Origin of the sequence: Paraburkholderia sp. (assembly GCF_050742655.1) — a bacterium.
Taxonomy (GTDB): Bacteria; Pseudomonadota; Gammaproteobacteria; order Burkholderiales; family Burkholderiaceae; genus Paraburkholderia.
The window spans coordinates 1-55,371 of record NZ_JBOIGG010000021.1; the positions used below are offsets into that span (position 1 = coordinate 1).

The following is a 55,371-nucleotide window of genomic DNA, read 5'->3' on the forward strand; positions in this document are numbered from 1 at the left end:
GCCTGATGACCATAGCGTGTCGGTACCACCCCTTCCCATCCCGAACAGGACCGTGAAACGACTCCACGCCGATGATAGTGCGGATTGCCCGTGTGAAAGTAGGTAATCGTCAGGCTCCCCAGCAGCAGCACCCGCCCCCGCCCGCCCTCAGGCTCGCGGGGGCGTCGTGTTTTATGCCACAGTCTCCGCTATTTCTCCCCAGCCTCTCTCCCCGTCTATATCCCTCGCTCCAACGCCCCACACACTCCCAGCGAAACACCGCAAAGCAAATCGAAGCTCACCCATTTCGTTCGAAGACCGGCCGGCAGCGCATCAAGTACCGTAGTCGCTTCGGCTGATGCACAAAGCTCAATGTGGAATAAGCAAATGAGCGCGCGGCATGGTTTGCGTTTTGCAACCGCTGGCGACGTTGAGTGCTACGTATGGGAGAAGGAGTAAGAGCGGCGACGCGCATCGGGCGGCGAGAACAGAAGCGTTCTCTTCGACGTTCACATCGAAGCGCAAGACGCGAGTGGGTGTGAAACCCGATGAAGCAGAATTGCAGCGAAGCCACGGTGAACCACAAGACCGCGAACCACAAGACGCATGAAAAGCGTCGGGCGACATAAGCCGCCCGACGCCGGCAACACTACGACCCTCGTCGGAAGAGTCGGATGATAAACAGCAGAATGACCGCGCCGATCACCGCGGTGATGATCGAACCGATCCAGCCGCCACCGAGCGTGATGCCCAGTACGCCGGCCAGCCATCCGCCGATGAACGCACCGACAATGCCGACGATGATGTCGACGATCAATCCGAAGCCGCCGCCTTTGACCAGCACACCCGCCAGCCAGCCGGCGATCGCGCCGATGATGAGCCATGCAATGATGCCGTGTTCCATAATCGAGACTCCATGGTTGAACGTGAAGGGATCAACGGCCAGAGCTTAGTCGAACGTCGCCGCTCCGTCCATCTTCAGGATACTGAATTAACAATGTCTGAACGTAACGTTTTGCAGGGTCGCGATTCTAAAACCCCATGCACCGCGCATTCGGCAACGCAGCATGAACGCGCTATTCGGGCGTCGGTTCGGCGGCCTGTGCGCTCCAGCTGACGCTCGACACGCTCGTTTCCATACTGATCCGGCTGGCCATCCATTCGAGCTTTGGCTGGTCTTTCGGATGCAGCTTCAACGTCGCGGTGACGAGGATGCGTCCGGGCTGCCCGTCGACGTCTTCGCTCGTCAGGCTTTGAAAGGACAGCGGCGCTGAAGACATCGCGTTCGACAGCGCAGTGCGGATATGGATTTCGTCCTCCTCACGGCATACGACGCTCAACACGTATTCGCGGACGAGGTCCGCGTTTGAAACGGGCGTCGCGTTGATCAGGTGACTGACTTCGCGCAGCACCGTGTTCGTCAGCAGTACGACACAGGTGCCGGCCAATGCGGGCCCATAGTGGCCCGCGCCGCACAGCACGCCGACTGCTGCAGAGCACCACAGCGTGGCTGCCGTGTTGATCCCCTGGATCGAACCTTTGTCGCGCATGATCACGCCGCCGCCGAGAAAGCCGACGCCGGACACGACATACGCGGCGATCTGCGTGACCCCGGCGGAGCCGTTGCCGGTCAGTACGCCGAGCGTGACGAACAGACACGCACCGCTCGCGACGAGCGTGATCGTGCGCAGGCCGGCGTTGCGTTGCCGCATCTGCCGCTCGAGACCGATGGCGACACCGCAGGCGAAAGCGGCGAGCAGCCGCAGAGCAAATTCGAACGTCATGGATATAGAACGAAAAACGTGCAGGCGCACAGGTTGATCGATACGCATGACAGCCGCGCGAAAGCGACTGCCGATGCACCGTCATGCGCGATGCGTCGCGACCGCGCGCCGTGACGCATGCACGGTCGGGGCGCGCATGCGTGCCGCGGCATGCAGCGCATGTCGGCGGTATCGGGCGGGTGCGGAAGCGAGAGGCGCGCACCGCTTGCCGGAAGGCAAGACGGCGGCAATGAGAAAGACGCGGTCTTGCGATCAGGCGAGCGTGAAGAGCGAGGCTCGGTTACAGCTACTGTCCAAAGTACGGATTCCTGTTCGACGAATGGGCGGATTTTAGGCGGCCCATTCGCACCAAGTCAACCGCTTTGGCGACATGGGTCTTTCGATACGCAGCGCCGCTCAAGTCGCGCTCAAGTCACGAGCGACCCGCGCCGTTAGCCCGTGTAGAGGGGCCGTCGTGCGCGGCCCGGCGCGATCGATGGAGACGTACCCCATGGACGAACACACCCAGGCGTCATCACGCGACGAACGGCCCCATGCGGGCGATGCACTCCGCGAAGACGATATTCCCATCGGCGAACCGCTTGCCGAGCCGCTCGTCGATGCCGGCGGCGCACTGCTCCTCGCGGCCGGCGCGATCCTGCCCGATACCGCGGCGCGCTCGTTTCTGTTCACGCATTTTTCGCCGCATCGCGCTCGCGCGAGCGACGCGGCGCCCCATCTGGCCAAACCCGACACCGAACCATCCGATACCGACGACGCCACTGCCTCGCAGAGCTTACGCGCGGAAGATCTGGATATAACGGTCGGCACGCGTCTCGGCATGCGGCCACAACTTGGAATGGGACGCGCGATGCATCCGGGACGTCTGATCGGAATGGCGCCGAACCGCATGCTGTTCGCGACGTTGCCGGTCGTCGGACGCGATCTGTTGCCGGTCAATCCGGGCGAACAGGTCGAGATCGTCGCGCTATCCGGCCAGGCCGTGGTCTGGTTCGTGTGTACGGTCGAAGCGGTCTGCAGGGCGCCGTTCGACTACCTCGTGTTCTCCGCACCCGGCGTGATCCGCCAGCTGCGCACACGCCGGCAGATCCGCGTACGCAGCCATCTCGCCGTGCGCTACGGTGTCGACCTGACGGGTAGCCATTTCGAAGGGCTCGGGCTCGGTCACGATCTGAGCGTGCAGGGGATGTCGCTGGCGGCCGCCAGTGTGCTCGGTCGCCCCGGTGAGCGTCTGTGCGTGTCTTTTGGCCTGCATATGGGCGACGCCGATACGGCACTGCAGGCGGTCGCCGTGATCCGCAACGTGTACGCCGACCCCGCGAATCCCGATCTGACGATGCACGGTCTCGAATTCGATCCGCTCGACCCTGCGCAACAACTCGCGTTGAAAGCCTGCGTGCTCGACCTGCAGCACGAAGCGTTACACCGGGGCGCCGTCTGACGCCCCTTCGCTTTCGCCTTCGACCGCACCCGCGACCGACGTATCGCCGGCGAATGCGATCCGGTCACGGCCGCGCAGCTTCGCACGATACAGGCTGCGATCCGCCTCCAGCAGCCACGCGTGATAGCCGGACATGCCGGGCATGCACGGCGCGACGCCAATGCTGATCGTGCACGGACAGTCCGTGTTCTCCTGCGTGCTCTTCGCGCGCATCGCGAGCAGCAGCCGGTTCGCGACCGTGCGTGCTTCGGCGAGTGTTGCGCCGGCCAGCACGACGCCGAATTCCTCACCACCGTAGCGCCCAATGCTGTCGCTGTCCTTGAAATGCTCGCGCAGCAGATTCGCGAACGCTTTCAGCGCCGTGTCGCCAGCGAGGTGGCCGAGCGTATCGTTGATTCGCTTGAAGTGATCCAGGTCGATCAGCAGCAGGCTCGACGCATACCGGTTCGTATTGCAACGCGTGAATTCTTCCGCGAGCCGGTCTTCCCAGCAGCGCCGGTTGAGCAGGTCGGTCAGGCCGTCGGTGCGGCTCAGGTGTTCGAGCGTGCGTGTCTGGTCGGCGAGCTTGCGCGACATCCGGTAGATCGTCCAGCCCACTGCGACCGGATAGACGACCATCACCGGCAGGCACGCGACGATCTCGCGCATGTCGGGACGCGGTTCGAACACGAGGCCGAGTGTCGCGGCACCGATTGCGATGCCTGCTGCATGCGCGACGAGGCCGCGGAAGAACAGCGCCAGGCCGCCGGACGCAATGTTGTTCATGCTGAACATCGTCACGATCAGCACGGCCGGCAGCAGATTGAAGCGCACGGCGACAATCCAGAAGCCGCCGAGCACCGCATCGACCATCAGGTTGAGCTGTTCGCCTCGGTAGGGCACCGCACCCGCGAGTGCCGCGCGGCGCGCGAGGTGCGCCCACACGAAGCCATGAAACAGCAGCAGTGCCCACAGTAGCGGGCCACGGTGTTGCTGAAGAAACACCGACGCGACGCAAAGGAAGCCAAGCGCAAGCCCCGTCACCCGCAGGCGATAGATGCGCTCGACGAAGCGTTTGCCCTTTCTCGCCGTGTATTCCATTTCGACGCCGACGCTATGAATGAAAGGCCGTTCGTGCCTGCCTGTCGACCTTGGGCTTCGGGCCTCATGCGGCAACCGGTCGTGAATGTCCCCGCGCCGGAAGTCCTGCGTTCGATGGTATCAGCAACCGCGATACCCGGCTCGCATCGACCCGTCTTTTGCCGTGTCAGTCGACGGACCCGCGAAACCGCTCCCGATACTGCACCGGCGTCGCACCGATCCGCTTCATGAAGACTACGCGCATCCGGTCGGCACTGCCGAAACCGCAGTCGTACGCGACCGCCTTCAACGCCGCATCGCTGCTTTCCAGCAGTTTGCGCGCAGCGTCCATCCGCGCGCGCTCGACGAACTCGTGCGGCGTCACACTGGTTTCCTGAACGAACACGCGTGCGAAGTTCCGCGCGCTCATGCCCGCGACGTCGGCGAGCTGGCTCACGGTGAAGCGCTCGCGAATATGCGCCATCACGTGTGCCTGGACTTTGGCGACCGGCGCCGTATCGTCGGCGGGGGCGGTCAGATACGGGCTGAACTGCGACTGGCCACCCTGGCGCTGCGCGAACACCACGAGCCGCTTCGCGACCGCGAGTGCGAGCCGCGGTCCGTGATCTTCGGTAACGAGCGCGAGCGAAAGGTCGATGCCGGCCGTTACGCCCGCCGATGTCACGAGCCGCTCGTCGCGCAGATAGATGCGATCGAAGTCGACCTGCGCAAGCGGAAATTGATCCGCAAGCTGACGGGCGTGCTGCCAGTGGGTCGTCACGCGTTTGCCGTCGAGCAGACCCGCGTGACCGAGCGCGAACGCGCCGGTACAGACGGACCCATAGCGCGCGCTGTGCGCGGCCGCCGCGGTGATCCATGTCACGAGACGCGCATCCGGCGGTTCGACCGGTAACGCCGGACCGCCTGCGACGAGCATCAGATCGAAGCGGTGCGGTGCATCGTCGAAGGTCTGGTCGGCGACGAACGACAGCCCGTTCGACGCGCGCAGCGCACCGCGCGAGGGGCCGATGACCGTGACCGCATAGTGCTCATCGGCGGGAAGAAAGCCGTTGGCCTCGCTGAACACGTCGAGCGGGCCGGCGACGTCGAGGGCCTGCACGCCGGGGAAAATCGCGATCGCTACGCTGCGCATTCGATGCTTCCGTCGGTAAGCGGTGAATGAACGATGGGAAGGGGCTGACGCGCCAACGCACCGCGGCAGTGTATGCGGTGCGGTTGGCAGTGTTGCACGGCGTGCCGGCGTTGTCCGCGTGCCGCAGATTGCCAATAGTGATCACGACCATCCACTTCACGGAGACACGCGATGAAACAGCATAGCAAAGCAGCAGCGCCGGGCGCCGGCGAGGACCGCGAGCGCATCGCACGTCGAGAGGCATTGCTAGACGACGCGCTCGCCGAAACCTTCCCAGCCAGCGATCCGATCTCGCACGGCTACGTCGATTGACCGGGCGGCGTTGCGCGTCCGCTGCGCGCGCCGTTCTTTTTTCTTCTGGAGGGCACTCTCATGGCAATCACCATTGCAGGCATCAGGATTCCCGACAGCGCGATGGCGCGCGAAGCGACCGAACTCGTGCGCGATACCGAAACCGATCTGCTGTTTCATCACTCGCGGCGTGTGTTTCTGTTCGGCGCGCTCACCGGTGAACGCAAGCGGCTCAAGTACGACGCCGAGTTGCTGTACATCGGCGCGATGTTCCACGACATGGGCCTCGTCGAGCCGTACAGCAGCAAGGACGAGCGCTTCGAGGTAGACGGTGCGAACGCCGCGCGTGATTTTCTGCAGCGGCATGGGATCGGCGAAGCCGAGATCGAGCAGGTGTGGGACTCGATTGCGCTGCACACCACGCCCGGTATTCCGAAGCACAAGAAGCCAGTCGTCGCGCTGGTCACCGCGGGCGTCGAAATGGACGTGCTCGGTCTCGCGTATCACGACTTCACCGACGAACAGCGCGAGCAGGTGACGCATGCGCATCCGCGTGGGCCGGCCTTCAAGGAGAGCATCATCGATGCGTTCGCGAAAGGCACGATCCACAAGCCCGAAACGACCTTCGGCAACGTAAAGGCCGATGTGCTCGCGCTGAAGGATCCGCATTATCACCGAGGCAACTTCTGCTCGATCATCCTCGGTTCGGCGTGGAAGTCGTGACACGCCGCACCCGCGCGGCGATCATGCGAAACGTCACACGATGCCCGCGGAAACGAGCCGCACGCGCGTGATTTCCGATGGCGCGCCAAGGCGCTTCGGCGGTCCCCAGTAGCCGGTGCCGCGGCTCGTATAGACCCACAGCCCGTTCAGCCGCGCGAGCCCGGCGGTGAACGGCTGCTGAAGCCGCACGAAGAAATTCCACGGGAAGAACTGGCCACCATGCGTGTGGCCCGACAGCTGCAGCGTGAAGCCCGCATCGGCGGCGGCATCGGCGGTGCGCGGCTGATGCGCGAGCAGTACCTTGATGCGCACGTCGACCGGTGCGCCCGACAGCGCCGCGGCGGGATCGCTGCGATGCGTGGGGTCGAAGTGATCCGCGGTGTAGTCGGTGACGCCGGCGATCACGAGCTGCGCGTTATTGTGCGCAATCACCTCGTGTTCGTTCATCAGCACGCGCAGCCCGAGCCGGCGGAATTCGGCGATCCATTCGTCCGCGCCCGAGTAGTACTCGTGATTGCCGGTGACGAGGTACGTGCCGTGCCGAGCGGTGAGACGCGATAGTGGCTGCGTGTGCTCGCGCAACTGTGCGACGCTGCCGTCGACGACGTCGCCGGTTACCGCAATCAGGTCCGGCTTCAGACGGTTGACCGCATCGACGATCGCGTCGACGTATGACCCCTTGATCGTCGGACCGACGTGGATGTCGCTGATCTGCACGATCGTGAAGCCGTTGAGTTCGCGCGGCAGGTCGTCGATCGGAATGTCGATCGTGACGACGCGCGCGCGACGCCGCGCGTTGATGAAGCCGATTACGGTGGATAGCACCGCGATCGCGAGCACCACGACGGCGCTGTCGGTGCGCCAGCGCGCGAGCACGATCGTGTGCGGCCAGATCGCGTCCACGGTCAGCAGCGACGCGAGCACCAGGTCGCGCACGAAGGTCGCGACGAGCAGCGACGAAAAGAACCCCATCGCAAGCAAGCCGACCCACGCGATGCGATCGCCAAGCGGCTGCCGCTTGATAGTCCGCGCGAGCATGCCGAGCGGGATCATCAGACACGACAGCAGGAGATACAGTCCGGCGAGCCAGTGGCCCGTGCTGCCGATGGGCAGATCGTGAATCAGACGGAAGCCGACGTACAGATGGAACAGCACGCCGATACCGATCATGCGGATGAAAAACTGCGAGAAACGACGCATAAGGAGGCGATAGAGAAGGGCGGTACTACGTTGGCGCGTGGTCGATGCGCGGTTGATACATTGATATACCGGCACGCGTAGGGGCTACACCGGCCGTCCCATTCTACCGAGAGTTCGGAACGGCTGCCGAAGGCCCGTCCGGAGGTGTCTTACCCGATCTTGCCGCGGCTTGACGGCCAGTCCAGATTGCTTCGAAGCCGAATTAAATGGGCTTTGAATTGTGTGTGGCGGTGGACTATTCTGAAAGTGAATCCTGTCGTCACACGGTGCGGCAGCGCTTCGCTCCACTGGATTCCGCCTGCCGCATGAACGCGCGACGTTCACGGTTCGATTTATCGCCCGTTTAGAGAGCGATGCGGGAGACAGATGATGAAAGCGGACAAGACGATGCGGCACGCGCATCACATCGGACATGAAGGCAGCCATGTCATGCTGCCGCTGGTCGTGCTGTCGCTGATGGCAGTGGGCCTCTACCTCGGCGTGCGCAATATCGATTTCTCGGAGCTGGGGCGCACGGCGCTGTTCTACGTCGTGATGGTTTTCGTCGCGCTTGGTGTGGTAGGGCTGTTCGGTTTTGTCGGTGGATGGTTGCGGTCGCGCGGCGATGAGGCCGGGGTGGACGAAGGGTTCTGCTTCGTCGGTGCGTTGATCGGCGGGATCGTGTTCTACGCCGCGCTGCTGACAAGCTGATTCTCAACTGCCCGGCAAACGACGATAGCGCCGATGACGACGATGCGCTGCCAATGACAGCGCAAGCTTCCGGACGCGCTGCGCGCTGCCTGGCGCGATAATAGCCGCTGACTGTTCCTCCTGAGCATTGCCGCGCGGCCTCCTGCGTGGCGATGCCGTCTGCCGATGCCCGATCTGTTCGACGATTTGCCCACGCCTGATGTCGCGTGGTTTCCCGACTGGCTTGCCGTCGATCATGCTGCGACGCTGCTCGGGCGCATCGTGGATGAAGTTGCGTGGAAGCAGGACACGATGGGCACGCCGGCCGGCCGCGTGCCGTTGCCGCGTCTCACCGCGTGGCAGGGCGACCCGGACGCCGTCTATGTGTACTCAGGCATCCGCAATCTGCCCGCACCGTGGACATCGGCCGTGGCCGAACTCAAAGCCGCCGCCGAAGCCGGGAGCGACACGCGCTTCAACAGCGTGCTGATCAATCGCTACCGTCACGGGCTGGACAGCATGGGCTGGCACGCGGACCGCGAGCCCGAGCTGGGCGCACAGCCGGTGATCGCGTCGGTGAGCCTTGGCGTCGCGCGCCGCTTCGATCTGCGGCACAACCTGACCGGCGTCACGCAGTCATTCCAGATGAAGGGCGGCAGTCTGCTCGTGATGTGCGGCCGTACTCAGGCGGAATGGCGACATCGCGTGCCGCGCGAACCGCGTGTGATGGGCGAGCGGGTCAATCTGACGTTTCGCTGGGTTAATCCGAGAAACGGTTGATTTTTATAAAAAATATAAAAGTTTTAACTGGTTTATGCGCATAACGCTGTCGATCGGCTTAAGCGGGCGCATCGAGCCTTCTGCGGACCGTCGCGACCAGCGCATCGAATCCGATCGTGCTCGCGGCCAGCGCGCTGGCCGCCGGAAACTGCTCGCGCACGATGTCGGTGAGCACCTGGCCGGGCGGCGCTTCGACGAAGACGCGCGCGCCCATCTCATACATCGCGGTCAACGCGTCGAACCAGCGCACGGTGTCGCGCATGTTGAGCACGAGATCGTCGCGAATCGCGTCAGCGGTATGAAGCGGCCGACCGCCGCGATTGCCGACATACGTACTGTGCGGCACGCGAAATTCGATGGTCCGTGCGTAAGCGGACAACGCATCGGCGGCTGGCGCGAGCAGTTCGCAGTGCGACGGCACGCTCACCGCGAGGCGCGTCGCCTTGCGCGCGCCTGCAGCGAGTGCGCGTTCGATGAACGCGTCGAGCGCCGCATCGGCGCCGGCCATCACGATCTGCCGCGGCGCATTCACGTTGCCGATGTAGACGCGCGGTAGACCGGCGCGCGCGTGATCGTCGGCGAGCCGTTCGATCCGCGCTTCGTCGAGCCCCGACACCGCCGCGAGCCCATAGCCCGATGGGTAGGCCGCTTCCATCAGTTCGGCCCGCCGACGCACCAGTCGCAATGCGTCGTCGAACGCGAGCGCGCCGCAACTGACCGCTGCCGCATACGCACCGACCGATAACCCCGCGCTGAACTCTGGCTGCAGCTGCGCATCGGCGAGCGCGCGTACGGTTGCGACGCCGGCGACGACGAGCCCGATCTGCACCGCGACCGTCGAGCGCAGCGCGTCCTGCGTGTCGAGCGTGAGTACGTCGACACCGAGCACCTGCGAAGCTTCCGTAAGCGTCGCGTCGACGCATGCAAGCTGCGGCAGCCGATGCAAAAAGCCTTCGCTTTGCGCGCCCTGGCCGGGAAACAGCAGCGCAAACATCACGCGGTACTCCGCAACGGATGCCAGGGGTCGTCGACGAGTTGCGGGCCGTTCGCATCACGCGCGAGCACGCGCAGTTTGCCGGCGGCATACTCGGCGAGCGCGACGCCGCCAGCGGGCGTCTCTAGCTGCGCATCGATACGTGTGCCTGCACGCTGTGCCGCGTGCTGCAATTCGTCGAAGAGATGTTGTGCGTCCGCAAGCGTCAGCGGACCCGGTGTGCGGATCAGCAGATCGAGATCGCTCGATGCATTGACCGTCGGCTGATTCGTGCCGAGTTCGAAGCCCACGCTGCCGGTCGGTCCCCACGCGAATTGCCGTAGACACACTGCATCGCGAAGCAGCAGCGCAAGCGCGGCGAAGACAGGCAGGTCATGCCGGTGCGGGTAGGGCGCTTCATTCACGAGATGTTCGGGCGCAATGCGCTGCTCGATATCGGCACTAGTGGCCCACGTGCCGTAGCGTTGCGCCCGCGTCGCTCCACGCACGCCGATCGCGACGAAACCATCCGCTGCCGGTGAGCGTCGCACGACTGCGAACGGCGCGCGAGCCCATGCATCGCGCAGCCAGGACGGCTCATCGTCCGCATGTGGCAGGCGTCGCAGCCGCAGCAGATCGTGCGGACGACAGCGCATGTCGATCGCGAACGGAGCGACGGCGGCGCTATCGCGCATCACACGGCGTCCCACTGCTCGGTGAGCCTGCGCCGCACTTCGATCGACGCCGCGCGCGTCTTCTTCGCGTTCTCCGACTGCAGCCGATGCGACAGATCACGCGTACCGGCGCGCGCACTCGCGACCGAATCGATGAGCACCTGCCGCACGCGATCGATCTGCGCGTCATTGGGCGCATCGGCATCGACACCGTCGATCAACACATCGAGCAGACCGAGCTTCGCGAACGAGGCCATCGTGTACGACATCGGCACGATCGTCTCGCCGAGTTCGTCGAGTGCCTCGACGCTGCGGCGCGTAACGCGCGCGGCCGCTTCTTTGCCCATCGCGTGGACCATCGTGCCGGGTGCGTCGAGCGCGACGATGCGGTTCGCCTGATAGCCGTGCGCGAGAAACGCGCCCGACATCGCGGGCCCGACGATCAGCGCGACGACCGGGTGTCCCGCATCGCGTGCGCTCGCATAGGCATCGACGGCCGCCGCGCACGCGAGATGGACGCCAAGCATTTCCTCGCGATACCCATAGGCCTGGCTCTTCACATCGACGATCGCGACGATCGGCCGCTTCGTCGTGGCGTGCGCATCCTGCGCGATCGCGTCGCGCACCACGCGTGCGAGCAGCCAGCCTTGTTCAAGACCGACGACGTTATCGACCGCACGCGGAAAGCGGTTGCCGGGATCGGGCACGACCGAGATGAAGCGCGCGATGTCGCTACCGAGCGGAGCGTCCGCGTGCCACACAGGCGCGTCGCTGGCCGACGTACCGGCCAGCGCGCGAAGCCAGCGCGCGCCGCGGCTCGAATGCGCATCGTTCAGCGGGGCGTTCATGCCTGCTCCTTGCGCGGCGTCGCCGCATCGTTTGCGTGGAAGACCGCGCGCATCGTCTCGGGTGTCACCGTCGATGGGTCGATTTTCGCCAGACGCGCGAGCGTCGCATCGACCTGTTCGCTGCGTGCCGCAGTCGGCGCGGGTTGTGCGCTTGCCTCTCGCACGGCCGCACGGATGGCCGCGAGATCGTCGTCGACGAGCACGTCCGCGAAACCGGTCGCGGCGCGCTGCTCGCCGCCGATCAGTTGCCACACGCGACGCCGGTCGCTCGCATCGAGTTCGTCGATGCCGGCTTCCTGTTCGATCACTTCGGGGCCGTTCATGCCGAGCCGTCCCTGCTTCGTGACGATCAGATGCGAACACAGCGCCGCCGCGAGCGACATGCCGCCGAAGCATCCGACCATCCCCGCGATCACGCCGACCACCGGCACGTGCCGCCGCAACGCGACGATCGCGGCCTGGATCTCGGCGATCACCGCGAGTCCGAGGTTCGCTTCCTGCAGACGCACGCCGCCGGTCTCGAACAGCACGACCGGGCGCACCAGCTTGCCGCGCTCGCAGTCGCGCAGCGCGAGTTCGAGTGCGCCCGCGATCTTGCTGCCCGATACTTCGCCAATGCTGCCGCCCTGGAACGCGGACTCGATCGCGGCGATCACCGCGGGCGCGCCGTCGATCGTGCCGCGCGCGATCACGACGCCGTCGTCCGCCTGACAGACGACGCCTTGCAGCGGCAGCCATGGCGATTCGAGCCGGTCAAACGGTCCGAGCAATTCGCGGAACGTCCCGGGATCAAGCAACGCGCTCGCGCGTTCGCGTGCCGACAGTTCGATGAAACTCTCGTGCAGCAGCGGAGAAAGAGAAGCGGTGGCAGTGGTCATGCACGGCGCTCCGGTTCGGCGGCTTCGATTGCTTCGGCGAGGCGCAGCGCGACGACGCCTGGCGTTGCGCCGAAGTCGTTGATCTCGATCTGCGCGGCGCCGTCGTAGCGCGTGAAGAAACGGTCGAGCACGCTCTTCCAGATGTGGCCGTAGCCGTCGACGCTCGTGCGCACGATCACCTGCGCGCGCATCGCGTCGGCCGGCGACAGCAGCACTTCGAGATCGCCGGAGCCGACCACGCCGACGTGCGCGCGAGTCGTGACGGCGCGTTGCGCCGGGTAGTCGAAAGTCAGATGTTCCATTGTGTTGCGGTCCCATGCAAAGTAGTCGACACGCTTACTGCGGTCCGATGTCCTGCAACTGCAGACTGTCGATAAAGAGAGTGGCAGCGAGCAGATCGGCTGAGCCGCCGGGCGATGCGTTGAGTGCAAGCAGCGCGCGGTCGAGATCGGCGAGCGCGGCGCGGCCCGTTACTGTCGAACTGCCGCCGAGTGCGAGCACACGCCGCGCGCCGCTGCGTCCTGCCTCCAGGCCGGGCAGACCCGCACGATGCAGCAGGCAGGTGTCGTCGAGCGACGCCATGATCGAGAGCAGAGTGTCGACACGAGCGCACGTTTCGACGATGCCGCGATCGCGCGCCGCGCGCAGCGCCGGCAGGCCGACGTCGATCACATGCGGAAAGCCGTCTTGCGCTTCGCCGCGCGCGCCGCCGACGCGATAGCGCGCACGCACGCGTTCGCCGTGACTGTTCGCGGGCGCGGCAAAGCGATCCGGAAAGCACGCGATTTGCGCGGCCAGCGCGCAGACGTTCGCGGCAGGGTCGAAGGTGCCGGGAGAAGTGGCAGCGCATGCATCCGCGTAAATCGCAGCGCCAGCGACGAGCAGCCCGACGATCCAGATCGCGCCGCGATGCGCGTTGCTGCCGCCAGTCGCGGCGAGCATCGCCTGTTCGCCGGCACGGCCGATCTGCGCGAGTTCTTCACGCAGCGTTGCCGACGGCACGCGGCCGCGTGCGGTGCGCGCGAGCAGGGTGAACGTCGGTTCGAGTGCATCCGCCGAACGTAGCATCGCCGCGAGGTCGAGATCGCGATGCGCGCCGCTGCCGCGACCGTCGACGAGTGCCGGCTTCGGCGTCAGTTCCGCCTCTTTGATCAGCGCATCGACCGCGCGCGCGGCAAGCTGCGCATCCGACCACGCGTCCAAAGTAAAGCGAACGGAACGACCCTCGGCACGAGCACGGCGAACAGGTAACGCAGCGATCGCGCTCATCGCATCACCAGCTGCGGAAGCGCGCGGGCGGCGCATACAACCCGCCGGACCACGTGACGAGATCGTCGATGCTGCGCGCCGCGAGCAGCGAGCGCTTCGCTTCGCCGCGCCGGATGCCCAGGTCTTCGGGATACGCGACGATGCCGCGCCGGCGCAACTCGGCGGTTTTTTCGGGCCGCGCGCGCAGACCGACCGGTGTTACACCGGCGACCGCGGCGATCGCCGCGCGCCGTTCGTCGATGCCTTCGGCCTTATGCAGATGCGCGATGCCTTCCTCGGTGACGACGTGGCTCACGTCGTCGCCATAGATCATCACTGGTGCAATCGGCATGCCGTTCTTCGCACCGACCGCGACCGCGTCGAGTTCGTCGACGAAGGTCGGCTCACCGCCTTTCTTGTAGGTCTCCGCCATCTGCACGACGAGCTTGTGGCCGCGCGATACGGGGCCCTCGTCCTTCAGCAGCTTGAGCCATGCTTCGCTCGAATGACGCCGGCCGCGCGGATCGTGGCCCATGTTCGGCGCGCCACCGAAGCCCGCGAGCCGGCCGCGCGTCACTGTCGACGAATTCGCGTCCGCGTCGATCTGCAGCGTCGAACCGATGAACAGATCGACGCCGTATTGCCCCGCGAGCTGGCACAGCACGCGGTTCGAGCGCAGCGTGCCGTCGCGTCCCGTGAAAAACACGTCCGGCCGCGCTTCGATGTACGCCTCCATGCCGACTTCGCTGCCGAAGCAGTGCACGCTGTCGACCCAGCCCGATTCAATCGCGGGGATCAGCGTGGGGTGCGGATTGAGCGTCCAGTTGCGGCAGATCTTGCCCTTCAGTCCGAGCGCTTCGCCGTAGGTGGGCAGCAGCAGTTCGATCGCGGCGGTGTCGAAGCCGATGCCGTGATTCAGCGACGTGATGCCATACGGCTCATAAATGCCGCGGATCACCATCATCGCCGTGAGCACCTGCAGGTCGCCGATGTGACGCGGGTCGCGCGTGAACAGTGGCTCGACCGCGAACGGACGATCCGCCTGCACGACGACGTCGACCCACGAGCCGGGGATGTCGACGCGCGGCAACTCGTCGACGATCTCGTTGACCTGCACGATCACGATGCCGTGCCGGAACGCGGCAGCCTCGGCGATCGTGGGCGTGTCCTCGGTGTTCGGACCGGTGTACAGATTGCCGTACCGATCGGCTTTTTCCGCGCACAGCAGCGCGACCTGCGGACTCAGATCGACGAACATCCGCGCATACAGCTCGACGTACGTGTAGATCGCGCCGATCTCGAGCTGCCCGTCTTCGAGCAATTGCGCGACGCGCAGACTCTGCGGTCCGGCAAACGAAAAATCGACCTTGTGCGCGATGCCGCGCTCGAACAGCGTCAGGTGCTCGGGGCGGCTGATGCTCGAGATCAGCAGATGCATGTCGTGAATTTTCTGCGGATCGACCTGCGCGAGCGAACGCGACAGGAAGTCGGCCTGTTTCTGGTTGTCGCCTTCGAGCACGACACGGTCGCCCGGGCGGATCAGCGTTTCGAGCGCATCGACGATGCGCGAGGTGGGCAGCACGCCGTCTTCGAGCCACGGTGCGATGACGGCGAGGCGGCGCGCTTTTTCGTCGCGGCGGGTGGTCCATGAACGGGCGACGGGCGCTTCGGTGGGTGGGTTCATCGACGGATTCAACTCCCGGATGGGGTGGTGCGTGTGCGTCGTGCGCGCGGCGGCCGTGAGTAGGGTGCCGCGGTATCGGCAGCATCGGCCTCCGCACGCTCGGTGAGGAAACGGTACAGCAATTCGCCAGTGCCGAGCAGATGCGCGACCACCAGCGATTGCGCGGCCGCGACGTCGCGCCGGGCCACTGCATCGAACAGCGCGGTGTGCTCATGATCCGAATCGCCCTTGTGCGACGGCACCCCCAGCTTGAGGCGCAGATAACGTTCGCCTCGACGATGCAGTGTCTCGAGCATGTCGGTCAGCTGCGGACGCGCGGCGGGCGCGTACAGGCTCAAGTGAAACGCCTCGTTGCGCGCGACGTACAGCGACGGGTCCAGCTCGCGTTCGGCCGCACGGCACAGCTTTTCGGCGGCGCGCAACGTCGCGGGGGTGTGCAGCGGAATCGCGAGGCCGAGTGCAAGGCTTTCGAGCGCGGAACGAATCTCGTAGATCTCGCGCGCCTCGCTTGCCGACAGCGGCGCGACCGTCGCGCCCTTGTGCACCTCGACTTTCGCCCAGCCTTCGCTCTCCAGCTGACGCAGCGCTTCGCGCACCGGGATCGCGCTGACCGAGAAATGACGCGCGAGCGCGTCCTGCCGCAGCGGGGCGCCCGGCGCCAGCGTACCGTCGACGATCGACGCGCGCAGCGCGTCCGCGATCATCCGCGCGGTGCTGGCTCGCGGGACCGTCGGCATCGACGGCAGGGCCTTGCGCGTGGCGCCGGCCAGGGGAAAACCATCTGTTGCGTCGCTCATAAGATCACATATTATATATAAAAAGACGCGTACTCCAGCAGGGCAAACCCGGTTTTGCAACTCGACCGGCGGCCCCGCCCAGCGCGCACAGACGGTTTGCCGCGGGGACCTCACACGTGCCGCGCCGTTCCGTTCCGACGTATTCCAACCGTATGACCGGAGGAGATGATGGATTCATTGACGGACCGCGCGCGGGGCGCGCGACAACGCACGCCGCTCAACCGCTCGCAGATCACGGGCTTCTGGGGCGCGTGGGCAGGCTGGACGCTGGACGGGATGGACTCGTTCATCTACGCGCTCGTGCTCACGCCTGCGCTGACCGAACTGCTGCCGCGCTCGGGTTATGCAGCGACGCCCGGCAACGTCGGGCTCGCGGGCTCGATCCTGTTCGCGCTGTTTCTCGTCGGCTGGGGGCTGTCCTTCATCTGGGGGCCGCTCGCGGACCGCTTTGGCCGCACGCGTGTGCTGGCCGGCACGATTTTCACGTTCGCGATCTTCACCGGGCTGGCCGCGACTTCGCACAACGTGTGGGAGCTGGGCATCTATCGCTTTATCGCGGGCATCGGCATCGGCGGCGAGTGGGCGCTGGCGGGGACCTACGTCGCGGAAGCGTGGCCGGAGGATCGCCGCAAGATGGGCGCCGGCTATCTGCAGACCGGCTATTACGCAGGCTTCTTCCTCGCGGCCGCGCTGAACTACACGGTCGGCGTGCATTTCGGCTGGCGTGCGATGTTTCTCACTGGCGCCGTGCCGGTCGTCGTCGCGATCGTCGTGCTGCTGCGCGTGAAGGAATCGGAAAAATGGCAGAAGGCCGAAGCGGGCGCTGTGCGCTCACGACCGTTGCGCGAGATTCTCGGACCCGCCTACCGACGTCGCACGTGGGTCGCGTGCGCGCTGCTGACGATCGCGATCATCGGGCTGTGGGCCGGTGCTGTGTACGAACCGTCGGCGGTGATCCAGCTTGCGACGCGTGCCGGCATGGGGAAGGGCGATGCGATCAAGACCGCGTCGCTGGCCACTGGCCTGCTGTCGATCGCGACGATCATCGGCTGCCTCGCGCTACCGCCGATCGCGGAACGCATCGGCCGCCGCAAGACGCTCGCGATCTACTTCGCCGGGATGGCGGTCTCGATCGTCGGCGCGTTCGGCTGGGCGTTCTATCTGCCGAACGGACTCGCGCCGTTCATCGCGTGGCTCGTCGTGCTGGGCTTTTTCGGCGGCAACTTCGCGTTGTTTAGTTTGTGGCTGCCCGAGCAGTTCGAGACCCGCGTGCGCGCGACGGCGTTCGCGTTCTGCACGTCGTTCGGCCGGTTCGTCGGTGCGGGCGTGAACTTCCTGCTCGGTGCCGCGGTGCTGCACATGCATACGCTCGGCGTGCCGGTCGCGTTGACCGCGATCGTGTTTGTCATCGGGCTGTTCATCATTCCGTTTGCGCCGGAGACCAAGGGGGAAGTGTTGCCGCAGTGAGGGGGTGAAGGCGGAGAGCGAGCGAAGGGCCCAGGCAGACGGCCGCCTTCGACTCACTCCGCCTGTCTGCGCACCCGGTGCCGCAGCACCGAAACCAGCGGCCAGCCAAGATTCACGCCGAGACTCGCGACCACGATCAGCACCATCCCGGCGAGTTGCGCAATCGACAGCGCACGGTGATAGAAGATCGCATCGACGGCGATCGCGGTGAGCGGATAGACGAACAGCAGCACGGCGATGACCGGCGTCGTGAGCTTCGGCAGCGCGCCGTAGATCAGCGCGTACGCGAGCCCCGTATGCAGCACGCCCATGCCGACGAGCCAGAACCACTGCTGCGGCGCGATGTGCGTGGCGCCGAGCGGTGCAATAAACGGTAGACATACCAGCCCGACGAGGCATTGCGCCAGCGTCAGCAGATGAGGGCGCAGATCGCGGAGGCTTTTCGCGATCAGCGTGACGGCCGCATACAGCACCGAGCCGACGAGCGCTTCGCCGACGCCGACGAGATAGCTCGAATGCCCCTGCAGATTGCCGGCCGCCGCGACACCCGACGCGAGTACGAGGCCGACGAAGGCCGTCGCGATCCAGCCTAGCCGGTCGATGCCGAGCGGCTCGCGAAACAGCGCCGCGCCGATCAGCACGACCCAGAACGGCTGCACGTGGAACACGACGGTCGCGACCGCGATGCTGGTGCGATGGATCGCGTCGAAGAAGCCGACCCACTGCGTGACCATCAGCACGCCGGACACGATCGCGAGCGCGACCGTGCGCCGGGTGAAATGGCGGCGCGCGAAAAAACCCTTCCACGCGCAGTACGCGGCGAGCGCGCAGAAGCCGAACAGGCAGCGGAAGAACACCAGCGTGAGCGCGTCGAGTCGCGCTTCCTCGACGAATACGCCGAGCGTGCCCATCAGCAGTCCGCCCGACGCGAGCATGACGGCGCCTTGTTGACGGTCGGTGAAAGACATGCCGGATCGACTCCGCAAACGATGACGAAACCGAGTATCGGCGACTTGTAAGCTTGCTACAAACGAATTAAATTTAGAAATTCCATAAGATGGATTGATAAATCATGCATCCGGAATTTGATATCGACCTGCTGCGCACGTTTGTCGCCGTGGTGGAGACGGGCAGCTTCACGAAGGCCGCGGTGGCGGTGCACCGGTCGCAGGCGGCGGTGAGCATGCAGATCAAACGGCTTGAGCGGATGCTCGGCACGACGCTGTTCGCGCGCGACACGCGCAACCTCGCGCTGACCCGGCCAGGCAACACGTTGCTCGAATACGCGCGGCGCGTGATCGATCTGCATCACGAGGCGTGGTCCGCGATCGTACGGCCCGAGGTGACCGGGCGCGTGGTGCTCGGCGCGCCGGACGACTACGTGTCGTCGCTGCTGTCGCCGGTTCTGCGGCGCTTCTCGACCTTGTACCCGCACGTGGAGATCGAGATCGTCTGCGCGCAGAGCACGTCGCTTGCGCCGATGCTCGCCGACAACAAGATCGATCTCGCGTTCGTCACGCGCGACCGCAAGCTGCGCGGCGAATTCGTGCGGAGCGAGCCGATGGTGTGGGTCGGTTCGTCCGACGAGCCCGCCGTGCTCGCGACGTCGCCACTGCCGGTCGGTCTATACGAGCCCGGCTGCGTCGCGCGGCAGCACACGCTCGCCGCACTCGACGCCGCGAAGATCCGCTATCGCGCCGCGTACAGCAGCGCGAGTCTGCTCGGCCTCGTCGCGACGGTGGACGCGGGGCTCGCGGTGATCGCGCTCGCGCGCTGCAGCGTGCCGTCGCGGCTGTCGATACTCGGCGAGGCGCAAGGCCTGCCCGCAATCGAGCCGCTTGAGATCGTCGTCGCGCGCAGTGCGAAATCGGATCGGCCTACGTGCGACTATCTCGCCGCGCAGATGGTGCAGGATCTCGGCGTACGGTCGACGGTGAGAGCGTCGGTTGTGCCGGAGGGGTTGTCCGCGTGAGCGCGGATCGTCACGCGTTTTACGCGCGCGGTTAGAGCGATCAAACCGGATAAGCGATTACCGCCCCATCGACCGCGAGCGTCACGCGTTCGCCCGGCTCTGGGCTGCGATAGCCGGGCACGCGTGCACGGACGACGGCGCGCGCGGCCGATTGTAGTTGCAGGTCGACGGTCGCGTCCTGCCCCTGGAACACGCGCGCCTGCACGACCGCTTCGAGCACCGGCACGCCGGGCGGCGCGGTTTCGTTCGCGTGCAGCACGCGAATCTGTTCGGGGCGCACCATCACGTCGGCCGGACCGTCGGGAACTGGCGCCCACAGCCGCAGCGTACCTAGCTCGCAGGTCGCCAGGCCGGCGCGCACCTCGCCCGCGAGCAGTACCGCTTCGCCGACGAACGACGCGAGTTCGCGCGTCGCGGGTTCGCGATACAGCGTCTGCGGCGTCGCAGTCTGGATCAGCTTGCCTTGCCACAGCACCGCGACCTCGTGCCCGAGCGACAGCGCTTCCGATTGATCGTGCGTCACGAGCACCGCAGTCGCCCCCGCTGCGGCCAATGCCTGCGTGACCGCCTGACGCGTTTCGACGCGCAGCGCGGCATCGAGCGACGAGAACGGTTCGTCGAGCATCACGAGCGTCGGCGACGGGGCGAGCGCTCGTGCCAGCGCGACGCGCTGCTGCTGACCGCCCGACAGTTGTTGCGGCGCGCGCGTCGCGAACGCAGCGGGTAGACCGACCAGCTCCAACAGTTCGTCGACGCGATGGCGCACGCGCCGCTGCGAGCGTGGCAGCCCGAACACGATGTTGTCGGCGACGGACAGATGCGGAAACAGCGCGCCCTCCTGCGGCACGTAACCGATACGGCGTTGCTCGGACGGCAGATGCAGTCCTTCGCCCGCAACGCGCCGGTCGTCGATCTCGACCGTGCCGCCGTCCGCGCGCTCGAAACCGCACAGCACGCGCAGCAACGTCGTCTTGCCGCTGCCCGACGGTCCGAGCAGAGCAAGCAGTGTGCCGCGCTCGACCGACAGATCGATGCCGTGCAGCACCGGATGACCGTCGAACGATTTGCGCAGACCCGCAATACGGAGTTCGCTCATGAAATTCCAGTGGAAGACCTAGTGCTCGCCGCGCAGCGCCGAGCGCCCGAGCAGCGTGAACAGCACGCCCGACGCGCACAGCGAGATGCCGGCCAGCAGCGCGGCATACGGTGCGGCGGCGGCGAACGCCATCGTCGACGTGTCGGCCCACACCTGGGTGGCGAGCGTGCGCGTGTCGATCGGCGACAGCAGTAGCGTCGCGTTGAGTTCGGTGACGACCGAGATGAAGACCATCGCGGCCGCGGCGCCGAGACCAGGGCCGGCGAGCGGCAGCAGCACGCGCAGCACGGTCTGCAGCCAGCCGAGGCCGAGCGAGCGGGCCGTCTCCTCGAGCCGCGGCTGCGCCTGCATCAGCGCGGCGCGCACGCTGACGAGCGCGAGCGGCAAAAACAGAATGGCGTACACGACGACCAGCAGCGTCGCGCTCTGATACAGCGGCTGCAGCGCGTGCACTGCGAGCGACACGACCGCGAGCGCGATCACGAGACCCGGCACGCCCTGCGCGATGAACACCGTGCGTTCGAACAGCGTCGCGAGACGGCCGGGGTAGCGCACGAGCAGGAACGCGAGCGGAATCGCGAGCAATGTAGTCAGCGCGGCGGCCGCGACGCCGAAGCCGAGCGACGATAACGTCGCGCTCAGCAGCAGTGCGGGCGACACGTCGGCGGGCGTGACGGCAGCGGCTCCCGGCTGCGTGAGCCAGAAGCCGATCATCCCGAGCGGCACGCCGAGTGTCGCGATGGCGAGCGCGGCGAAGCCCGCGACGACAACCCAGCGCCACGCGCCGAGGTCGTAGCGCAGCACTGCGCGGCGTGTGCCGCGATCGACGCGCTCGTAGCGCGCCGTGCCGCGCACGCGGAATTCGAATGCGAGACACACGAGACATATCGCGATCAGCAGGCACGCGAGCAGCGATGCGCCGCCGCCGTCGAAGCTCGTGCGGTACTCCGCATAGATCTCGGTCGTGAAGGTGCGAAAACGCAGCAGCGTGAACGCGCCGAATTCGGACAGCACGCCGAGCGCGACGAGCAGCATGCCGCCCAGCAGTGCGGGTCGCAGTTGCGGCAGCACGACGCGCGCGAACGTCGCGAGCCGGCCGCAGCCGAGCGCGCGGGCACTCTCTTCGAGTGCTGGGTCCATGTTGCGCAGCGCCGCGGCTACCGGCAGATAGACGAGCGGGAAATACGCGGACGTGATCACCAGCAGCGCGCCCGCGAAGTCCTGCAGATCGAGGCTGAACGACACCCACGCGTAGCTCGTGATGAACGCGGGCATCGCGAGCGGTGCTGCGCTGAGGACGGCCCACACGCGCCGTCCCGGCAGATGCGTGCGCTCGACGAACCATGCAACGGCCGTGCCGATCACCGCGGACGTGAGCGTGGCCGCGCCGGTGATCAGCAGCGTGTTGACGAGCAGCTCGCCGACGAGCGGCCGGAACACGAGGTCGACCGCATCGGCAAGACCGAAACTCGCCGCGCGCCAGAACGTCAGCGCGACCGGCAGCAGCACCAGCAGCGCGCTCAACGCCGCTGCGGCCAGCAGGCCGCGCGGCGCGCGAAGACGCGTACGTCCCGCGGACGCGCCGCCCTGCAGCGGGACGGGCAAACCGGCCGTCGACGCGTCGCTCATTTACAGCAGGCCCGCCTGGCGCAGCAGCTTGCCCGCCTGGCTGTCGTCGCCGAGTTGCTGGATCGTCAGCGCGGGCGGGCTCAGTTCGTTGAATGGCTTCAAGATCGGGTCCGGCGCGACGCCCGCGTGCAACGGATACTCGAACTCCACGTGGCTTTGCGCGACCAGCGTCTGCGCGCGCTCGCTGACCAGATACGCGAGGAATTTCTGCGCGCCGTCCGCGTTGTGCGCGGTCTTCAGCACCGCCGCGCCCGACACGTTGACAAGCGCACCCGCATCGCCGTGGCCGAAGTGATAGATCGCGCTGCGCGTGGCCTTGTCGCCGATTTCCGCATGCAGACGCGCCCAGTAGTAGTTGTTGATCAGGCCGGTCGCGACCGCTCCGCGATTGACCGCGGCCACCACGCCTTCGTCGTCGTCGAAGATCTGCGCGTTGGTCTTCAACCCCTTGAGCCATTCGAGCGTCTGCGCCTCGCCCTTCAGCGCGAGTACCGCGCTCACGAGCGGCAGGAAATCGCCGTCGCTCGGCGCGATGCCGACGCGGCCTTTCCATTCCGGCTTCGCGAGATCGAACAGCGACTGCGGCAGTTGCGCCGGCTGCACCTTCGCCGTGTTGTACGCGAGCACGTTTTCGCGCGCCGTGACGCCGACCCATGCGCCGGTCGGCGAACTGAAGCGTGCGGGCACGGTCGCGAGCGTCGCCGGGTCGACCTTGCCGAGCAGGCCTTTTTCCTCGAGCAGCATCAGCTCGGGCGAGTTCTCGGTGAAGTAGACGTCGGCGGGCGAGGCCGCGCCTTCCGCGACGATCTGCGCGGCGAGCGCCGGGCCTTCGCCGCTGCGGACCTTCACGGAGATGCCGGTCTGTTTCTCGAAGTCCTTCGTCAGCATGTTGACGACCTGCTCGTGCTGCGCGTTGTACAGCACGATCGACGCCGCGTGCGCGGACGGCAGCGTGCCGAACGTGGCGGCAATAAACGATGCGGCGGCGCCGAGCACACGCAGACGTGTGCGGAACGAGGAATGGGTCATGGTCGTAGCGTGTCCTTCTTCTTGGCCAAATGAATGATCGTGTGCTGGAGGCACTTAAGCGCCGAACAGTTCCGCACCGATAAACGAGCCTTGCCGCGCGCCCGGCGGACACGCGAAGATCGCGCTGCCGACGTGCGTCGTGAACTGGTTCATCAGGTCGAACTTCGACAGCTTCTCGTTGATCGGAATGAAGCCGGTGCGCGGGTCGCCCTGGTGCGCGATGAAGATCAGCCCCGCGTCGTACTCGGTTTCCTGGCGCCATGGCGGCCAGCGTTCGATATAGAAGTTCGTGCCGTCGTTGTACGAATACGAGCGGCGCAGGATCTGCGAGCCGTTGTTCGACGCATGGTTCGACAGGCGGACGTGCGAGTTGTCCGGGATCACCGGATTGCCGTCCTTGTCCTGCGCGTCGAGGTTGACCGGATCGAACTCGTTCTTCTGCCCGATCGGCGCACCGCTGTATTTGTGCCGGCCGAACACCTGCTCCTGGAAACCGAGTTCCATCTGGTCCCAGTGCTCGAGCGTGATGCGGATGCGGCGCACGACGGTATAGGTACCGCCTTGCATCCACGGCGCGTCGGCGGCATTCGCCCAGACGAACTCGTTCATCAGCGACGGTTGTTGCGTCGACGGATTGTTGGTGCCGTCCTTGAAGCCCATCAGATTGCGCGGCGTCTGGCCGCGTGCGCCTGACAGAAAACCCGCCTGGCCCCAGCGCATCTGCGCGGTGCCGTACGCAGCGCGCGCGAGTTGCCGGACCGCGTGAAACGCAACCTGCGCGTCGTTCGCGCACGCCTGGATGAACAGATCGCCGCCGGTCTTCTCCGCGATCAGTTGATCGCCGTTGAAGCGCGGCAGATCGACGAGCGCAGCGGGGCGCCTGGGTCCGAGCCCGTAGCGGTCCTTGCCTTCGTGCGTGAAGAGACCCGGGCCGAAGCCGAACGTCACCGTCAAGCCGGATGGACCGATGCCGAGCACGTCGCCGGAATCGCCGGCGGGTTTGTCGTCGGCGGTCTGCAGCGATGTTGCGGTCGCGCCTTGCGTCATCTTCGCGGCGGCGTCGGTCCACGTGCGCAGCAGCGCGATCACGTCGTCGCGTTTGTCGGTCGTGAGATCGAGCGCGGCGACGTACGTGTGGCTCTGCTGCGGTGTGACGATGCCGCCCTGATGCGCCGCGAAAAACGGTTCGACGGCTTGCGTGGGGTCGGCCGCCGCGTGTTGCGTGGTCCTGGCGAGCGCGGCCTGAGCGGCGGGTGCGAAACCCGCCGCCGCGGCGCCGGCCGCGACCGCCGCGCCGCCCGCTTTCAGGAAGCCGCGCCGCGTGGGTCGGGATGGAGAGGAAGGATCGTTGGACATGATCGTTACCGTTACTGTTACTTCGCGAGCACCAGCGTGTTCACGTCGTCCTGCACATAGTAGAAACCGTCGCCTTCCGGCGTCAGCGCAATGCCGAACAGGTCGCCGTTACCCGGCGGCGATTGCGCCTTGTCCGTGTCGATCCAGCGCGCGTACAACTGCTTGCTGGTCGCCGGATCGATCTCGACGACCTGGCCGTTCAGCGCGTTGGTCACGAGCAGGTGACCGTTCGGCGCAGTGACCATCGCGAGCGGCCGGTGCAGCAGGCCGTCGGCGGTCAGCTGGCGGCCGACGCCCGCGCTGGTGTCGCGCGTCACCGGATCGTCGATTTCGTTCACGCGATTGCCGATCGCATCGGACACGAACAGCAGCTTCTGGTCGGCGGACAGCGCGAGTCCGGTCGGCCCGACGAGGAACACGCCCTTGTCGGCCTGCGAGCCGAAACCGCTGCCCACGACCGTTTCCTTCTTCACGACCGGTGGCTTGCCCTGCGGAATATCGAGGTCGAGGCGCAGTACGGTGGCCTGCTTGAAGACCGGCGGATTGCCATCGGCTCCACCGACACCGAAGCCCGCGTTGCTGACGAACAGCGTCGCGCTCGTACCGTTGTCGACGACCGCCATGTTGCCCCACGGGTCGTTGATATTCGGGCTGACGATCGTCGATGCGATCTTGCCCTGGCTGTCCAGCACGATCAGGCAGCCCGCGCCCTTCGTGCCGGTCGTGCCGTTGTTGCTCGGCGTGCTGCCGACGATCACCCAGCCCGACTTCAGCATCGTCATCGCCGTCGACAGGCCGATGCCACCCGGGCATTCCTTCAGGTCGCGCGGGATCGACGCGAACAGCGTCATCTGTTTCGTGTCGGGGTGATAGTCGACGATCGTGCTGCCGGTACCCTGCAGGTTGGTCGAGTTGTTGAAGTTGTCGACGAGCACGTCACCTTGCTTCACCGTGCCCGCCGACACCGGCGCGACGACGATCGCATACGGGTTCTGGTCGCCGTTGTCGGGCACCGTGTTGATCAGCGTGGTGTGCCGGTGCAGTGTTTCGAGAAAGCCTTGCGGTTCGGCCTGCGCGACGGCGGTCGTGGCAAGCGCGAACGCGCCGGCTGCGAGGGCGAGAGTCGTGCGGACGGTGCGCGACGAAAGCTTGCGCGTGAGATGTTTCATGGGGTTCTCCGTGCCTGCGCACAAAGCGTTGAGTACGGTCATGATCGGGTCGGTATAGGGATGGCGGATCATGGCGCGCTCAGAACGTGATGTTGGTCCGCACGCCGACGACGAACGTGTTGCGCAGCGGCTGCGTTGCATCGCTCGGGTTCTGGCCCGCGCCCGCGTTGAACGTGTATTGCGCGTCGGCCTGGATCTGCCACCACGGCGTCGCCTGATAGATGTAGGTCGCTTCGAGCGTCGTTTCGCTCGTGCGAATGCCGTACGGGCCGCCGGAGAGCGTGGCGGCATCCTGATCGAGTCCATGCACGCCGTTGCCGACCTTGATGTAGGTCGCGGCGAGCCCGACGCTGTCGTTGTCGCGGCCCGCGAACGGCGCCTTCAGCACGACGCCGACGTTCGCCGCGAGGCTCACGAGATTGCGGTCGCCGGGCGCGCCCATCACGCGCGCGAACACGCCGATGCTGCGCGCCCCGTCCGGATCGGGACGCCAGATCATCTGGTCCGCGACCGCGTAGATGCTGTAGTCGCCGTGATGCTGGCTCGCGGTGCCGGTCGACAGCGCCGTGTTGGCCAGCGACACGCCCGTGTTGTCGTAACGCTGATCGGCGAAGCGGCCGTTGTTGTACCAGAGGCCGATCTTGTAGGTGCCGGGCAGACCGCTCGAACCCGCGCCGACCATTTCGCCGTCGGCGGGCTGGTTGATCGCGTACTGCAGCTCGCCGATATACAGCGCGCCGGTGTGCAGGTTGAAGTTCGTGCCGCTGAGGTTGTTCGGGTTGTTGCCGAGCGGATCGCCGTCGAACACGCCCGCGAGCGCGGTCAGCGAAGGCGTGATCTGGCCGCGCACGCGGATGCCGAGATCGGCGAGCGGGTAGGCCGGGCCGCCCGACGGCATGTCGTACGAAGGCAGCGCTGGCCAGCCGAACATCGTGTTGATGAACGTGGCCGCGTACTGGCTCGTGATGAATTCCTGGTCGATGCTCTGCTGACCGACTTTCACGTCGACCCGCTTGTTCAGGAACGACTGCTGGTACCACAGCTCCCAGAGCCGCGTCGTGTCCTGTGCCTCGATCCCGGATGCGGTGTTCAGCGTGCCGAGCTTGTTCGCGCTCAGGTTCTGTCCGTGAATGTTCAGCGCGCTCGCGTTGAAGAGACCGCCGGCCAGGCCGAACGCTTTCTGCGTGTCGACCTGGACGGTCGCTGTGGTCAGGCCGTCGTAGTCGCCGCCGGTATGCAGACCGCCGCGCAGGTTCGCGAGGTATTCGCTGGTCTCGGTCAGGCTGAACGTGACGCCGTATTTGCCGAGCCACGGACGCAGCCCGCCGATGTCGCCGAGCAGGTTCTGCCGCGTCATTACACCGGTCCACTGGTTGGTCTGCTGCGCCTGGATTTTCAGGTCGGCTTCGGGCGCTTCGGGGTTTGCGTCGGGATTTGCCTCGGCGAATGCCGTCTGTGCGGTCAATGCCGAGCACGCAAATACGGAATACAGCGCCGCCTTGCGCAGCGACGATGGCACATGTCGCGCGCGTGCCGACACACGTCCAGGGAAGAGGGCGAAGGTCATGCGAATCCTTGGGTTGTTTTATTGACCGGAGCCAGTTCGCATGCGCAGCGTTCGGGCGCCGTCGTCCGGTACAGATCGTGCCCGGGTTCGCGACTTCCGGAGCAACGATGGGCGCCATCCTACGCAGTCGGCATAGGGGAGTCAATATAAATGAGAACGATTCTCATCAACATTACTTTTGTAAACCTGAAGATTACGAATAGCTGTCTGGGCGCGTCACAAACGGTCAGAAAACGCGTGCTGACAAGACAAATGCGAGGTTGCCCGGGCCGTCCGCAGAGGGGCAGCGCTATCATCGGTTTCAGCATGTCGATGCGCGTCACGCCGACGAAGCGCATCGACCCAACCAGGACGCTTTCGATGCACGACACGTTTGATCTGGATGCCTATTTCGCGCGTATCGGTTACGCGGGACCGCGCACGCCGACGCTCGATGTGCTGCGCGAGATACACCGGCTGCATCCGTGCGCGATTCCATTCGAAAATCTCGATCCGCTGACTGGCCGCCGCGTGCGACTCGAGCCGTCGGCGGTCGCGGACAAACTCGTCACGCGCCGTCGCGGCGGCTACTGCTTCGAGCAGAACGCGCTGCTCGCGCTGGTGCTGACGCAGCTCGGCTTTCGCGTGACGCCGCTGATCGCGCGCGTCATGTGGGACCGCGAGCCCGGCACCATGGGTGCGCGTACGCACATGCTGCTGCGCATCGATCTCGACGATGGTCCGTGGATGGCGGACGTCGGCTTTGGCGTGGTCACGGTGACGGCACCGCTGCGACTCATCGCGGACGTTCCGCAGCAGACACCGCACGAGACGTTTCGTCTCGTGCACGCCCCGGACGATGCATTCGATCTCGAACTGCTGGCTGGCGATACATTGAACACGTCGAAGAAGATCTACCGCTTCGATCTGCAGCGCGCCGAGGCAGCCGATTACCAGTCGGGTAACTGGTACACGTCGACCTACCCCGAGTCGCTGTTCGTCTCGCAACTGGTGGTGTGCCGTGTGACGCCGCACGCGCGTCTCACGCTGTTCAACGACCGCTTCACCGAACGCACGCTGGACGGCCACGGCACCGAGCGTACGCTCGGCAGCGCGCGCGAACTCGAGCTGTGTCTGCGCGACGCATTCGGTCTCGACCTCACCGGCATCGACGTCGAATCGATCTATGCGCGCGTCAGCGAAGTCACGGCCGGCGTGTAATTCGAACCGCGGTAACGGAGCCCACGATGCTGACCCGCATGATCGTCCAGACGTTCGCGTCGCTTGCCGTGATGGGCGTGCTGCTGTTCGGCGGCGCGGGAACGGTCGCGTGGCCGGCGGCGTGGTGCTTTCTGATCGAGGTCGGCGCGCTTGGTTTGTGGGTCGGTTTCTGGCTTGCGCGTGTCAATCCGGGGCTGCTTGCCGAACGCCTCGGCTCGCTCGTGCAGAAACAGCAGAAGCCCTGGGACCGCCTCTTCATGGCCTGCGCTGGACTGATCTGGTGCGCGTGGCTCGTGCTGATCGCGCTCGACGCGCGGCGCTTCCATGGGTCGTCGGTACCGCATTCACTGGCGGCGCTCGGTTCGCTGTGCATACTCGTCAGCATCGTCGTGACGCGCTTCGTGTTCCGTGCGAACAGCTATGCGTCGCCGGTCGTCAAGCTGCAAAGCGAACGCGGACATAAGGTCGCCGACACTGGACCGTACGCCTACGTGCGCCACCCGATGTACGCGGGGGCGATTCCGTTCTTCGTCGGTACGCCGCTGCTGCTCGGCTCGTGGTGGGGACTCGCGAGCGTGCCGCTGCTGGTCGCGGCGCTCGCCGTGCGTGCGGTGTTCGAAGAGCGGATGCTGATCGAGCAACTCGACGGTTACGCGGACTACGCGTCCCGCGTCCGCTACCGGCTGATTCCCGGTATCTGGTAATCCATCCGCGCAGGGCAGGTTCAACGGAGGTGCGCGACGCACCGCTTCCGAACCTGTCTAGACAAAATGCACCGACAGCGCGCGTTGTGCACCGCCTGTGAAATCTCCCGGAAAGCTTCGGTCACTCGTCGAACCAGTCCTGTTTATAGGGGTTTTATAGGACTTACCCGACCCTCTCCGCCATTTTGACAATTTTTCCTTGCGCCAAATTTTTTGCTCGGGCAAGCTTGTCTAGTCAAATTCGGTGACACAGCGATCGACGTGTCGGCAGCGGCATTCTCAATCAAGGAGAGGTTCGATGGGTAAGCGCAGCATGTTGGCAAAGGCATGGATCGGTGCGATGGTCGGCGCCGCGGCAATTCTCGCAACGCCGGTGCACGCGAAAGAATGGAAGACGGTGACGATCGCGCTCGAAGGCGGCTACGCACCGTGGAATCTGACGCTGCCCGGCGGCAAGCTCGGCGGCTTCGAACCGGAACTGGTCGCGAACCTGTGCACGCGGATCAAGCTGCAGTGCAATCTCGTCGCGCAGGACTGGGACGGGATGATTCCGGGCCTGCAGGCTGGCAAGTTCGACGTGTTGATGGATGCGATCTCGATCACGCCCGAGCGCCAAAAGATCATCGCGTTTTCGCGGCCGTACGCAGCGACCCCCGCGACCTTCGCGGTCACTGACACGAAGATCCTGCCGAAGGCGTCGCCGACGGCCGCACCGATCAAGCTCACCGGCGATCCGAAAACCGATCAACCCACCGTCGACGCGCTGCGCAAGCAGCTGAAGGGCAAGACGATCGGCATCCAGTCGGGCACGGTCTATACGAAGTTCATCAATGACGGCTTCAAGGACATTGCGACGATCCGCGTGTACAAGACGTCGCCTGAACGCGATCTCGATCTGGTCGCGGGCCGCATCGACGCTTCGTTCGACGACGTGACGTATTACGCCGCGAGCATGGACAAGAAAGAAAACGCGTCGATCGTGCTGGCCGGACCGAAGATCGGCGGCCCGATCTGGGGGCCGGGAGAAGGGCTCGCGTTCCGCAAGCAGGACGCCGACCTGACGGCGAAGTTCGACACCGCGATCGCCGCTGCACTCGCCGACGGCACCGTGAAGAAGCTCGCCATCAAGTGGTTCAAGACCGACGTGACGCCTTGATGGTGACGACGGCCGCGGCCGTCACAGCAAGCCATAAGCAACACGGCAACACAGCAATAAGCAGCACACGCAAGACCAGCAGCACAAGGAGGCGCACGCATGACTCTGATCGAAATACTCGGCTTCGGGCCGGAGGGCTGGGGCGGCGTGCTGCTGCTCGCGGCGTTGATGACGGTGGCGCTGACGCTTGCCGCGCTCGCGGTCGGCGCGGTGTTCGGCGCGCTCATCGCCGCGGCGAAGCTGTCGCGCTGGCGGATCGCGCGCGTGATCGGCGATCTGTACACGACGGTGTTTCGTGGCGTGCCCGAACTGCTGGTCATCTATCTGTTCTACTTCGGCGGCTCGACGCTCGTGACGACCATCGGCCAGTGGTTCGGTGCCGAGGGTTTCGTCGGCGTGCCGCCGTTCGTCGTCGGCGCGCTCGCGGTCGGGATGATCTCCGGCGCGTATCAGGCCGAGGTGTATCGCTCGGCTGTGCTCGCGGTGTCGCGCGGCGAACTGGAGGCGGCACGCTCGGTCGGCATGCCGACCTTCACGATGTTCCGCCGCATCCTGATTCCGCAGGTGCTGCGCTTCGCGCTGCCCGGCATCGGCAACGTGTGGCAACTGAGCCTCAAGGACTCGGCGCTGATCTCCGTGACCGGGCTTGCCGAGCTGCTGCGCACGAGCCAGATCGCGGCCGGCTCGACGCACCAGTACTTCGTTTTCTTCGTGGTGGGCGGTGCGCTGTATCTCGTGATGACCGGCATTTCGAACCGCGTGTTCAATCGTGCCGAAGCGCGGATCGCGCGGTCGTTCCGGCGCAACTTCGCGCGCAACTGACGAGGACGCCTTCATCATGTCTTTCGATTTCGACTTTCTGCTCGACACGCTGCGACAACTGATCGCCGCCGTGCCGACGACGCTCGGGCTGTTCTTCGCGTCGCTCGTGGTGGGCGGCCTGCTGTCGTTCGTGATCGTGTGGATGCGCGTGTCGTCGCACTGGCTGCCGAACCGCTTCGCACGTGCGTACATCCTCGTGTTTCGCGGCTCGCCGCTGCTGATCCAGATGTTCCTCGTGTACTACGGGCTCGGCCAGTTCGGCGTGATCCGCGAGAGCTTCCTGTGGCCGGTGCTGCGCGAACCGTACCTGTGCGCGGTGCTGTCACTTGCGCTATGCACCGCGGGCTATACCGCGGAAATCATCCGCGGCGGTTTGATGGCGGTGCCCGTCGGACAGATCGAGGCGGGCCACGCGATCGGCCTGTCCGGCTTCTCGCTGCTGCGCCGTGTCATCGGGCCCATCGCGCTGCGCCAGTGTCTGCCCGCGTATTCGACCGAAGCTGTGTTGCTCGTCAAATCGACCGCGCTCGCGAGTCTCGTCACCGTGTGGGAAGTGACCGGCGTCGCGCAGCAGATCATCCAGCAGACGTACCGCACGACTGAAGTGTTCATCTGCGCGGCGTTGATCTACCTGTTCCTGAATTTCGTCATCGTGCGCGTGCTGGGTGCGCTCGAGTGGCGGCTGTCGCGGCATCTGCGCGCGGCGCCTGCAGCTGCGGCCACGTTGCCCGCTGACACGTCACGCAACGAAGCCCGCAGCGCGGCGCCTTAAGTGGCGCCCCGCGCAAACCCCTTTACAGAGTCACGGAGAACCCCATGAACGCTACGGCTCCTGTCGCACTGTCGGTCAAGAACATCCACAAGTCGTTTGGCGATCACCACGTCCTGAAGGGCATCTCGCTCGATGCGCACGAGGGCGACGTGATCTCGATCCTCGGTGCGAGCGGCTCGGGCAAGAGCACGTTCCTGCGCTGCCTGAACCTGCTCGAGACACCCGACGACGGCACCGTTGCGCTCGCGGGCGAAGAGCTGAAAATGAAGCGCCGCGGCGACGGTCGTCTGCAGCCTGGCGATCGCCGCCAGGTGGACCGCATCCGCTCGCAGCTCGGCATGGTGTTCCAGAACTTCAACCTGTGGTCGCACATGACCGTGCTCGAGAACCTGATCGAAGGGCCGATGCGCGTGCAGAAGCGCAGTCGCGCCGAGGCCGTCGAAGAGGCCGAGGCGCTGCTCGCGAAGGTCGGTCTCGCCGAGAAGCGCGGCCACTATCCGGCGCATCTGTCGGGCGGCCAGCAGCAGCGCGTGGCGATCGCCCGCGCGCTCGCGATGCATCCGAAAGTAATGCTGTTCGACGAACCCACCTCTGCGCTCGATCCCGAACTGGTCGGCGAAGTGCTGCGCGTGATGCGCTCGCTCGCGGAGGAGGGCCGCACGATGCTCGTCGTCACGCACGAGATGGGTTTCGCGCGGCACGTATCGAACCGCGTGATGTTTTTGCATCAAGGGCAGGTCGAAGCGGACGGCACGCCCGACGAGGTATTCGGCGAACTGAAGTCGGACCGTTTCCGGCAGTTCGTGTCGAGCCATCACCACCGTACCGCAAACTGACCGAGCGAGCACCATCATGGCTGTTATCCGTTCCGATCGTCCTCTCGACTGGCACCAGGTCGCCGCGATTGCCGCAGGCGAAACGCTCGAACTGTCCGTCGGCGCGCGCGAGCGTATCGATGCCGCGCACACGCTCGTCGAACAGATCGTCGTGCGCGGGATTCGCGCGTATGGCGTGAATACCGGTGTCGGCGCGCTGTGCGACGTCGTCGTGTCGCCGTCCGAGCAACGCACGCTGTCGCGCAACATCCTGATGAGCCACGCGGTCGGCGTCGGCGTGCCGCTCGACGCCGCTGAAACGCGTGCGATCGTCGCGGCCGCGGTCAACAACTTCGCACATGGCCATTCGGGCATCCGCCTCGAAGTGGCCGAACGCCTCGTCGCATTGCTCGCCGCTGACTGCTTGCCGGAAGTGCCGGCGTTCGGCTCGGTGGGGTATTTGAGCCACATGGCGCACATCGCGCTGGTATGCATCGGTGAAGGACACGCGCGCTATCGCGGCGAGCGCCTCACCGGCGCGGATGCGCTGCGACGGCTCCGACTCGAACCGCTCGTGCTCGAAGCGAAGGAGGGCTTGAGTCTCGTCAACGGCACGCCGTGCGTGACCGGACTCGCCGCACTCGCGCTCGCGCACGCCGAACGGCTGCTCGACTGGACCGATGCGGTCGCCGCAATGAGCTTCGAGAATCTGCACGGCCAGATCGCCGCATTCGATGAAGAATCGCTCGCGCTGCGTATCTCGCCGGGGCTGAACCTGGTCGGCTCGAAACTGCGTGCGTCGCTTGCGGACAGCGGCATCCTCGCGTCGTTCGTCGGACAGCGCACGCAGGATCCGCTCAGCATGCGCACGATTCCGCACGTGCATGGCGCGGCGCGCGACGTGCTTGCCGCGACCGCCGATGTCGTGAACCGCGAACTCGCGTCGATCACGGACAACCCGATCGTCGCCGGCACGCCCGACGCGCCGCGCGTCTATTCGCAGGCGCATGCGGTCGGTGCATCGATCGCGCTCGCGATGGACAGTCTCGCGACCGCGATTGCGCAGGTCGCCGCGATGGCCGAGCGGCGCCTCGACCGGCTCGTCAATCCGCTCGTCAGCGGACTGCCCGCGTTCCTCGCGGAGCCGGGCGGCACGTGCTCCGGTTTCATGATCGCGCAGTACACGGCGGCCTCGCTGGTCGCGCAGAACCGCCGGCTCGCGGCGCCCGCGAGTCTCGACGGCGGCATCACGTCGGGGCTGCAGGAAGACCACCTGTGCCACGCGACGCCGGCAGCATTGAAGGCCCTGGAGATCATCGACAATGCCGGGCGTATCGTCGCGATCGAATTGCTGGCCGCTGCGCAAGCGTACGACTTGCAGACCGCCGGTGCGACGCGCGCGCCGCATACGGAGCAACTGTGGCGACGCGTGCGCGGCCTCGTGCCGACGTATCGCGACGACCGGCCGCTCGCGGACGACATGGCTGCGGCGTTCCGCCTGATCGCGGATACCGTGCCGCCGCCGCTGCCGAATCCGGGCAACCTGCAGCCGCCGCGCGACGGCGACACCCAGCACCCGGCGGCCGGTGGCGTATCGATTGCGACCGGACCTGCCGCGAACGATCCCCGGCCCGCAGCGATGGTGAGCGTGGGCCGCTGACGATCTGCCTGCTGTGCCGAACCAACACGCCGCGGCTGGCTTACCCGCCGGCCTGCGTCGCCGCTGCGCATCACCCACGAGGTCGACGTGAATACAAGCTTGGGCACGAATATGAGCACGAATATCAGCACGAATACGAGTACCGATCCGAAGTCCGCCGCGAAGACGTTAGCGCGTCCGATGCCTGCATACGAGCAGATCAAGCGCTACGTCGTCGAGCGGATTGCCGAGGGTGTGTGGAAGCCGGGCGGCCTGATTCCGTCGGAGACCGAACTCGTGAAGGAATTCGGCGTCGCGCGGATGACCGTGTCGCGCGCGCTGCGCGAGCTGACCGCCGAGCGCGTGCTGACGCGCGTGCAGGGATCGGGCACGTTCGTCGCGCCGCAGCGTTATGAATCGACGGTGCTCGAGATTCGCAACATCGCCGATGAAATCGCTGCGCGTGGGCATCTGCACACGGCGCGGGTGCTGACGCTCGAGCCGAGCGACGATCCGCTTGCGCTCGATTCATTGGGGCTCGCGAAGGGGCCCGCTTTTCATTCGCGGATCGTGCATAGCGAGGAGGGCGAGCCGATTCAGTATGAGGATCGGTATGTGAATCCGAAGGTGTTTCCCGCTTACCTCGAACAGGACTTTACCGTCGAGACGCCGAATCACTACATGGTGCGGCTCGCGCCGATTCAACGCGCCGAGTTTCGCATCTATGCGCAGAAGCCCGACGCGCATGTGCGGCGGCATCTGATGATGGAGATCGGGGAGCCTTGCTTGATGCTTTGGCGTCGGACATGGGTCGGTGAAGCCGTTGCGACTTCAGTTCAGCTTTGGCATCCGGCGTCGAGGTTTCATCTGGCGGGGAATGTTTGAGGGGTAGTGGGCGGATTGATGCGGTCGCAGGCCGACGGCGTGATCGGCGCTCGAGCATTTATCCGTTGTCGCCCCTTCTCACTATCGGTTCCGGGTGAAAGAGACAGCGGCTATGTCGATGGCAACCAGCAACGGTTCGTCGATCTTTTGGCCATCGGCATCGTACGCGTACGCGACGGTCTCCCGTTGGCTGCCTACTGAGGGACGCTGCTAGCGCGTGCCCACCCACGGCAATCGAGGCAACATACCGCTAACTTTCGGCGAACGCTCCGTCAGGCTTGATCTGTGCAGCCGCCGCACGCTGCACTGCAGGTCGGTCGCTGAGCGTGGACACTGAGGCGAAGAACTCGATGGCCTTTTCGTTCTCACGCGTGATCTGAAATCCGAGTTTGCGATGGAAAGCGATGGATAGCCGGTTGGTCTTATAGACATGGCTTCTTAGCTCGGCAATTCCCCGTTCGCGTGCGAGCCTGGCCACCTTCGCCAGCAGTTCAGAGACAACTGCAGGGGTTCGATACAGGGGATGCGTACTAAACCCGCCCACGAACCAGCAAGCCTCCGATTCCGGTCGAAGCATTGCATATGCGACCAGTTTGCCTTGCCGTCGGACTGAGCACACCTCGCTGTGGTTCAAAGACCTTTGCAAGCGCGCACGTTGCTGATCGACATCGAAGACATCGCCAGCCAGTTCTGTGTGTTCACGTAATGTCAGTGAATCAAGGGCAAGGAGTTCGTCGAGCGACGGCAACATGTCAAGGCACCAGGCGGGTAGAGTCTGCTCGATGGGAGCGTTAAGCCTCGGGTTGGTGGCAAACCACTTCGATGTTGTGCCCGTCCGGACCAATCACAAAAGCTGCATGGTAGTTCGCGTGGTAGTGCGGGCGCGGACCCGGCGCGCCATTGTCTTTGCCACCCGCCTCCTGAGCCGCGCGATGAGAGATCACGGCGATGTTGCCATACGTAGCCACAAGTAGCCACCGGTGGCAGTTGGGGTATGACATCTAGTCTGGTGATGCTGGAATCCGTGTAACATCCCGCCAGCGACAACATCACCGATATCTGGGAGGTTCGTGTATGAAAGCTCTTTGCGAATGGATGTTCAAAAGAAATACCTTCAAACCATCTTCGCAAGAGAATCATGTCCGACACGAACCACGACCCATTTCGCTTTTCCACGATCGCGCATCGTAACCACCACTACCTGAGCCCGCTTTCACGCGGCAAGGCTCACGAACTACTGCAAAGCCTGACCAGCAATCTTTCTGCCGGCGATATCGTGCTCGATGCCGGTTGCGGCAAGGCCGCGCTATTGCGCGATGTGCTCCAGATGTCGCCGGTGCGCGGTGTTGGTGTCGATATCAACCAACGCTTTCTCGACGAGGCACGCGCACTCTATCAGCGAGACGCGCCAGGGGATCCGCGACTAAGCTTGATCAATTCCCCGTTGCTCGACCACGTTCGCCCGAGCGGAAGCTACGCTGCAATCCTCTGTGTCGGATCCACGCAGGCATTTGGATCGTTCGAAGCATGCCTTCGTGTTGCCTTCGACTGGCTCAAACCAAACGGTCGCTTGCTTGTCGCGGAGGGCTTCTGGAAGCAGCCACCCTCGCAAGACTACCTGGATGTCCTCGGCGCGACAGCCGACGAGTTCGTCACCCACGCGGAAAATGCCGGGCGCGCGCGTGCGTGTGGCTATCACTTGCTCCGCACGGCAACCAGTAGCGATGACGAATGGGATGAATACGAGGGCAAGTACTGCGATGCGATGATGCGATACCTCGCTACGCATCCGGACGATCCGGACGCGGAGAGATTTTCCAACCGGATGCAGCAATGGCATGGCGCCTATCTGCGATGGGGACGGGCAACACTCGGCTTCGGCTATTACTTGCTCGCGCGTCCCTGACCAACCGTTCGCTTCTGGTCGAATACTGCTGGCCGGCGAACGTCAGCTTCGCGCAAAGCGAACACCCGGCAGACCCACGGCCCGTCTAGTGGGTCTACCGGGTAACTTCATCGACATGCACCCGTAGCGTCAGTCAGCGACGTCGCGCGCGATGATCTCAACCAGTTCAAAATGCAGCGTCACCAGCTCGAAGCGATCATGCAGTTCAAGGTGCGGCATGCAACGAATATGGCACTCGCGAAACGCCTCCGCACTGGAAAACGTTTCGCCACGCCAGACTTCCTCGGGGATGTTCCCGAATTCGATCGTGTACACCTTGGTTGCCTTGATGATGCAGCGAAGTCGCTGCTTCAAATCGTAGACTTCGATAACGTCGCCCGGCGCATAGCCACCATCGCCATACTCGCCATAGGGCTTGTAGTAGTCATCAACCGTATCGGCCGTGACGGTTTTTCGACCATCCATGACAGCGCGCGGAAGACTATCGTCGTTTTCGTCAGATCCCCAGAAAGTCAGTCTCTTTCTTCTGTTCATCTCGCATGCCTTGTGCGTGGTTGCCAGGAGGTTCAAAGAATACCAGCGCACGATTGCCAACGATCTACGTCCGAACGTCGACCGGTCCCGGCAACAACGCCATCAACCCTCTTCCAGCAACGTCCGCAAATCCGCGCTACGCAGCACGGCAACCGCAAGACCGAGCGTAACGAAACTAAGCAGCGCAATAATGCCCACACCAAGATCGACAGAGAAGCGCAGCCCGTGAATCGTCGCGACTCTTCCAAGGACCGCGGCGACGACACCCATCGACAGATAAGCCAGCAGGTAAAGCGCGGAGAGTACACCGCCACGCCGGGAGGAGGGTGTCGCGTGATTGATGACCTCCAGCGCACTCAGAAATAGCAGGCTGTAGCCCGTTCCGGTCATCGCCGTCGCTGCCATGAATATCGGCAGGCGATGCCATGCCGCCGCGAGTGCGAGTAGCCCCATGCCCGCGGCAGAAGCACTCGCGCCGACGATCATCGCGACGCGTGCCGGCAAAGGCTTCGCAAGAATACCGACGACCCCTGATGTGATGGCGAAGACCGCAAGGATCGTACCGTTGACCAGCGCGTTTCGTGAGTCGACCAGGTCGTGGGCCACCTGGCCGCCGAGCGACAGGATCATGACGCCGTGGGTATAGGCCGTCATCATGGCGACCGCGGCAATGACAAATGCTTTGCGCGTCCGGCGCGGTACCGAGGGTAGCCGCGGCCGCCAGGTTTCGACCGGTCCCGGGCCGGCGTGTCGCGGCAGAAACCAGGTCGCTGCGAGCAGCAGTGTGAGCAGCGCCGCCAGCATCCAGAAAACGAGGTGCATCGGCCAGGGTCCGTATTGGACGAAGGCGCCTCCCAGGATGAGTGCCGCTGCGAAGCCCACGCCCTGCGCCACCGTAGCGACCATGGAGGCGCGCCGCGACGAGCCGCCGGCGTTGAACTCGACCAGGGCGGCTGTGGAGGGGCCGGCGCTCAAGCCGACGCCAATGCCCATGAATGCGCGCGCCAGGAAAAGCCACGCGACGCTCGGCGCGACCGCGAGGATCAACACACCCATCAACGACGCGCCGAGCCCCAGCAGCATGGTCGCGCGTCGGCCGATATGGTCGGAGAGATCGCCAAACAGGATCAGTATGGTGACGACCGCGATCGGATAGACCGCGAAGACTCCGGCCGTCACTGTCTGGGTCAGATGCCATTGCGCAGCGTAGAGCTGGTACGTCATGGAAGGCGCAGCGCTGGTCCAGAGCGTGTGCGCGACCACCCCCGCCGAGACCCAGAAGCTCGTCCCATGGTCGAGCGTGAAATGCGCCCGTCGGTGTTCGTTGCCGCTGCCGTTGGTGACGGCAACATCGGCAGGCGGGCAGGTCGAGTGGTTCATGGCCGTGATCCTGTGGCTGTTGTCACTTCGGGCCGCCGTCGACATGCAATGAAATTTCTCGCGACGGCGGTGTGAGGAACCCGCGCTCCTGCTTATCCGCGCGCCGCGTCCTCGGCAAGAAACTGCGCAACGTGCGTAACGAAGCGCTCCGGGTACTGATACAACGACCCATGATTCGCATCCGGATAAATAATCAACTGCGCATCCGGAATGTGCTGCTGCAGAATCCACGAGTTGATCGAATAGATGATCACGTCGTTGTCGCCATTCACGACGAGCGTCGGCTGGGTGACCGCCTGCAGATAGGCGTACGGGTTTTCTCGCGGCGCACCCCACTTCGCGAGTGCGGCGAGTTGCGCGGGCGCGACCTTGTCGTTTGCTGCGGGGTCGCGGTTCTCGGTCCGAAGACGGAATCGATCGAGGAACGCGCGCCCTGCGGTCTGGCTCGTCGCGGAAGGCGAGAAGTGCACGCGTAGCCAGAGATGATCGGGCTCGTCGTAGCTTGCGCCGAAGATCTCCTGCGCCTCGGGCGTCAGCGACGCCATGCCTTCGCCGCTGCGCGGACCTGTACCGACCAGTATCAACCGACGCACGAGCTGCGGCTTTGCAATCGCAAGTTCCTGCGCAACGAGACCGCCCATCGAAAAGCCCAGCACGTCGACCTGCTTCAATCCGAGCGCCTCGATGAACGCGGCAGCGTTGGCCGCCATTTCCTCGATCGACTCCGGTACCGTGCCCGAGCTGCTGGAAATGCCGGCGTTGTTGAACAGGATTACTTCGCGGTCTTGAGCGAGACCGTCGGTGACGGCGGGATCCCAATGATCCATCGTGCCGGTGAAGTGAATGTTCATCACGAGCGGCACGCCTTGCGGGTTGCCGAAGCGGCGATACGCGAAGCGGATGCCGTTCGCTTCGACGTGCTGCGTCGGAGCGGTGTGATGGGTGGCGTGGGTCATGATTGTGATCCTTGTGTTGTGAGGACGCTCAAGACGATCAGGAGGGGAAGCACTCGCCGAAGTACTCGCGGCTCAGAGCACTTCGAACACGCTGTACACGGGGCCATCCGCAAACCGATGGCCGGTGCCCACCGCGAGCACGCGGTTCAGCCAGTCGTATCGGCCTGCCGGTGCCTCGAACAGCGGACTGATCCGGAAGTAGTAACTTGCCGGGTCGACCGCCTCGCCTTTTTCCAGCCGATGTATCACGTCGGCCGGGCCGTGCCGGAGGCCGCGATACGTCATCCCGATCGCGACGCCGTCGTCGGTCTTCAGAACGAGTCGCACGTCGAGCGTCGTGCTGCCGTCGCTGCGCACGGTCTGCCAGTCGCTGCTGCCGTCGAGCACGGTTCCCGACAGCCGGGTTCCGGCAAACGTGCCGGATGGCACGATGCCTACGCGCCGGAACAGGCCCGGCGTCTCGCCGACCACGACGATCGGTTTCACGTCGAGACGCATCACGAACAGCGGTTGTGTCTGCACGCTCTGCAGGACCGGCGGAAGATCTTCGAAGAGAAGGTTGGACATGTCGTTCACCTTGTCGGGTTGAGGTCGGGTCACGCGGCCGTTCTGCCGCCGTTGACACGCAGCACTTCGCCGGTCATGAAGCTCGATTTCGGCGACGCGACGAACACGATCGCGTCGGCGATTTCCTCCGGCGTGCCCGCCCGCTTGAGCGGCACAGTCGCGAGCATGGTGGCCTTGCGCTCGTTCGAGCCAGTCAACCGGTTCAGCATCCCGGTTTCGACCGGACCCGGCGCCACGGCATTGACGCGCACACCGAACGGCGCCGCTTCGAGCGCCGCGGATTTCGTCAGGCCCTCGACCGCGTGCTTGCTCGCGACGTAGATCGACAGGCCGGCGGCTCCGCGAATCCCCATCGTCGACGACACGTTGACGATGCTGCCGCTTCCTTGCGCCGACATTGCACGCAGTTCGTGCTTCATCGCGAGCAGCGTGCCGAGCACGTTCGCATCGAAGACGGCGGCGTAACGCTCGGGCGTCTGCTCGACGACGGGCGCGGTCTCGCCTTCGGTGCCCGCGGCGTTCACCGCGACGTCGAGCCGTCCGAAGCGCGCGATGGTCTGTTCGACGAGCGCTTTAACCTGGTCTTCGACGCGCACGTCAGCCTGCACGAATTCCGCTTCGGTGCCGATCGAACGCAGTTCTTCGACGAGCTTGTGGCCTTCGTCGGCACGGCGGCCCGATACGACCACACGCGCTTTGTCGTTAGCGAATGCGAGGGCCGTCGCGCGGCCGATGCCGGACAGTGCGCCGGTGACGAGTACTACGGGTGAGTCGTTCATTTCAGTTTCTCGTTTCGTTGTCACGGCATGAGAGAGGGCTAGCGAGCCGCGACCGGCAGTTCTTCGATCGCATCGACGCGGTCCGGATAGAACGCGAGGAAGTCGCGGATCGGCTCGACAGCTTCATAGGGGTTTTCATACGTCCAGACGGCGTCCGTCGCTCGTTCCCCGGCGGACGGAATCGAAAAGTACGCGCAGTCCCCCTTGTACGGGCAGTAGGTCGCGTGATCCGTGCGTTCGAGCAGCGTCATGTTCACGTCCTTCCTCGGGATGTAGAACACGGCCGGGTAGCGGGCTTCGCGCAGCGTCAACGCATCGTGCGTATCGGCGATTACGGCGCCGCCTGCGGTGATCACCACCCGCGAAGGATTGCGTTCGATCGTGATCGGATGGTCGGGGCCCGGAATCTTGACGGGCTTCTGATTCGAAACAGTAGGGTTGGACATGAGCGTATTCCTCGGGAGGGTCAGTCGGGTGTCGTCGTTAGGTTTGTCTATGCGTCGAAATAAGTATCGAAACAAGCATCGAAACAGTCGGGTCAGCAGACGGCGGCAGTGTGGGGCGCAGTGCGTGTCAACCTGCCGGACAGCGCGATCGTCAGCATCGCCAGCACGGCCAGTGCGGCACCCGCATACATCGCATCGAACAACCCGAGCCGGTCGACGATCAGTCCGCCGGCGAAAGAACCGAGCGCAATCGAAATCTGGAAGTTCGCGACGAACAGCGCCATTCCTCCTTCGCGGATGTTGGGTGTGGCCTGTGCCATCCACATCTGCAACGCGACCGGCATCGCACCGTAGGCGATTCCCCATACCGCGAGTGCTGCGAGCACCGGGATCCGGTGGACGCCGAGCACAGGAAGTATCGCGACCGGCAGCGCGACGAACAGGATCGTGGCGAGCAGGGTCGTCCGCACGTTGCGTTGCGCACCCGCGCCGCCGATGAAGTTGCCGAACAGGCCGATCAGCGTGTAGCCCAGCAGCAGAGACGAAATCGTCTTGCCGTCGAAGCCGGAGACCGTCGAGAGGAACGGCGTGACATACGTGTAGGTGGCGAACTGACCGCACAGCGCGAGCGTCATCGCCGCGAGCCCGATCCGTCCCGGCCGCGTCGCGAGAATGCCCAGCAAATCGCTCACTGCAACCCGCTGCGTCACGCGCAGTTCGGGCAGCGATACGAACTGCACGAGCAACGCCACGACCGACATCGCCAGCGCCGCGCCGAAGGCCGTGCGCCAGCCGGCGAGTTCTCCGATCAACGCGCCGGCGGGGCCGCCGATCAACATGCCGAGCGATACGCCTGCAAAGATCAGCGAGGTCGCCTTGCCGACATGCTGCTCCGGCACGAGTCTGCCGCCGAGGCCCGCACCGATGGCCCAGAAACCGCCGATCCCGAGACCGAAGAGCGCACGCGCGACGACGAGTACCGCAAAATTCGGCGCGAGCATCGCGATCAGGTTCGATGCGATGAGGAGAAGGCCGAGGCTCTGGAGCACGCGCCGACGATCGAGACGCCGCACCACGACGGTCAGCAGGGGTGCCGCGATCGCGGCCAGCAGACCGGGCGCGGTGACCATGATGCCAGCCGTGCCTTCGCTGACGCCGAGCCCCTGACTGATGTAGCGCAGGAGGCCAACGGGAAGAAACTCGGTCGCACAGAATACGGTCGCACTCAGCGCGACCGAGAACACCGCGAGCCAGGCTGATGGGCGGGTCGGTTCGACGGTGGCTGGTTGGGTCATGATCGTCCTTTGGGCATGAGGGTGCGCGATGACGCACCGCTGATGGAGAGGAACGATAGGCTTTGCGTGGCGGCGTGGAAAAGACTTTGTAGGCTGGGGGGCATGCCTTGCAGGTATGACCATGTGAGTGACTTCGTTGCGGCTCACGGTCGCTCGAGATCGTCTACGGCTTGTAGACCTACGGGATTTCACCCGCCCCGACAGACGGGGCCTGGCGAGCGTTTCGTTTCTTTATGACTAGTAATATTAACGATGCACACTGGAGGCGCAACTCGTCATATACGGCCTTTACTCCAATATGTGGGCGTGAGCGGTCACCTGATAATAGGTGGTAAGGGATTGTCCTGGGGCGATGAATCGATCTTGTTGATTAATATTATTACTCATCGAGGTTGCTGTATCGCCGCGTGTCACCCGAGGTCAGCCCCACCAGGCGGGCAATCAATGCAACGACAATGGAGACGAGCATGGTGAGCCGTCATGCGGCCAGGCCGCCGGCGAGACGACCCTCATTGACGGCCAGTCAATCCCGTTCAACGGCCCGACCGCTACGCAGCATGCTGGACATCTTCGCTGCCTGCCGGACGATCACCCTCAACTCGTACACCGCATAACCAAAGCGGTGTGCTGTGTCATGCCGTAGCGCATTTCTAGCACGTCGCGAGTGAGCGATGGTTCCAGGCTCGTTCCATGAACACCCGCCCGATTTGCGACGATTTCCGGTACTTCAGTTTGCATAACTAAATGATATGCGTCGGACTCGATGCACTGTCCCACAGGAGGATGTCATGATGTCCAGAGGAATTGGATTAGTTGCCGTTTTGCTGGCGATGTCGGCCGGGCTTGCTGCATGTAATGGCGACAGCGCGCCCGGCTCTCAAGCGGTAGGCGTGTCGAACTCGAGTTCGTCACCGACGAATGCGGTCGCCCAGTCGAATGACGTTGCCCAGTCGAACGACAGTGCAACAACGGAACAGGCGAAGGCGTCTCCTCTGCCTTGCGATGCCGCCGCGGCGGCCAGCACGCCGTGCTCTGCGGCTCACAGTGTGACCCGCCTGCTGACGGGAAGCTACAAAGGGCCGTTGTTCCAGATTCAGCGAGCGTCCGATAACACCACGCAAAACATCTATCCCTATACGTCGGGTACCTTGCCGAACGGTGCCGACCGCACGCTGATCGGCTCAGCCAATGTCAAGAGCGCAAACGCGTTCTGCCGCAACACGACCTGTTCCGTCACGACCATCTACGATCAGATCGACCTCGTCGCCGCGCTCAAGGGCGGGACGTTTGGCAATGTGCCGGCCACCCTCACACTCAACCAGGACGGAACCGAGTCGCTGACCGTGCCGAGTAGCGCATCAGGGTCGCAGAAAACGACGACCGTTCCGGTCCTCAACGGCTTTGCGACGATCACGCTGCCCGGAGCCGGCAGTGTGCTGACCGTTCAATTGTCGCAGCCTCCCACTGCGCTGACCGCGCAATCGCCGACGCTCCAGCTGTCGATCGGCAACGATCTGCCGGCACTTCCCGGTACACCGGCCAGCCTGGGCTTCGTGCCGCTGCAAGGCGCACAGATCCCGGCATTGAGTACGCTGGCGGGGCAAGCGTATCGCAACCGGTTCGGTACGGTGAACCAGTCGATCGGCGACACCGATATCGCCGAGTACATGGTGGCGGGTGCGCACTATAGCCAGTCCTCCAAGTGCTGCGGAACCTACGGAAATATGGAGAACAGCGCCAACCCCGGCACCTATGTGCACGGTGAGGTCGAAGGCGAAATGTTCGCGCTGGCGTTTTCAAACGGCGCCTCGGCCACTTATGGCTATTGCGACGGCAATTCGAACCAGGCGCCCAACGCAAAAGATCCGGTGTGCAACGCACTCGATACCAACTGGCCGGGCGTCGATGCGGAGGCGGGCGTTTATCTCTACGGTCCGCAGCAGCCTGCTAAAGAAAAGTTCGTCACGGTACTCTCCAAATACTCGCCGGTGAACGCGTCGAATATCTTTGTCGTCAAGGGCGGTTCTGCGTCGCAAAGCGTCCTCACAGCAGTCTATGACGAGGCGCCTCCCGAAGCCTATAACTTCGGCGGCGATGCGGGCCATGCATTTAACGGCCAATGGCAGGGTGGTCTTTCGCTTGGCGAAGGCGGCGATGGCAGCGGTGCTCCGATCCAGTTCTTCGAAGGAGCGATAATCACGAAGGCGACGTCCGACACGACTGATAACGCAATCCAGGCGAGCATCGCAAGATTCTACGGACCGCCGGCCGATCAGGCCGCGGCGGCCTGCTATGCAAACAATCTGGTCAATTCGCCGCTGAGTCTCGCCATGCCGGACGCGTGGTCGCAACAGAATGGCGGCACCGCCGTACCCGCGACCGACATCTCGAAGGTCAACAAGGGCGCCGCAGCGGTGACCAGCACCAACGGCTCTTCGGTCTCGAATATTCACAGCGTCATCCGGGTCCAGGGCGGGCAATCGTATAGTTTCACCGACTACATTCTCGCGACCACCAACGCGACGGTCTTTCCTGGCGGATCGATCCAGACCGACGACTCGAACGGCACCGAATTCGGCTGGGTTCTCAACACGAATACGGGCGCTGTCGTGAGAGGGACATGGGGCGGCGGACAGGCAACCTCGCTGAGCGCGGTGAAGTCGGGCAACTGGTGGAAAATGACGATGACCTTCAACGCTCCGGCGGGATCGAATAACGCGTCGGTGTTTATCGATCCTCCTACGTCCAGTGCTGCCGGTGTCCGTTCGCAGCAGGCAGCGTACTTGAGCGCAACGCATTATTGCCCGAGCCTGGCGATCCAGAGCAACTCCGGAACCTAGGCCGAAGTGATGGCGGAAATGTGATGAGCAGGCAGTCCGGATGGTGCTTCAGCATCATCCGGATACCGGGTGGACTGGCAGGCGCCTGGTTTGATAGAGGCTCCCCAACCCCTTACCCCTGCCGCAACGCCACCCCCGGCACAAACCTGCACCCCAACCGATAGCGCGACCCCGGATGCACGAACCGCGCATACGTCACCGCAATTCCGCTAGTCCAGGTCCGACGCACCAGCGTCAAACAGGGTTCGCCGGCATCGATCTCCAACCGTTCCGCTTCCGCTCGGCCAGGCAACCCCGCATCGACGACATGCTCGACGTCGTGCGCGGGCACGGTGTCGTACAGATACTCCGATGGCCGCACCGTCGAAAAATCCTGCTGTAAAAACGCCGGCGCGATCGCCGGATTCACATAGCGATCTTCGAGCTGCACCGGCAGACCGTTCTCCCGATGCACGCAGATCACATGAAACACCGACGCACCCGGCGCGAGCCCCAAGGCATTCGACACCGGCAGCGGCGCGCTCTCGCGCTGCGCAAGCAACATGTCGCACGCGTACTCGTGGCCGCGCGAACGGATCTCGTCGCCGATGTGCGCGATCATCAGCAGGGTCGATTGCGGCTTCGTCTCGGCGACGAACGTGCCGACGCCCGACACGCGCGTGACGATCCCCTCATGCGCGAGTTCGCGCAGCGCGCGGTTAACGGTCATGCGCGACACACCGAGCGACGCGACCAGATCCAGCTCCGACGGCAGTCGATCGCCTGGTTGACGCGCGCCCGATTCGATCGTGCTGCGGATATGACGCTTGACCTGCTCGTAACGCGCAGGCGCTGCTTCTGCCACTTCGTTCAACGGCACATCGGTCCGGGGAGGCCGCCGCACCGCGCGCGCAGGACGAGCACTGTCGAGCGGCTTCACACGGCGGCGGGAACGAAGCGGCGTAGGCATCGTGCGGTTCCCGTTAAGGCGTGAAGTCACGCGCAACATCAAAGGGATGGCGGTCGCGCATCATGCCGGTCCGCCTTCACCGCCACGCGCCCAGAACGCGTTGCGGTCGAAGTAGTTCTGCAGGAACTGCCGCAGCCGTGGCTGCGTTGCGTCGTGGAAAACAGTTTGTGGTGTGCCCTCGGCTGCCACGTGTCCCTGGTCGATGAACACGACCTTGTCGGCGACCTGCGCGGCGAAGCCCATCTCGTGCGTGACGACGGCCATCGTCATGCCGTCGCGTGCGAGCTGCTTCATCACCTGCAGTACTTCGCCGACCAGTTCGGGATCGAGCGCGGACGTCGGCTCGTCGAACAGCATGATGTGCGGTTCCATCGCGAGCGCACGTGCGATCGCGACGCGCTGCTGCTGTCCGCCCGACAGCTTCGCCGGGTACGCGTCGGCCTTGTGTGCGAGGCCAACGGTGTCCAGCATCGCGAGCGCACGGCGTTTCGCATCATCGCGCGACAGATGCTGCACGCGCAGCAGCGCTTCGCTGACGTTGCCGAGCGCGGTCATGTGCGGCCACAGGTTGAACTGCTGGAACACCATGCCCACGTTGCGCCGCACACGGTTGATCTCGCCGTGCGACGCGCGCACGCGCCGGCCATTGCGTTCGCTGTAGCCGAGTAGTTCGCCTTCGATCCGGACGTCGCCGGTATCATAGGTTTCGAGCGCGGCGATACACCGGAGCAACGTGCTCTTACCCGAACCCGACGGTCCGACGATGCACACCACTTCGGACTTGGCGATCTCGAGATCGATGCCGCGCAGCACCTCGACGTCGCCGAAGCGTTTGCGCAGTCCGCTCACCTGGATCAGCGGGGTGGAGGAGGCCGATGAGGTGGCCGACGAGGCGGCGTCGCGGGAAGAGGGCATGTCGACGATGGCGTTCATGAGAGATTCATCCAGTGCAACGTGTCATGCCATGAAGCGGACGAGCCGCGCTTCGGCCCACATGCCGACGCGCGACGCGAGCTCGACGAGCGCGAGATAGCAGACGCACAGCACCAGCAGCGTTTCGACGAACGCGAACGTGGCCGAGCCGATGCCGGTCATCACGAACGTCAGTTCGGGCACGGTGACGATCGACAGCACCGCCGTTTCCTTGCTAAGCACGATGATCAGGTTGGTCAGCGCGGGCACGATCAATACGAGCATCTGCGGCGTCTGCACGCGCAGGACGGTTTGCCAGCGCGACAGGCCGAGGCACGCCGCTGCTTCGACATGCCCTGGGGGCACTGACTGGAAGCCGGAACGAAACGCCTCCGCGAAATACGCGCTGCCGTACAAACCGAGTCCGAGCACACCGGCCGTCATCGGTTCGAGCGTGAGGCCGATCGACGGGCCGCCGTAGTACAGCAAAAACAGCTGCACGAGAAACGGTGTGCCGCGAAACAGTTCGATGTAGACGCGCAGCACGGCCCGCACGCCGCGTCCGCAGAACAGCTGCGTGACTGCGATCAGGAAGCCGAGCACGAAGCCGATCGCGACACCCGCGACCCATGTGCCGAGCGTCGTCGCGAGGCCGGCGGCGATCGGCTGCAGGTTGTGCGTGATGACGGTGGGATCGAATTGCTGCATCGTCGGGGCCTTACGCGTGTTGCAGACGGTATTCCGCCGCATGCGCGACGAGCGCGAGCGTGCCGCAGATCACGAAGTAGATGAGGCCGGCGGCGAGGTACGCTTCAAGCGGCCGGTAGGTGCTGGCGGCGATATTCTGCGCAGTGCGCGTGATCTCCGCGACGCCCACCACCGAAATCAGCGACGACGCCTTGATCAGCAGCACCATCTCGTTGACCAGCGACGGCAGCGTCAGGCGGAATGCCTGCGGTACCTGAATGCGTCGCAGCATGTCGAACGGCGACAGGCCGAGCATCCGTGCAGCCTCGAGTTGTCCCGGCGCGATGCCGAGAAAACCGCCGCGCAGGATCTCCGCGATGTACGACGCCGAGCACAGCGACACGGCGCTGATCGCTGCAGCAAGCGGTGACACGTTGATGCCGACGAACGGCAGCAGGTAATACACCAGCAGCAGTTGCACGAGCATCGGCACGCCGCGAAAGAAGAACACGTACGCGCCGCCCACCGCGCGCGCGGCGCGATGCACGGAGAGCCGCGCGGTGCACACGGCGAGCGCGACGAAGAAACCGATCACGAGCCCGGCGAGCGAGATGCCAACCGTGGCGATTGCCGCATGGAACAGCAGCGGCAACCCCTGCGCGAAAACCGTGAAGCTGAACATGGATGCGTCGCGTGTGTCGCGATCAATAGATCAGTAATTCGGCGTAGGCATCGTGGTCGGCGCGTCCATCGCGACGCCGAACCATTTCTTTTGCAGCGCCGCGAGCCGGCCGTCGTTGTGCATCTTCACGAGCGCGGCGTTGAACGCGTCGGCGAGCGGCTTGCTGTCCGCGTCCTTGCGCATGCAGTATGCGAAGTAGACCTTCGCGCCGAACGGCGGCTGCACGACCGCGAACGTTTCGGGCCGCTGCTTCGCGACGTATGCGATGTTCGTCATCGAATTCGCGACGGCGGCGATGCGGCCCGCTGCGAGGTCGGCATACGCCTGATTGTTGTCGACGTATTCGCGGATCTCCGGCGGCTTCGGCAGCGTCGCGACGTAGGCCTTCAACTGATCGAGCTGCGCGGAGCCCTTGCCCGCGCCGACCGTCTTGCCGGCGATGTCTCCCGATTGCTTGACGGATGTGTCGTTCGCGCGCTTGAGCAGCGCGTCGGTCGCATCGGCCACGGGCAGCGTGTACGTGTAGCGTTCCATGCGCGCCTTCGTCACCGTGAGCGGGCCGCCGACCATGTCGAACTTGCCGGCTTCGAGGCCAGGCAGCACGCTCGGCCAGGGCAGATCGATGAAGCGCACCTTCACGCCAAGTTCCTTGCCGACCTCGGCGAACAGATCCTTGTTGAAGCCGGCCTGCTGGCCGTTCTCGAGGAAGTCGAACGGCGCGAACTGCATTTCCGTACCGACCACCAGTTCGCCGGCCTTTTTAATCTTGGCGAGCTGATCGTCGGCGTGCGCCGCGGCACTGACAGCGAGGCCTGCGGCGCACAGCGCCACGATCGCGAAACGGCACTTCCAGCCTGCGAGGATGCTCATCGGGGTTCTCCGTGTGGAAAGCGGTATCGCGCGAAAAGGGTAGATAGGCGCTTGATCTGTGGGGCAGTATATACCGCAGATTTTGCGTCAAAAATAAAGAAACGCGGCTGTGCGCGCCAGGGTTTTCATCCACTCGAAGGTTGTTGTCAGACCATTGATGCAGGCGTTTTGTACGGTTTGCGGCGGTACTGCCGTGCGATGCAAGCGATCATCCGACGTTGCCCATTGCGTCGCAGCTTGCCGTCGCGGTTTTGGCGGTATATACAACCCGGACATCAGCCGAACCGGGCGGACGACGGTCCGTGCCGCCGGTTGTCCGCCATTCGCCGACGCGGCCGCGTCGGCTTTCAAGGAGCGTTGCGATGCCGCCGGCCACCCGCATTCCGATCGTCGATCTCGCCGGTGTACGTGCCGGCGACCCGGACGCGCTCGCGCGCGTCGCTCGCGAAATTCACGATGCGTGCACGACGATCGGCTTCTTCTACATCGTCAATCACGGCGTGCCGCAAGCCGCGATCGACGCGGCCGCCGATGCCGCTCGCACGTTCTTCGCGTTCCCCGTCGAGACCAAGCGTCGTGCGGCGGTGAACAAACGGCATCGCGGTTTCAACGCGCTTGGCGACGCGACGATGTACCAGGCGAAGCGTCCCGATTACAAGGAATTCTTCAGCATCGGTCTCGAACTGCCCGAAGACGATCCCGATGTGCTCGCAGGGCAGGCGTTGCGCGGACCGAACAACTGGCCGGATTTCATGCCGTCGCTGCAACCGGTGCTGTACGGTTACTACGAAGCACTCGCCGCGTGCGGTGCCGATCTGTTGCGCGCGGTCGCGGTGAGCCTCGGTATCGACGAGCACTTTTTCGCGTCACGCTACACGAAGCGGATGCAGCGCACGCAGATGGTCTATTACCCACCGCAGCCGCCACAGTCGTCGCTCGCGGACGCAGACCAGTTCGGCGTCGCGCCGCATACCGACTACGGCTGCATCACGCTGCTGTGGCAAGACCAGGTGGGCGGGCTGCAGGTGCGCGAGATCGCGAACGGTACATGGGTCGATGCGCCGCCGGTGCCGGGCAGCTTCGTCGTCAACGTCGGGGATCTGCTTGCACGCTGGACCAACGATCGCTTCCGCTCGACGCTGCATCGTGTGATCAATGCATCCGGCCGCGAGCGTTATTCGATCGCGACGTTCTACGATCCGACCTACGGCGCGACCGTCGATCCGCACGACCTCGGCACGCCGGCTGCCGAGTCGCGCTACGAACCGGTCGCGGCGGGCGATTACATTCTCGGCCGCATCAACGACTCGATGGGCTATCGCAAGAAGCTGGCAGGCGAGGGGAGCACTGCATGACGGACGTTTCATCATCCCAGCTAGCGACGACGATCGATGCATTGCGTCGCGCGCTAGGTGACGACGCGGTACGTACGGGTGACACGATCGGCGAGCATTCGACGACCGACTGGACCCGTCACGAGCCGACGCGTCCCGCAGCGCTGCTGCTGCCACGCTCGACTGAAGAGGTCGCTCGCGCGCTGTCGATCTGTTACGACGCGCATCAACCGGTCGTGCCACAAGGCGGCATGACCGGTCTCGCGGGCGGCGCGATTCCGCGCGCGGGCGACATCGCGCTCGCGCTCGATCGTCTCGCAGGCATCGAAGAGCTCGACACCGCCGCCGCGACGTTGACCGTGCGCGCCGGCACGACGCTGCAGGCCGCGCAGGACGCCGCGGCAGCAGCGGGTTTCGAACTCGCGCTCGATCTCGGCGCGCGCGGGTCGTGCCAGATCGGCGGCAATCTCGCGACCAATGCAGGCGGCAATCGCGTGATCCAGTCGGGCACCGCGCGCGACCAGGTGCTCGGGCTCGAGGTCGTGCTCGCGAACGGCGCGGTGCTCAGCTCGCTCGGCAAGATGGTGAAGAACAACACCGGCTATGACCTGAAGCACTGGTTCATCGGCTCGGAGGGCACGCTCGGCGTGATCACCCGCGCGGTGCTGCGGCTGCATCCGCAGCGCGCGTCGCGGCATACGGCGCTCGTCGCGCTCGACGGCTACGACGCAGCGGTCGCGTTGCTGCGCCGGCTGTCGCAGCGCTTTGGCAACGACATCGGTGCGTTCGAGATCATGTGGCCGGATTTCTACGACCTCGGCGTCTCATGGACCGCGAGCGCTCGCTCGCCGTTTGCGGATGTGCATCCGCTATATGCGTTGATCGAACATGCGGGTTTCGATGCGGACGACGGCGGTGAGCGGTTCGGTACGGCGCTCGCCGATGCGCTCGAACACGGTGTGATCCGCGACGCGGCGATCGCGCAGTCGGTCGCCGATGCACGCGCGTTGTGGGCGATCCGCGAATGCACGGCGGAGTTTCCGGCGCGGCTCGATCCGATTAATTTCGATGTGAGCCTGCCGATCGGCGAGATTGGTTCGTTCGTCGACCGCTGCCGCGCGGCGCTCGACCGTCGCTGGCTGGGCAACCGGACGTACTTCTTCGGCCACATCGGCGATTCGAATCTGCATCTGACCGTCGATGGGCGCTCGGTGCCCGGCGTCGCGCACGACGACGTGTATGCGTTCGTCTACGAGATGCTCGCGCCGCTGCATGGGTCGGTGTCCGCGGAACATGGTATCGGTTTGCTAAAGCGCGCGTATCTACCGTTCTCGCGCTCGCCTGAAGAACTCGCGGCGATGGTGGCAATCAAGCGCGCGCTTGATCCGCATGGGATTCTTAATCCGGGGAAGGTGTTGTAGGTGCGAGGTTCCGATGTGCCTGATCAGTTGACCAGCGGACCAACATGGACTAATATGGGCTTAGTCCACTAGGAGCAGTCATGCTGACCGTTAATATTCACGAGGCAAAGACACAGTTTTCGCGGCTGGTCGATGCCGCAGCCAGCGGCGAGGAAATTGTCATCGCCAAAGCCGGCAAACCGGCTGCTCGACTGGTGCCGATAGAGCGGACCAAGGTTGTGCGCCGGTTCGGTGGCCTGAAAGGCAAGGTCCGCATTGCGGACGATTTCGACGCGCCGCTGCCCGACGACGTGATTGCAGCGTTCGAGGGCCGTTAATGCGTTTGCTTCTGGATACTCACGTCTACCTCTGGTCGGTTACGGACAGTCGCAAGCTGACCAAAGCGGCACGCAAGCTGATACTCGATGCCGACGATGTTTTCGTCAGCAGCGCGAGCATCTGGGAAGCGTCGATCAAAGCCGGTCTTGGCAAGCTCGACGTGGACGTGAACCTTCTCGTGTCAGAGATTGAAGCAAGCGGCTTCTCGGAATTACCGGTACGGGCCGTTCATGCGGCAATGGTTCGCGATCTTCCAGATATCCACCGCGATCCATTCGACCGGCTTCTGGTTGCGCAGGCTCTGTTAGAGCCCTTGCGTCTGGTGACCTCGGACAGTCACCTGTCGAAGTACACGGATCTGGTTATCACCGTGTAGGGTGCTGTCGCATTGTTGCTTATGTGACGGAACAGCCCACGGGCCCATCGTTCAGCCGACGACGGACGGGTCTTTCGCTCGATAGACCTTCTTCGCTACGCAGTATTCGCATGGCGTGCGCCGCAGCGCACGCCATGCACTCAACGCACGCTCAATACGCATCAAGATGCCGCGCAATCGCCGGAAACACATCGACCGCCGCGTTCTTCCCAAAGATGCAGTCAATATGCCCATACCCATCGATCACATGCCGCTGGTAATGCTGCGCACCGAACCGCTCGACCAGCAGATCGAAAGTGCGCTCGGTACTGGTCGGTAGATAGCAGCGGTTTTTGCTGCCATGAATGAACGTTAGCGGTAGCTGCAACGCATCGAGGTTCGGCAGGTACGCATCGCGCCCCTCTGCATCGACGACCTGCCCCGCCCGCACCATCGCCGACAGATGATCGAACAGCTCGACGTCGTGCACGCCGAACAGCTCGTGCAGATTGTCGTGCAGCGGATCGTCGAGCTGCTCATGCTCATACAGCAGACCGTACAGGAACGTCGCGCGATGGCAGACTGCACTGTTGCAGCCTTCTTCGTGTCCGACCGGGAACAGCCGCAGCGCTTCGTCGAGCAGGTTCTTCGGCCACTTCTCGCTGCGCGTGAACGCGGTCAGCGTCTTCACGCCGAGATGGTCGAGAATCTCCGGCAGATGCAGCCCGCACTTGACGGTCTGCAGCCCGCCGGGCACCGGATGGGCCGACACCTGCGACAGCACTGCGGAGCGCACGCCGGTCAGCCCCAGCATCAGCGACATCGACAGCGTCAGCGCGCCGAGGCAATGCGCGACCACCTGGAGGTCCGGGGCACCGGTCAGCTCGAGCACCTTCGCGACCGCGGCCGGAATATCCTCGCGTGCGACCGCGTCGGCGGTGGTGGGATCGGACGCGCTCGGTAGCTCGATGCTCACGCGCAGATCGACGAGCCATACGTCGTAATTCGAGGCGCACAGATACTCGACGAGATTCGTCGCGACGAGATCGGTCGAGAAGATCCGGCTCGACACGCCCGAGCCGTGGATCAGCAGCACCGGCCCCTTGTCGCCGCCGCGATAGCGCGTGAGTTTCAGCGTCTTGTCGTCGCCGGTCTTGAAGAAGGCGATCTCCGGCGCGGGCGCGCGCAGCGGGCGACGGGCGCGCAGCGGCGCGTCAGGATTGAAGTACTGCAGCGGCGCCGCGACGCCGCCGTATTCGGTGAACAGCACACCCGCGAAGAACTGCCCGAACTTCAGCAACCACGCGAGGCGCGTTTCGACGTCAGGCGCGTTCGTCACTTCCATCGTGCGCGTCTGACGCAGGAAATTCTCCGGCGTGATGATCAGCGTCGCGAGGCCGATCGGCGGCGCGTCGGCCGCGGCCGAATCGCGCATCTGCACGTACAGCGTGTTGGTCTGCGTCCACAGGTTGAGCAGCGACGAATGCGTGACGATCTTCTGGCCGAACAGGTAGTACCGCTTGCCCTCGACGCTGTCGAGCGTCATCCGGTAGTTCATGTTGCGCACGTCGACCTCGTCTTCGTTGTCGACGAACAGGTTGAAGCGACCGTCGGCGATCGTCATCGGTTCGGCCGATAGCGCGGGCGCGGTCATCGTGCCGACCATCCGCGCTTCGTGTTG

The 55,371-nt window shown here is 64.7% G+C and carries 55 protein-coding genes, 1 rRNA gene and 1 pseudogene (1 of these 57 only partly in view); 22 read left to right on the forward strand and 35 right to left on the reverse strand.

Annotation, left to right across the window (positions count from 1 at the left end):
* Window position 1: 1 nt before the first annotated feature.
* A 5S ribosomal RNA gene (gene rrf / locus ACREXZ_RS25160) occupies window positions 2–115 on the forward strand.
* 513 nt (window positions 116–628) lie between these two features.
* Here rrf and ACREXZ_RS25165 read toward each other — a convergent pair.
* Together ACREXZ_RS25165 and ACREXZ_RS25170 are read right to left on the reverse strand one after the other, a co-directional pair.
* Complete coding sequence (locus ACREXZ_RS25165; RefSeq protein WP_133645117.1) at window positions 629–883, reverse strand: GlsB/YeaQ/YmgE family stress response membrane protein; 255 nt, start codon at window positions 881–883, stop codon at window positions 629–631.
* A 172-nt stretch (window positions 884–1,055) separates the two neighbouring features.
* Complete coding sequence (locus ACREXZ_RS25170) at window positions 1,056–1,763, reverse strand: MgtC/SapB family protein (protein WP_431766839.1); 708 nt, start codon at window positions 1,761–1,763, stop codon at window positions 1,056–1,058.
* A gap of 490 nt (window positions 1,764–2,253) precedes the next feature.
* On the opposite strand from ACREXZ_RS25170, the gene ACREXZ_RS25175 reads away from it, so the two are divergent.
* Entirely contained in the window at window positions 2,254–3,204 is a 951-nt protein-coding gene (locus ACREXZ_RS25175) for a flagellar brake protein (protein ID WP_431766840.1), read from the forward strand.
* On the opposite strand, the gene ACREXZ_RS25180 is transcribed toward ACREXZ_RS25175, so the two are convergent.
* Window positions 3,184–4,284, reverse strand: coding sequence for a diguanylate cyclase (locus ACREXZ_RS25180; RefSeq protein ID WP_431766841.1), 1,101 nt, complete (start codon window positions 4,282–4,284; stop codon window positions 3,184–3,186). The genes ACREXZ_RS25175 and ACREXZ_RS25180 overlap by 21 nt on opposite strands.
* Before the next feature lie 166 nt (window positions 4,285–4,450).
* Window positions 4,451–5,416 (reverse strand): GlxA family transcriptional regulator, encoded by a 966-nt coding sequence (locus ACREXZ_RS25185; protein ID WP_431766842.1) that lies wholly within the window; start codon window positions 5,414–5,416, stop codon window positions 4,451–4,453.
* A gap of 171 nt (window positions 5,417–5,587) precedes the next feature.
* On the opposite strand from ACREXZ_RS25185, the gene ACREXZ_RS25190 reads away from it, so the two are divergent.
* Window positions 5,588–5,728, forward strand: coding sequence for a hypothetical protein (locus ACREXZ_RS25190; protein WP_431766843.1), 141 nt, complete (start codon window positions 5,588–5,590; stop codon window positions 5,726–5,728).
* Between the two features lie 60 nt (window positions 5,729–5,788).
* A complete protein-coding gene (locus ACREXZ_RS25195) occupies window positions 5,789–6,430 on the forward strand; it encodes an HD domain-containing protein (protein ID WP_431766844.1) in 642 nt (213 codons plus the stop codon).
* A gap of 33 nt (window positions 6,431–6,463) precedes the next feature.
* Here the strand turns inward: ACREXZ_RS25195 and ACREXZ_RS25200 are convergent, their stop codons facing one another.
* Window positions 6,464–7,630 (reverse strand): metallophosphoesterase, encoded by a 1,167-nt coding sequence (locus tag ACREXZ_RS25200; protein WP_431766845.1) that lies wholly within the window; start codon window positions 7,628–7,630, stop codon window positions 6,464–6,466.
* A 366-nt stretch (window positions 7,631–7,996) separates the two neighbouring features.
* Between ACREXZ_RS25200 and ACREXZ_RS25205 the strand changes: the two genes are divergently transcribed.
* Both ACREXZ_RS25205 and ACREXZ_RS25210 read left to right on the forward strand, forming a co-directional pair.
* Window positions 7,997–8,320, forward strand: coding sequence for a hypothetical protein (locus ACREXZ_RS25205; RefSeq protein ID WP_431766846.1), 324 nt, complete (start codon window positions 7,997–7,999; stop codon window positions 8,318–8,320).
* Window positions 8,321–8,485: 165 nt separating this feature from the next.
* A complete protein-coding gene (locus tag ACREXZ_RS25210; protein WP_431766847.1) occupies window positions 8,486–9,079 on the forward strand; it encodes an alpha-ketoglutarate-dependent dioxygenase AlkB family protein in 594 nt (197 codons plus the stop codon).
* A gap of 58 nt (window positions 9,080–9,137) precedes the next feature.
* On the opposite strand, the gene mdcH is transcribed toward ACREXZ_RS25210, so the two are convergent.
* Genes mdcH through ACREXZ_RS25250 form a run of 8 tightly spaced genes read right to left on the reverse strand, consistent with a single transcriptional unit; the run spans window position 9,138 to window position 16,181 of the window.
* Entirely contained in the window at window positions 9,138–10,073 is a 936-nt protein-coding gene (mdcH, locus tag ACREXZ_RS25215; protein ID WP_431766961.1) for a malonate decarboxylase subunit epsilon, read from the reverse strand.
* Window positions 10,073–10,747, reverse strand: a complete 675-nt coding sequence (locus ACREXZ_RS25220; protein WP_431766848.1) for a malonate decarboxylase holo-ACP synthase — start codon at window positions 10,745–10,747, stop codon at window positions 10,073–10,075. The genes mdcH and ACREXZ_RS25220 overlap by 1 nt, the downstream gene beginning before the upstream one ends.
* Window positions 10,747–11,574, reverse strand: coding sequence for a biotin-independent malonate decarboxylase subunit gamma (gene mdcE, locus ACREXZ_RS25225; protein ID WP_431766849.1), 828 nt, complete (start codon window positions 11,572–11,574; stop codon window positions 10,747–10,749). Before mdcE ends, ACREXZ_RS25220 begins: the two co-directional genes overlap by 1 nt.
* On the reverse strand, window positions 11,571–12,452 hold the full coding sequence (locus ACREXZ_RS25230) for a biotin-independent malonate decarboxylase subunit beta (protein ID WP_431766850.1): 882 nt from the start codon (window positions 12,450–12,452) through the stop codon (window positions 11,571–11,573). The genes mdcE and ACREXZ_RS25230 overlap by 4 nt, the downstream gene beginning before the upstream one ends.
* Window positions 12,449–12,754 (reverse strand): malonate decarboxylase subunit delta, encoded by a 306-nt coding sequence (locus tag ACREXZ_RS25235; RefSeq protein ID WP_431766851.1) that lies wholly within the window; start codon window positions 12,752–12,754, stop codon window positions 12,449–12,451. The genes ACREXZ_RS25230 and ACREXZ_RS25235 overlap by 4 nt, the downstream gene beginning before the upstream one ends.
* A gap of 34 nt (window positions 12,755–12,788) precedes the next feature.
* A complete protein-coding gene (locus tag ACREXZ_RS25240; RefSeq protein ID WP_431766852.1) occupies window positions 12,789–13,721 on the reverse strand; it encodes a triphosphoribosyl-dephospho-CoA synthase in 933 nt (310 codons plus the stop codon).
* 4 nt (window positions 13,722–13,725) lie between these two features.
* Window positions 13,726–15,384: a malonate decarboxylase subunit alpha gene (gene mdcA, locus ACREXZ_RS25245; RefSeq protein ID WP_431766853.1), complete on the reverse strand. Its 1,659-nt coding sequence runs from the start codon at window positions 15,382–15,384 to the stop codon at window positions 13,726–13,728.
* Window positions 15,385–15,392: 8 nt separating this feature from the next.
* Entirely contained in the window at window positions 15,393–16,181 is a 789-nt protein-coding gene (locus ACREXZ_RS25250; protein ID WP_431766854.1) for a GntR family transcriptional regulator, read from the reverse strand.
* 168 nt (window positions 16,182–16,349) lie between these two features.
* Between ACREXZ_RS25250 and ACREXZ_RS25255 the strand changes: the two genes are divergently transcribed.
* A complete protein-coding gene (locus ACREXZ_RS25255; RefSeq protein WP_431766855.1) occupies window positions 16,350–17,648 on the forward strand; it encodes an MFS transporter in 1,299 nt (432 codons plus the stop codon).
* A 53-nt stretch (window positions 17,649–17,701) separates the two neighbouring features.
* Here the strand turns inward: ACREXZ_RS25255 and ACREXZ_RS25260 are convergent, their stop codons facing one another.
* Complete coding sequence (locus ACREXZ_RS25260) at window positions 17,702–18,616, reverse strand: DMT family transporter (RefSeq protein WP_431766856.1); 915 nt, start codon at window positions 18,614–18,616, stop codon at window positions 17,702–17,704.
* Between the two features lie 104 nt (window positions 18,617–18,720).
* On the opposite strand from ACREXZ_RS25260, the gene ACREXZ_RS25265 reads away from it, so the two are divergent.
* Window positions 18,721–19,620, forward strand: coding sequence for a LysR substrate-binding domain-containing protein (locus ACREXZ_RS25265; RefSeq protein ID WP_431766857.1), 900 nt, complete (start codon window positions 18,721–18,723; stop codon window positions 19,618–19,620).
* Between the two features lie 40 nt (window positions 19,621–19,660).
* Here ACREXZ_RS25265 and ACREXZ_RS25270 read toward each other — a convergent pair whose 3' ends face one another.
* From ACREXZ_RS25270 to ACREXZ_RS25295, 6 genes are all read right to left on the reverse strand, one after another.
* Window positions 19,661–20,716 (reverse strand): ABC transporter ATP-binding protein, encoded by a 1,056-nt coding sequence (locus ACREXZ_RS25270; RefSeq protein ID WP_431766858.1) that lies wholly within the window; start codon window positions 20,714–20,716, stop codon window positions 19,661–19,663.
* An 18-nt stretch (window positions 20,717–20,734) separates the two neighbouring features.
* Window positions 20,735–22,345: an ABC transporter permease gene (locus ACREXZ_RS25275; RefSeq protein WP_431766859.1), complete on the reverse strand. Its 1,611-nt coding sequence runs from the start codon at window positions 22,343–22,345 to the stop codon at window positions 20,735–20,737.
* Entirely contained in the window at window positions 22,346–23,374 is a 1,029-nt protein-coding gene (locus ACREXZ_RS25280) for an iron ABC transporter substrate-binding protein (RefSeq protein ID WP_431766860.1), read from the reverse strand. It lies immediately after the preceding gene.
* A 54-nt stretch (window positions 23,375–23,428) separates the two neighbouring features.
* On the reverse strand, window positions 23,429–24,730 hold the full coding sequence (gene efeB / locus ACREXZ_RS25285) for an iron uptake transporter deferrochelatase/peroxidase subunit (protein ID WP_431766861.1): 1,302 nt from the start codon (window positions 24,728–24,730) through the stop codon (window positions 23,429–23,431).
* A gap of 17 nt (window positions 24,731–24,747) precedes the next feature.
* On the reverse strand, window positions 24,748–25,899 hold the full coding sequence (locus ACREXZ_RS25290; RefSeq protein ID WP_431766862.1) for a hypothetical protein: 1,152 nt from the start codon (window positions 25,897–25,899) through the stop codon (window positions 24,748–24,750).
* 79 nt (window positions 25,900–25,978) lie between these two features.
* Window positions 25,979–27,466: a carbohydrate porin gene (locus ACREXZ_RS25295; protein ID WP_431766863.1), complete on the reverse strand. Its 1,488-nt coding sequence runs from the start codon at window positions 27,464–27,466 to the stop codon at window positions 25,979–25,981.
* A 360-nt stretch (window positions 27,467–27,826) separates the two neighbouring features.
* Here ACREXZ_RS25295 and ACREXZ_RS25300 point away from each other — a divergent pair, with 360 nt between their 5' ends.
* The 8 genes from ACREXZ_RS25300 to hutC (ACREXZ_RS25335) all read left to right on the forward strand — a co-directional run bounded on the left by ACREXZ_RS25300 (window position 27,827) and on the right by hutC (ACREXZ_RS25335) (window position 35,459).
* Entirely contained in the window at window positions 27,827–28,666 is an 840-nt protein-coding gene (locus ACREXZ_RS25300; protein WP_431766864.1) for an arylamine N-acetyltransferase family protein, read from the forward strand.
* Window positions 28,667–28,692: 26 nt separating this feature from the next.
* Window positions 28,693–29,370 carry a methyltransferase family protein gene (locus ACREXZ_RS25305; RefSeq protein ID WP_431766865.1) on the forward strand — a complete coding sequence of 226 codons (678 nt, stop codon included), beginning with the start codon at window positions 28,693–28,695 and terminating at the stop codon, window positions 29,368–29,370.
* Between the two features lie 298 nt (window positions 29,371–29,668).
* Complete coding sequence (locus tag ACREXZ_RS25310) at window positions 29,669–30,526, forward strand: transporter substrate-binding domain-containing protein (protein ID WP_431766866.1); 858 nt, start codon at window positions 29,669–29,671, stop codon at window positions 30,524–30,526.
* Window positions 30,527–30,625: 99 nt separating this feature from the next.
* On the forward strand, window positions 30,626–31,348 hold the full coding sequence (locus ACREXZ_RS25315; RefSeq protein WP_431766867.1) for an ABC transporter permease: 723 nt from the start codon (window positions 30,626–30,628) through the stop codon (window positions 31,346–31,348).
* A gap of 16 nt (window positions 31,349–31,364) precedes the next feature.
* Window positions 31,365–32,120, forward strand: a complete 756-nt coding sequence (locus ACREXZ_RS25320) for an ABC transporter permease (RefSeq protein WP_431766868.1) — start codon at window positions 31,365–31,367, stop codon at window positions 32,118–32,120.
* Between the two features lie 44 nt (window positions 32,121–32,164).
* The gene (locus ACREXZ_RS25325) at window positions 32,165–32,956 is read left to right on the forward strand and encodes an ABC transporter ATP-binding protein (RefSeq protein ID WP_431766869.1); all 792 of its coding nucleotides are present in this window, start codon (window positions 32,165–32,167) and stop codon (window positions 32,954–32,956) included.
* Between the two features lie 16 nt (window positions 32,957–32,972).
* A complete protein-coding gene (locus ACREXZ_RS25330; RefSeq protein WP_431766870.1) occupies window positions 32,973–34,595 on the forward strand; it encodes an HAL/PAL/TAL family ammonia-lyase in 1,623 nt (540 codons plus the stop codon).
* A gap of 180 nt (window positions 34,596–34,775) precedes the next feature.
* A complete protein-coding gene (gene hutC, locus ACREXZ_RS25335; protein WP_431766962.1) occupies window positions 34,776–35,459 on the forward strand; it encodes a histidine utilization repressor in 684 nt (227 codons plus the stop codon).
* Between the two features lie 250 nt (window positions 35,460–35,709).
* Here hutC (ACREXZ_RS25335) and ACREXZ_RS25340 read toward each other — a convergent pair whose 3' ends face one another.
* Both ACREXZ_RS25340 and ACREXZ_RS25345 read right to left on the reverse strand, forming a co-directional pair.
* Window positions 35,710–36,210: a GNAT family N-acetyltransferase gene (locus ACREXZ_RS25340; RefSeq protein WP_431766871.1), complete on the reverse strand. Its 501-nt coding sequence runs from the start codon at window positions 36,208–36,210 to the stop codon at window positions 35,710–35,712.
* Between the two features lie 40 nt (window positions 36,211–36,250).
* Window positions 36,251–36,394 (reverse strand): annotated as a pseudogene (locus tag ACREXZ_RS25345) (VOC family protein); the annotation flags it as partial.
* Window positions 36,395–36,597: 203 nt separating this feature from the next.
* Between ACREXZ_RS25345 and ACREXZ_RS25350 the strand changes: the two are divergent.
* A complete protein-coding gene (locus tag ACREXZ_RS25350; RefSeq protein WP_431766872.1) occupies window positions 36,598–37,365 on the forward strand; it encodes an SAM-dependent methyltransferase in 768 nt (255 codons plus the stop codon).
* Between the two features lie 129 nt (window positions 37,366–37,494).
* On the opposite strand, the gene ACREXZ_RS25355 is transcribed toward ACREXZ_RS25350, so the two are convergent.
* The 7 genes from ACREXZ_RS25355 to ACREXZ_RS25385 form a co-directional block, all read right to left on the reverse strand.
* The gene (locus tag ACREXZ_RS25355) at window positions 37,495–37,899 is read right to left on the reverse strand and encodes an ASCH domain-containing protein (RefSeq protein ID WP_431766873.1); all 405 of its coding nucleotides are present in this window, start codon (window positions 37,897–37,899) and stop codon (window positions 37,495–37,497) included.
* 102 nt (window positions 37,900–38,001) lie between these two features.
* On the reverse strand, window positions 38,002–39,279 hold the full coding sequence (locus ACREXZ_RS25360; protein WP_431766874.1) for an MFS transporter: 1,278 nt from the start codon (window positions 39,277–39,279) through the stop codon (window positions 38,002–38,004).
* Between the two features lie 92 nt (window positions 39,280–39,371).
* Window positions 39,372–40,235, reverse strand: coding sequence for an alpha/beta fold hydrolase (locus ACREXZ_RS25365; protein WP_431766875.1), 864 nt, complete (start codon window positions 40,233–40,235; stop codon window positions 39,372–39,374).
* A gap of 72 nt (window positions 40,236–40,307) precedes the next feature.
* Window positions 40,308–40,802 carry a DUF3237 domain-containing protein gene (locus tag ACREXZ_RS25370; protein ID WP_431766876.1) on the reverse strand — a complete coding sequence of 165 codons (495 nt, stop codon included), beginning with the start codon at window positions 40,800–40,802 and terminating at the stop codon, window positions 40,308–40,310.
* Between the two features lie 29 nt (window positions 40,803–40,831).
* Complete coding sequence (locus ACREXZ_RS25375) at window positions 40,832–41,581, reverse strand: SDR family NAD(P)-dependent oxidoreductase (protein WP_431766877.1); 750 nt, start codon at window positions 41,579–41,581, stop codon at window positions 40,832–40,834.
* A 38-nt stretch (window positions 41,582–41,619) separates the two neighbouring features.
* Entirely contained in the window at window positions 41,620–42,027 is a 408-nt protein-coding gene (locus ACREXZ_RS25380; RefSeq protein ID WP_431766878.1) for a DUF427 domain-containing protein, read from the reverse strand.
* Between the two features lie 92 nt (window positions 42,028–42,119).
* Window positions 42,120–43,322, reverse strand: a complete 1,203-nt coding sequence (locus ACREXZ_RS25385) for an MFS transporter (RefSeq protein ID WP_431766879.1) — start codon at window positions 43,320–43,322, stop codon at window positions 42,120–42,122.
* Between the two features lie 788 nt (window positions 43,323–44,110).
* On the opposite strand from ACREXZ_RS25385, the gene ACREXZ_RS25390 reads away from it, so the two are divergent.
* Window positions 44,111–46,162 carry an arabinofuranosidase catalytic domain-containing protein gene (locus ACREXZ_RS25390; protein ID WP_431766880.1) on the forward strand — a complete coding sequence of 684 codons (2,052 nt, stop codon included), beginning with the start codon at window positions 44,111–44,113 and terminating at the stop codon, window positions 46,160–46,162.
* 112 nt (window positions 46,163–46,274) lie between these two features.
* On the opposite strand, the gene hutC (ACREXZ_RS25395) is transcribed toward ACREXZ_RS25390, so the two are convergent.
* The 5 genes from hutC (ACREXZ_RS25395) to ACREXZ_RS25415 are packed head-to-tail and all read right to left on the reverse strand — an operon-like array spanning window position 46,275 to window position 50,262.
* Window positions 46,275–47,111 (reverse strand): histidine utilization repressor, encoded by an 837-nt coding sequence (gene hutC, locus ACREXZ_RS25395; protein WP_431766881.1) that lies wholly within the window; start codon window positions 47,109–47,111, stop codon window positions 46,275–46,277.
* Between the two features lie 60 nt (window positions 47,112–47,171).
* On the reverse strand, window positions 47,172–48,044 hold the full coding sequence (locus tag ACREXZ_RS25400) for an amino acid ABC transporter ATP-binding protein (protein WP_431766882.1): 873 nt from the start codon (window positions 48,042–48,044) through the stop codon (window positions 47,172–47,174).
* A 24-nt stretch (window positions 48,045–48,068) separates the two neighbouring features.
* Window positions 48,069–48,731: an amino acid ABC transporter permease gene (locus ACREXZ_RS25405; RefSeq protein ID WP_431766883.1), complete on the reverse strand. Its 663-nt coding sequence runs from the start codon at window positions 48,729–48,731 to the stop codon at window positions 48,069–48,071.
* Between the two features lie 10 nt (window positions 48,732–48,741).
* Window positions 48,742–49,392 carry an amino acid ABC transporter permease gene (locus tag ACREXZ_RS25410; RefSeq protein WP_431766884.1) on the reverse strand — a complete coding sequence of 217 codons (651 nt, stop codon included), beginning with the start codon at window positions 49,390–49,392 and terminating at the stop codon, window positions 48,742–48,744.
* 30 nt (window positions 49,393–49,422) lie between these two features.
* Window positions 49,423–50,262: a transporter substrate-binding domain-containing protein gene (locus ACREXZ_RS25415; protein WP_431766885.1), complete on the reverse strand. Its 840-nt coding sequence runs from the start codon at window positions 50,260–50,262 to the stop codon at window positions 49,423–49,425.
* A gap of 362 nt (window positions 50,263–50,624) precedes the next feature.
* Here ACREXZ_RS25415 and ACREXZ_RS25420 point away from each other — a divergent pair, with 362 nt between their 5' ends.
* The 4 genes from ACREXZ_RS25420 to ACREXZ_RS25435 all read left to right on the forward strand — a co-directional run bounded on the left by ACREXZ_RS25420 (window position 50,625) and on the right by ACREXZ_RS25435 (window position 53,711).
* Window positions 50,625–51,617 (forward strand): isopenicillin N synthase family dioxygenase, encoded by a 993-nt coding sequence (locus ACREXZ_RS25420; RefSeq protein WP_431766886.1) that lies wholly within the window; start codon window positions 50,625–50,627, stop codon window positions 51,615–51,617.
* Window positions 51,614–53,017, forward strand: coding sequence for an FAD-binding oxidoreductase (locus ACREXZ_RS25425; protein WP_431766887.1), 1,404 nt, complete (start codon window positions 51,614–51,616; stop codon window positions 53,015–53,017). Before ACREXZ_RS25420 ends, ACREXZ_RS25425 begins: the two co-directional genes overlap by 4 nt.
* A gap of 80 nt (window positions 53,018–53,097) precedes the next feature.
* Complete coding sequence (locus ACREXZ_RS25430) at window positions 53,098–53,334, forward strand: type II toxin-antitoxin system Phd/YefM family antitoxin (RefSeq protein ID WP_431766888.1); 237 nt, start codon at window positions 53,098–53,100, stop codon at window positions 53,332–53,334.
* Window positions 53,334–53,711, forward strand: coding sequence for a type II toxin-antitoxin system VapC family toxin (locus ACREXZ_RS25435; RefSeq protein WP_431766889.1), 378 nt, complete (start codon window positions 53,334–53,336; stop codon window positions 53,709–53,711). The genes ACREXZ_RS25430 and ACREXZ_RS25435 overlap by 1 nt, the downstream gene beginning before the upstream one ends.
* Before the next feature lie 151 nt (window positions 53,712–53,862).
* On the opposite strand, the gene ACREXZ_RS25440 is transcribed toward ACREXZ_RS25435, so the two are convergent.
* Window positions 53,863–55,371, reverse strand: the final stretch of a protein-coding gene (locus ACREXZ_RS25440) for a GMC oxidoreductase (RefSeq protein ID WP_431766890.1). It continues 1,881 nt past the right edge of the window; 1,509 of the gene's 3,390 nt are visible here — the last part of the coding sequence; its start codon lies off the right edge, out of view — the gene reads right to left on this strand; it ends in the stop codon at window positions 53,863–53,865.

Coding starts and splice junctions, on each gene's coding strand:
- ACREXZ_RS25300 (WP_431766864.1), top strand. CDS start 27,827: ATGCACGACACGTTTGATCTGGATGCCTATTTCGCGCGTATCGGTTAC.
- ACREXZ_RS25390 (WP_431766880.1), top strand. CDS start 44,111: ATGATGTCCAGAGGAATTGGATTAGTTGCCGTTTTGCTGGCGATGTCG.
- ACREXZ_RS25355 (WP_431766873.1), bottom strand. CDS start 37,899: ATGAACAGAAGAAAGAGACTGACTTTCTGGGGATCTGACGAAAACGAC.
- ACREXZ_RS25275 (WP_431766859.1), bottom strand. CDS start 22,345: ATGAGCGACGCGTCGACGGCCGGTTTGCCCGTCCCGCTGCAGGGCGGC.
- ACREXZ_RS25185 (WP_431766842.1), bottom strand. CDS start 5,416: ATGCGCAGCGTAGCGATCGCGATTTTCCCCGGCGTGCAGGCCCTCGAC.
- ACREXZ_RS25260 (WP_431766856.1), bottom strand. CDS start 18,616: ATGTCTTTCACCGACCGTCAACAAGGCGCCGTCATGCTCGCGTCGGGC.
- ACREXZ_RS25180 (WP_431766841.1), bottom strand. CDS start 4,284: ATGGAATACACGGCGAGAAAGGGCAAACGCTTCGTCGAGCGCATCTAT.
- ACREXZ_RS25410 (WP_431766884.1), bottom strand. CDS start 49,392: ATGTTCAGCTTCACGGTTTTCGCGCAGGGGTTGCCGCTGCTGTTCCAT.
- ACREXZ_RS25365 (WP_431766875.1), bottom strand. CDS start 40,235: ATGACCCACGCCACCCATCACACCGCTCCGACGCAGCACGTCGAAGCG.
- ACREXZ_RS25380 (WP_431766878.1), bottom strand. CDS start 42,027: ATGTCCAACCCTACTGTTTCGAATCAGAAGCCCGTCAAGATTCCGGGC.
- ACREXZ_RS25405 (WP_431766883.1), bottom strand. CDS start 48,731: ATGCAGCAATTCGATCCCACCGTCATCACGCACAACCTGCAGCCGATC.
- ACREXZ_RS25340 (WP_431766871.1), bottom strand. CDS start 36,210: ATGTTGCCGTCGCTCGACGAACTCCTTGCCCTTGATTCACTGACATTA.
- ACREXZ_RS25430 (WP_431766888.1), top strand. CDS start 53,098: ATGCTGACCGTTAATATTCACGAGGCAAAGACACAGTTTTCGCGGCTG.
- ACREXZ_RS25170 (WP_431766839.1), bottom strand. CDS start 1,763: ATGACGTTCGAATTTGCTCTGCGGCTGCTCGCCGCTTTCGCCTGCGGT.
- ACREXZ_RS25230 (WP_431766850.1), bottom strand. CDS start 12,452: ATGACCACTGCCACCGCTTCTCTTTCTCCGCTGCTGCACGAGAGTTTC.
- ACREXZ_RS25195 (WP_431766844.1), top strand. CDS start 5,789: ATGGCAATCACCATTGCAGGCATCAGGATTCCCGACAGCGCGATGGCG.
- hutC (WP_431766962.1), top strand. CDS start 34,776: ATGCCTGCATACGAGCAGATCAAGCGCTACGTCGTCGAGCGGATTGCC.
- ACREXZ_RS25270 (WP_431766858.1), bottom strand. CDS start 20,716: ATGAGCGAACTCCGTATTGCGGGTCTGCGCAAATCGTTCGACGGTCAT.
- ACREXZ_RS25370 (WP_431766876.1), bottom strand. CDS start 40,802: ATGTCCAACCTTCTCTTCGAAGATCTTCCGCCGGTCCTGCAGAGCGTG.
- mdcA (WP_431766853.1), bottom strand. CDS start 15,384: ATGAACCCACCCACCGAAGCGCCCGTCGCCCGTTCATGGACCACCCGC.
- ACREXZ_RS25330 (WP_431766870.1), top strand. CDS start 32,973: ATGGCTGTTATCCGTTCCGATCGTCCTCTCGACTGGCACCAGGTCGCC.
- mdcH (WP_431766961.1), bottom strand. CDS start 10,073: ATGTTTGCGCTGCTGTTTCCCGGCCAGGGCGCGCAAAGCGAAGGCTTT.
- ACREXZ_RS25165 (WP_133645117.1), bottom strand. CDS start 883: ATGGAACACGGCATCATTGCATGGCTCATCATCGGCGCGATCGCCGGC.
- ACREXZ_RS25320 (WP_431766868.1), top strand. CDS start 31,365: ATGTCTTTCGATTTCGACTTTCTGCTCGACACGCTGCGACAACTGATC.
- hutC (WP_431766881.1), bottom strand. CDS start 47,111: ATGCCTACGCCGCTTCGTTCCCGCCGCCGTGTGAAGCCGCTCGACAGT.
- ACREXZ_RS25235 (WP_431766851.1), bottom strand. CDS start 12,754: ATGGAACATCTGACTTTCGACTACCCGGCGCAACGCGCCGTCACGACT.
- ACREXZ_RS25425 (WP_431766887.1), top strand. CDS start 51,614: ATGACGGACGTTTCATCATCCCAGCTAGCGACGACGATCGATGCATTG.
- ACREXZ_RS25375 (WP_431766877.1), bottom strand. CDS start 41,581: ATGAACGACTCACCCGTAGTACTCGTCACCGGCGCACTGTCCGGCATC.
- mdcE (WP_431766849.1), bottom strand. CDS start 11,574: ATGAACGCCCCGCTGAACGATGCGCATTCGAGCCGCGGCGCGCGCTGG.
- ACREXZ_RS25400 (WP_431766882.1), bottom strand. CDS start 48,044: ATGAACGCCATCGTCGACATGCCCTCTTCCCGCGACGCCGCCTCGTCG.
- ACREXZ_RS25240 (WP_431766852.1), bottom strand. CDS start 13,721: ATGAGCGCGATCGCTGCGTTACCTGTTCGCCGTGCTCGTGCCGAGGGT.
- ACREXZ_RS25250 (WP_431766854.1), bottom strand. CDS start 16,181: ATGAGCGACGCAACAGATGGTTTTCCCCTGGCCGGCGCCACGCGCAAG.
- ACREXZ_RS25315 (WP_431766867.1), top strand. CDS start 30,626: ATGACTCTGATCGAAATACTCGGCTTCGGGCCGGAGGGCTGGGGCGGC.
- ACREXZ_RS25210 (WP_431766847.1), top strand. CDS start 8,486: ATGCCCGATCTGTTCGACGATTTGCCCACGCCTGATGTCGCGTGGTTT.
- ACREXZ_RS25305 (WP_431766865.1), top strand. CDS start 28,693: ATGCTGACCCGCATGATCGTCCAGACGTTCGCGTCGCTTGCCGTGATG.
- ACREXZ_RS25255 (WP_431766855.1), top strand. CDS start 16,350: ATGGATTCATTGACGGACCGCGCGCGGGGCGCGCGACAACGCACGCCG.
- ACREXZ_RS25280 (WP_431766860.1), bottom strand. CDS start 23,374: ATGACCCATTCCTCGTTCCGCACACGTCTGCGTGTGCTCGGCGCCGCC.
- ACREXZ_RS25435 (WP_431766889.1), top strand. CDS start 53,334: ATGCGTTTGCTTCTGGATACTCACGTCTACCTCTGGTCGGTTACGGAC.
- ACREXZ_RS25385 (WP_431766879.1), bottom strand. CDS start 43,322: ATGACCCAACCAGCCACCGTCGAACCGACCCGCCCATCAGCCTGGCTC.
- ACREXZ_RS25295 (WP_431766863.1), bottom strand. CDS start 27,466: ATGACCTTCGCCCTCTTCCCTGGACGTGTGTCGGCACGCGCGCGACAT.
- ACREXZ_RS25220 (WP_431766848.1), bottom strand. CDS start 10,747: ATGCGCGATAGCGCCGCCGTCGCTCCGTTCGCGATCGACATGCGCTGT.
- efeB (WP_431766861.1), bottom strand. CDS start 24,730: ATGTCCAACGATCCTTCCTCTCCATCCCGACCCACGCGGCGCGGCTTC.
- ACREXZ_RS25310 (WP_431766866.1), top strand. CDS start 29,669: ATGGGTAAGCGCAGCATGTTGGCAAAGGCATGGATCGGTGCGATGGTC.
- ACREXZ_RS25200 (WP_431766845.1), bottom strand. CDS start 7,630: ATGCGTCGTTTCTCGCAGTTTTTCATCCGCATGATCGGTATCGGCGTG.
- ACREXZ_RS25290 (WP_431766862.1), bottom strand. CDS start 25,899: ATGAAACATCTCACGCGCAAGCTTTCGTCGCGCACCGTCCGCACGACT.
- ACREXZ_RS25350 (WP_431766872.1), top strand. CDS start 36,598: ATGTCCGACACGAACCACGACCCATTTCGCTTTTCCACGATCGCGCAT.
- ACREXZ_RS25325 (WP_431766869.1), top strand. CDS start 32,165: ATGAACGCTACGGCTCCTGTCGCACTGTCGGTCAAGAACATCCACAAG.
- ACREXZ_RS25190 (WP_431766843.1), top strand. CDS start 5,588: ATGAAACAGCATAGCAAAGCAGCAGCGCCGGGCGCCGGCGAGGACCGC.
- ACREXZ_RS25175 (WP_431766840.1), top strand. CDS start 2,254: ATGGACGAACACACCCAGGCGTCATCACGCGACGAACGGCCCCATGCG.
- ACREXZ_RS25420 (WP_431766886.1), top strand. CDS start 50,625: ATGCCGCCGGCCACCCGCATTCCGATCGTCGATCTCGCCGGTGTACGT.
- ACREXZ_RS25265 (WP_431766857.1), top strand. CDS start 18,721: ATGCATCCGGAATTTGATATCGACCTGCTGCGCACGTTTGTCGCCGTG.
- ACREXZ_RS25360 (WP_431766874.1), bottom strand. CDS start 39,279: ATGAACCACTCGACCTGCCCGCCTGCCGATGTTGCCGTCACCAACGGC.
- ACREXZ_RS25205 (WP_431766846.1), top strand. CDS start 7,997: ATGATGAAAGCGGACAAGACGATGCGGCACGCGCATCACATCGGACAT.
- ACREXZ_RS25415 (WP_431766885.1), bottom strand. CDS start 50,262: ATGAGCATCCTCGCAGGCTGGAAGTGCCGTTTCGCGATCGTGGCGCTG.